The organism is Streptomyces spororaveus (genome assembly GCF_016755875.1).
Lineage (GTDB): Bacteria > Actinomycetota > Actinomycetes > Streptomycetales > Streptomycetaceae > Streptomyces > Streptomyces spororaveus.
Map to the genome: position 1 here is coordinate 4,429,599 of NZ_BNED01000005.1, position 56,210 is coordinate 4,485,808.

Sequence of the window (56,210 nt, forward strand, 5' to 3'; positions counted from 1 at the left end):
ATCCGTGTGACGGCTTTCACTCCGGGCGGTGAGAGGGGGTGGTGTGTTGCCGAACAGTGGACAAGGGTGTGGAGAAGGCCCCGCATCCTGTGCACAGGACGTGGAAACCTGTGGGCCGACGGTGGACAACGCCGTGGACAGGGCTGTGGACGAAATATTTGTCCACAGCCTGTGGATGACGTTTGTGCACAATTCCACAGGGGTCTGACCTGCCCTGATGAAGCCTCACCCCGCACGCCTGTGGACAGATTGTGGGTGACGCGACCCGTCCCCAGGGTGTGGACGGAAGAAAGTCTCCCAATCTGTGGATGAGTTGCTCCACAGGGGGCGTATTCGAACAGGTCAGGGGCGCGCGAACGAAGAAGGGCGCCCCCGTTGTGGACCGGGAGCGCCCTCTGGATGAGTGTGAAGGGGCCCTGAAGCGGCCCCGAACCGGGTGTCGGGGGGCCGCGCTCAGGCGTTCTTGATGCGGTTGGTGAGTTCGGTGACCTGGTTGTAGATGGACCGGCGCTCGGCCATCAGAGCGCGGATCTTGCGGTCCGCGTGCATGACCGTCGTGTGGTCGCGGCCGCCGAACTGGGCCCCGATCTTGGGCAGTGAGAGGTCGGTGAGCTCCCGGCACAGGTACATGGCGATCTGCCGGGCGGTGACCAGGACCCGGCTGCGCGAGGAGCCGCACAGGTCGTCCACGGTGAGGCCGAAGTAGTCGGCGGTGGCCGCCATGATGTCGCTGGCGGTGATCTCCGGCGCGCTGTCCTCGCCGCCCGGGATCAGGTTCTTCAGGACGTCCTCGGTCAGGCCCAGGTCGACCGGCTGCCGGTTGAGGCTTGCGAAGGCCGTGACCCGGATCAGCGCCCCCTCCAGCTCACGGATGTTGCGCGAGATGCGGGAGGCGATGAACTCCAGTACCTCCGGCGGGGCGTTGAGCTGCTCCTGGACGGCCTTCTTGCGCAGGATCGCGATACGGGTCTCCAGCTCGGGCGGCTGGACGTCGGTGATCAGGCCCCACTCGAAGCGGTTGCGGAGCCGGTCCTCCAGGGTCACCAGCTGCTTGGGCGGCCGGTCGGAGGAGAGGACGATCTGCTTGTTGGCGTTGTGGAGCGTGTTGAAGGTGTGGAAGAACTCCTCCTGCGTCGACTCCTTGCTCGCGAGGAACTGGATGTCGTCGACGAGCAGGATGTCCATCTCGCGGTAGCGCTTGCGGAACGCGTCGCCCTTGCCGTCGCGGATGGAGTTGATGAACTCGTTGGTGAACTCCTCCGAGCTCACGTACCGCACCCGGGTGCCGGGGTAGAGGCTCCGCGCGTAGTGCCCGATGGCGTGCAGCAGGTGCGTCTTGCCGAGGCCCGACTCCCCGTAGACGAAAAGGGGGTTGTAGGCCTTCGCGGGCGCTTCGGCGACGGCCACCGCGGCGGCGTGCGCGAAGCGGTTGGAGGCGCCGATGACGAAGGTGTCGAAGAGGTACTTGGGGTTCAGCCGCGCGGTCGGCTCCAGCGGGCCCGAGGTGGAGCCGCCGGACGGGGACGGCGGGGCCGCGGGCCGGCCGGGCGCCTGGCGCGGCGCCGACTGCTCGTACTGCTGGGACTCGTACGACTGCTGCTCGTACTGATGGGACTGGTGCTGCTGCTGGGGCTCGTACGGGGACTGCTCGTACTTCTGCTGCTCGTAGGAGCCCTGGTCGTAGCCGGAGGGCTCGGGCTGCTGGAGGTAGCCCGGCTGCGGGGAGGCGTACGGGTCGCGCTCGGGGAAGCCGCCGAGGCGCGGCTGCTGCCAGCCGTAGTCGTCCTGCTGGCCGCCGCGGGGCCAGGCGCCGGGCTCGGGGCGCTGCTGCTGGTAGTCCGGATAGGCCGGGCGGGCCGTGGGGAGCTGGTCGTCGCCGGGGCCGCCGCCGGGGCGCTGGCCGCCGTACGGCTCGTACCCGCCCTGCTGCTGGGCGGGCGGGGCCGGTGGCGCGGGCTCGCCCGCGGAGTCGTCCACGGTGATGGCGATCCGGATGGGGCGGCCGCACTCACGGCTGAGGGCGTCACTGATCAGCGGGGCGAGGCGGCCCTCGAGGACGCGCTTGCCCCATTCGTTGGGGACGGCCAGCAGCGCGGTGTCGGCGACGAGTGCCAGGGGCTGGCACCGCTCGACCCACTGCTTGTCCTTGGGCTCGATCCCCGGCTGTCCCTCCCCGAGGAGCTTTTCGAGCACCCTTGGCCACACTGCGGCAAGATCGGCAGGTACGTCAGCCACAGAGCACGCTCTCTCACAGGGGTCCCACGAATGTGTGGTTCTTTGGGACGGTCGGGACAAAAAATCCGGGGTCAGGCAACGGTAGTCAGGCCAGCGGGTACGGTTCAAGTCGTTGTCCACAGCCTGTGCACAGTGTGGGGCCACGTCGGCTCGGTTTGACCGGATGGCGTAGCCGCGCGTACCGTAACGAGGTCGAGTTGTCGATGGCTGCTGCCGCCTGCCTACCGATGGGCGAAGGTCACTGATAGTGATCATTTAGCGGTGCCACTCGGGCGAACACGCGAGATTCCTCGTGGGCGCACGGTGACAGCCAGGCGATGTCCCGCCACAACGATTCATTCTCTGGAGCCCCCGAGTGAGCAAGCGCACCTTCCAGCCGAACAACCGCCGTCGTGCCAAGACCCACGGCTTCCGCCTGCGGATGCGTACCCGTGCCGGTCGCGCGATCCTCGCGAACCGTCGTGGCAAGGGCCGCGCCGCCCTTTCCGCGTAACCACACGCAGGTCGTGACGTCGTGCTGTCTCCCGAGAATCGGCTGAGGCGGCGCGAGGACTTCGCGAGCGCGGTACGTCGAGGTCGTCGGGCTGGTCGCCCGCTCCTCGTCGTCCATCTACGTACACGCGGTGCAACGGACCCGCACGAGTCGGGGGAGATCGATCCCTCGGCGCGTGCGGGTTTCGTCGTCAGCAAGGCTGTCGGCAACGCCGTCATACGTAACCGGGTCAAGCGCCGTCTTCGCCATCTGGTCCGCGAGCGGCTGTCTCAGCTGCCCGCCGGTAGCCTGGTGGTGGTACGCGCGTTGCCCGGAGCGGGTGATGCCGGCCCCGACGCGCTGGCCCGGGACCTGGATGCCGCTCTGGTGCGGCTCCTGGGAGGCGTGGCTCGATGAAGTACCCGCTGCTCGCTTTGATCAAGCTGTACCAGTGGACGATCAGTCCGCTGCTCGGGCCGGTGTGCCGCTACTACCCGTCGTGTTCGCACTACGGGTACACGGCCATCGACCGGCATGGTGCGGTGAAGGGGACGGCCCTGACCGCCTGGCGGATCCTGCGGTGCAATCCGTGGTCCCCGGGCGGCGTGGACCACGTCCCACCCCGTAAACGCCCGCGTTGGCACGAGCAGCTGCGCAGTGCGTTGCGTAGATCTCGCAATGCTCAAGGAGCCTGATTAGTGGACACGATTGCCAGTCTGTTCAGCTTTATCACTTACCCCGTCTCGTGGATCATCGTCCAGTTCCACTCGCTGTACGGGGCGATCTTCGGTGAGTCGAGTGGGTTGGCCTGGGGCCTGTCCATCGTGTCCCTCGTGATCTTGATCCGTATCTGCCTGATCCCGCTCTTCGTGAAGCAGATCAAGGCGACGCGGGGCATGCAGGCGCTCCAGCCGAAGATGAAGGCGATCCAGGAGCGCTACAAGAACGACAAGCAGCGCCAGTCCGAAGAGATGATGAAGCTGTACAAGGAGACGGGTACCAACCCGCTCTCCTCGTGCCTGCCCATCCTGGCGCAGTCCCCGTTCTTCTTCGCGCTGTACCACACGCTGTCGAACATCGCCGATGGCAAGCCGGTCGGTGCGATGGACCAGCAGCTGGTCGACAGCGCCCGCGCGGCCAAGATCTTCGGTGCGCCGATCGCCGCCAAGTTCATGGACACCCCGGAGAAGGTCGCCGCCCTCGGCGCCACCCTGACGGACGTCCGGATCGTGACCGCGGTCATGATCATCATGATGTCGCTGTCGCAGTTCTACACCCAGCGTCAGCTGATGCAGAAGAACGTCGACCTCTCGGTCAAGACGCCGTTCATGCAGCAGCAGAAGATGCTGATGTACATCTTCCCGGTGATCTTCGCGGTCATGGGCATCAACTTCCCCGTCGGTGTTCTCGTCTACTGGCTGACCACGAACGTGTGGACCATGGGCCAGCAGATGTACGTGATCAACCAGAACCCGACGCCGGGCAGCAAGGCGCAGGACCAGTACCTGACCCGCCTGCTGAAGCAGATCAGCTCGCACGGCGAGCTCAAGGGCCGGGGCAGGAAGCGGGTCGTCGCGGCGATCGTCGCCAAGGGCCCGGACCGCAACGACAACGAGCGCAAGTTCATCGCCACCCTCACCAAGCAGGGCATGGCGGCCCAGCCCGACGGCTCCGTGATCAAGAGTGTCGAGGCCACGGCGGACTCGGATGCCGCGAGCGGCGGTGCCGCCAAGCGGCAGCAGCCGAAGCGCCAGTCGAAGTCGCAGCGTCAGACCCCCAGCAAGCCCGCTCCCAAGAAGTAAGAAGGAGTCCCTCCCGTGACGGAAGGCACCACCACCGCCGCCGCTGAGAGTGGCGACACCCTGACCCGCCTTGAGCAGGAGGGTGAGATCGCGGCCGACTACCTTGAGGGTCTGCTGGACATCGCTGACCTGGACGGCGACATCGACATGGACGTCGAGGCCGACCGGGCCGCGGTGTCGATCGTCAGTGACTCGGCCAGCCGTGATCTGCAGAAGCTCGTGGGCCGCGACGGTGAGGTTCTGGAGGCTCTGCAGGAGCTGACCCGCCTCGCCGTGCACCGGGAGACCGGGGACCGCAGCCGTCTGATGCTGGACATCGCCGGGTTCCGCGCCAAGAAGCGCGAGGAGCTGGCGGCGCTGGGCGCCCAGGCCGCGGCGGACGTGAAGGCGTCCGGCGAGCCGCTGAAGCTGGCTCCGATGACCCCGTTCGAGCGGAAGGTCGTCCACGACGCGGTGGCGGCCGCCGGCCTGCGGAGCGAGTCCGAGGGCGAGGAGCCGCAGCGCTTCGTCGTTGTGCTCCCGGCCTGATCGTCAGCACGAGTTGTTCGGCCCCGTCTGTGTCGCAGGCGGGGCCGATGTTTGTCAGCCTGGCCTGACAGGTGAACGACGCCTCATCTTGAAGACGTGGTTTTTCAGAACCATGCGGTACGGAAGGACGGTCCCCGTGACGGAGGCAGCTGAGCTTCCCCCGGCGCCTGAAGAGGCGCGCGCGGTGTTCGGTGAGTTTTTCCCGGAAGCTGTGCGGTACGCGGAGCTGCTGGCGGACGCGGGAGTGAAGCGGGGCCTGATCGGGCCGCGTGAGGTGCCGCGTCTGTGGGAGCGGCACCTGCTGAACTGCGCTGTGCTGTCGGAGGTGGTGCCTCAGGGCGTCACCGTGTGCGACGTGGGCTCGGGCGCGGGTCTGCCCGGTATCCCGCTCGCTCTGGTGCGACGGGATCTCAAGATCACGCTGCTCGAACCGCTTCTGCGCCGCACGACCTTCCTCCAGGAGGCCGTGGAGCTGCTGGGCCTGGACCACGTCACGGTGGTGCGCGGGCGGGCCGAGGAGGTCCTCGGCAAGCTGCAGCCGGTGCACGTGGTGACGGCGCGGGCGGTGGCACCGCTGGACCGGCTGGCCGGCTGGGGAGTGCCCCTGCTGCGTCCCTACGGCGAGATGCTGGCGCTGAAGGGCGACACCGCGGACGAGGAGCTGGTGACCGCGAAGACGGCGCTGGCGAAGCTGGGTGTGGTGAAGACGTCGGTGCTGCAGGTGGGCGAGGGTCTGGTGGATCCTCTGTCGACGGTCGTGCGGGTCGAGGTCGGGGAGAGCCCCGGAGGGGTGAGGTTCGCGGCCAAGCGGGCTAAGGCGGCCCGGGTGGGACGCACCCGCCGGCGGCGTTGATTCTCCGCTGACTCGCTGCGAGCCGGGGCCCACACGGGAGATTTCATCCGTGTTGGGCCCTATAGGTATGGATTTCGGAGTGTCGTAGCGGCCGGGAGACTCCCTCCGGGCATCGTGTTTCACGTGAAACGTCGCTCTCTGCTGCACGGAATCATCAGTCGCGGTCGTGCGGCTGCGTCCCCCCTCCCGCGCAAGGATGCAAGGGGGACAGAGTTGTCCACATCGGTGGATTCATCCACAGGAGAACGGGCCCCGCTGGTTCGCGACCCGGGTGACATGGGAGGCTCTGTTCATCGCGAGCCTGATGTCGAGGAGAGTGACACCGTGCGGTCCGACGCCAACCTCGCGGGGCCCATGGCCGATCCGGTCCCCGGTCCCCGCTCTGAACCGGCGGGTGGGGATGTTTCACGTGAAACATTGCCTCCGCCTCTTGTAGACAACGACACCCCCGTCGGCCGAGCCGCCCAGCAGGCCCTCGAGGCGATGGGGCGTGCCGGTGAGAGGCTGCCCCGGCCGAATCAGACCCGCGTCATCGTGGTCGCCAACCAGAAGGGCGGCGTGGGCAAGACCACGACGACCGTGAACCTGGCGGCCTCACTGGCGCTGCACGGGGCACGGGTCCTGGTGGTCGACCTCGACCCGCAGGGCAACGCGTCCACGGCTCTGGGCATCGACCACCACGCCGATGTGCCGTCCATCTACGACGTGCTCGTGGACAGCCGGCCCCTGCTGGAGGTCGTCCAGCCCGTGGTGGACGTGGAAGGGCTCTTCTGTGCCCCGGCCACGATCGACCTGGCGGGTGCGGAGATCGAGCTGGTGTCGCTCGTGGCGCGGGAGAGCCGCCTCCAGCGGGCGATCCAGGCGTACGACCAGCCCCTCGACTACATCCTGATCGACTGCCCGCCCTCGCTCGGGCTGCTGACGGTGAACGCTCTGGTGGCCGGCGCGGAGGTGCTGATCCCGATCCAGTGCGAGTACTACGCACTGGAGGGCCTGGGCCAGCTGCTGCGCAATGTCGATCTGGTGCGGGCCCACCTCAACCCGGACCTCCATGTGTCGACCATCCTGCTGACGATGTACGACGGCAGGACGAGGCTGGCCTCGCAGGTGGCGGAGGAGGTGCGCAGCCACTTCGGCAAGGAGGTGCTGCGGACGAGCATCCCCCGGTCGGTGCGCATTTCCGAGGCGCCGAGCTACGGGCAGACGGTGCTCACGTACGACCCGGGTTCCAGTGGTTCCCTCTCCTACCTGGAGGCAGCGCGAGAGATCGCGTATCGGGGGGTCGGTATTCAGTACGAGGCTCGGCACGCCCATCTGGGCCCGGGCAGGAACAGCACGCACAGTGCGGCGGAGGGGATCCAGTGAGTGAGCGACGGAGAGGTCTCGGACGGGGGCTCGGTGCACTGATTCCCGCGGCTCCGCAGGAGAAGACGCCGCCGGTGATCAGCGCCGGGTCGGCGTCCCCGTCGGCGGTGCCGACACTGGCCGCGGAGCGGGGCATCGCGGCGGCGAAGCTCGCTTCGCTCGTCCAGGCCGATGTTTCACGTGAAACATCGCTCGCGGTGGCCGAGCCGGAGCCCGCGATCGAGGCCGAGGCCAACACGGTGGCGGCAGCGACGTTCGCTGAGCTTCCGATGGACGCGATCACGCCGAACCCGCGCCAGCCGCGTGAGGTGTTCGACGAGGACGCGCTCGCGGAGCTGGTGACCTCCATCCAGGAGGTGGGCCTGCTCCAGCCTGTGGTGGTGCGGCAGACGGCCCCCGGCCGCTATGAGCTGATCATGGGTGAGCGGCGCTGGCGTGCCTGCCGGGAGGCCGGTCTGGAGGCCATTCCGGCGATCATCCGGGCGACGGACGACGACAAGCTGCTGCTGGACGCGCTGCTGGAGAACCTGCACCGGGCTCAGCTGAACCCGCTGGAGGAGGCCGCGGCCTACGACCAGCTGCTGCGGGACTTCAAGTGCACCCACGACCAGCTGGCCGACCGGATCGGGCGTTCGCGTCCCCAGGTGTCGAACACGCTGCGACTGCTCAAGCTGTCCCAGCCGGTACGGCGCCGGGTGGCCGCGGGTGTGCTGTCGGCCGGGCACGCGCGGGCGCTGCTGTCGGTGGAGGACTCCGAGGAGCAGGACAAGCTGGCACACCGGATCGTGGCCGAGGGGCTGTCGGTGCGTGCGGTCGAGGAGATCGTGACGCTGATGTCCTCGGAGCCGGCGAGCGCGGTGAAGCCGAAGGGTCCGCGGGCCGGTGCCCGGGTGGCTCCGGCGCTCAGTGAGCTGGCGACGCGGCTGTCGGACCGGTTCGAGACGCGGGTGAAGGTCGATCTGGGGCAGAAGAAGGGCAAGATCACCGTCGAGTTCGCCTCGATGGAGGATCTGGAGCGGATTCTGGGGACGCTGGCGCCGGGCGAGGGCCGGGTGCTGGATCAGGGTCCTGCCGGGGAGTGATCCCCGGGCCGCCGAGGGGCGGACCGCAGCGGTGCGAACCGTTGCGGTCCGCCCCTTCGCTTTGCTGTCGAAGAACGCTGGACCAGTGGATACGATGCGGTCATGGGTCGTCGGCTGGTACCGCTCACGCTGGACAACCTCCAGGACCTGCCCCGTCGTTGCCGGTCCTGCGTGTTCTGGGAGCTGGACCCGGTCAGCGGCGATGCCGCGGTGAAGACGGGTACCGCCGCGCAGGAGAAAGAGGCGTGGATCTCCGCCGTCCTGCTGGAGTGGGGGTCCTGTGGCCGGGTGGTCTACGTGGACGAGGTTCCGGTGGGCTTCGTCCTCTACGCGCCGCCCGCGTATGTGGCGCGGGCGACTGCCTTTCCGACCAGCCCGGTCTCGCCCGACGCCGTGCAGCTGATCACCGCCTGGATCATGCCGGGGTACCAGGGGCAGGGGCTGGGGCGGGTCATGGTGCAGACGGTGGCCAAGGACCTGCTGCGGCGGGGGTTCCGGGCGATCGAGGCGTTCGGGGACGCGCGCTGGGAGGGTCCGGCGTGTCTGCTGCCCGCCGACCATCTCCTGGCGGTGGGCTTCAAGACGGTACGGCCGCATCCGGTGCATCCGCGGCTGAGGCTGGAGCTGCGGTCCACGCTGTCCTGGAAGGAAGACGTGGAACTGGCGCTGGACCGGCTGCTGGGCGCGGCGCGCAAGGAGCCGGCGCTGCGGCCGTTGTGAGCACGAGACGCGGAACGGGGCCGTCCCATGGAGGGACGGCCCCGTTTCACGTGAAACATCGACCGCGTCAGGCGGTCTTGACCTCGACGAACTCCGAGAGGTCACGCAGGATGGCGGCCTTCGGCTTGGCACCGACGATGGTCTTGGCGACCTCGCCGCCCTGGTAGACGTTCAGCGTCGGGATGGACATGACGCCGTACTTGGCAGCCGTGGCCGGGTTCTCGTCGATGTTGAGCTTGACGATCTCGATCTGGTCGCCGTACTCGGCGGCGATGGCCTCGAGGGACGGCGCGATCTGGCGGCACGGTCCGCACCAGGCGGCCCAGAAGTCCACCAGTACGGGCTTGTCGCTCTTGAGGACCTGCTCGTCAAAGTCAGCGTCGGTCACGGTCTTGAGGGTGCCGGCCACAGCGGCCTCCTTCTTCTTTCCTGCGGGGTGTGGGGTGGGGCGGTGCGGGGGTCAGACCGGTCAGACCGCTGCGTGGACCTTCTCGGCGTCCGCGAGCGCGGCGAGGAAGCGCTCGGCGTCGAGGGCGGCGGAGCAGCCGGTGCCCGCTGCGGTGATGGCCTGACGGTATGTGTGGTCCACGACGTCACCGGCGCCGAACACGCCGGTGATGCTGGTCCGGGTGGAGGGGGCGTCGACCTTGAGGTAGCCCTCCTCGTCGAGGTCGAGCTGGCCCTTGAAGAGCTCGGTGCGCGGGTCGTGGCCGACGGCGATGAAGAGGCCGGTCACGGGCAGCTCGGAGGTCTCACCGGTCTTGGTGTTGCGCAGGGTGAGGCCGGCGAGCTTCTGGTCGCCGCGGATCTCGGCCACCTCGCTGTCCCAGGCGAACTTGATCTTCGGGTCGGCGAAGGCGCGGTCCTGCATGGCCTTCGAGGCGCGCAGGCTGTCGCGGCGGTGGACGATCGTGACGGACTTGGCGAAGCGCGAGAGGAAGGTGGCCTCCTCGATCGCGGTGTCACCGCCGCCGACGACGGCGATGTCGTGGTCCTTGAAGAAGAACCCGTCGCACGTGGCGCACCAGGAGACACCGCGGCCGGAGAGGGCGTCCTCGTTGGGCAGGCCGAGCTTGCGGTGCTGGGAGCCGGTGGTGACGATGACGGCCTTCGCGCGGTGCACGGTGCCGGCGGTGTCGGTGACGGTCTTGACCTCACCGCTGAGGTCCACGGCCACGACGTCGTCCGAGATCAGCTCGGCGCCGAAGCGCTCGGCCTGGGCACGCATGTTGTCCATGAGGTCCGGGCCCATGATGCCGTCCTGGAAACCGGGGAAGTTCTCCACCTCGGTGGTGTTCATCAGGGCGCCACCCGCGGTGACGGCACCTTCGAAGACCAGCGGCTTGAGCGAAGCGCGTGCGGTGTACAGGGCGGCGGTGTAACCGGCCGGCCCGGAGCCGATGATGATCACGTTTCGAACGTCGCTCACGGGTTTCTTCCTCGTCTCTGCGGACTGCGTGCTGCCTACCGGGGGCCGGTGCGGACTCTCACCCCACCCAACGGATCCTACGGCGCATGCATTCCCCGCCTGTCGCACTACGGCCCTGAACGCTTCGGCTACCGCGGATAGGTGTGGGTCAGAAGGACCTTTCCGGGCTCTGCCGATCCGGTCCGTTCGCACGCCGTGTCGACGAGGTAGGCGTCCACGCGGGCGGAGTCGGCGGGGTGCGGCAGGACGAGGAGGTAGACGGGGGTGCCCTGGTAGCTGCCGGGTTCGGCGGCGAGCGGGGTGTCGGGCCGACCGGTGGCCTGCTGGACACAGGCGGGGACGGAAGGCGCTGCCCGCTTGTCCCCGGGGGCGGGGCCGGTGTTCTCCAGTCCGAGGGTGTTGTTCTGCTCCGCGGGAACGTTCTTGGCGCCCTGGCCGTCGGCGAGGAGCTGCCTGACGCTGTCCTGGAGTCCCTGAGCGGTGTAGTCGTCTCCGCCCGCGGCGGCGGACGGCCGTTCGGCGGAGTCGGATGCCCGGCCGCTGGCGGTTTCGTGGGCGGGCGTGCCCGAGAAGTCGCCGAACAGGAAGAGGCCCAGGGCGCAGGCGGCGGCTCCCGCCAGACCGGCGAGGACGGCGATCCGGCGGCGGGCGCGGCGTGGGCCGGGGCCGGTTGGGCTGCTCGGGTGACCGGCGGGCCGGGAGTACCTCCCAGCGGGAGCTGGGGGCGTTCCACGTGAAACATCGCGGTCCGATGCGCGGGGCCGGTCGGCCGGTTCGGCCTGGACCTCGGGCTGGGTGGCGTCGAGGAGGGCCTCCGCGGCGAGGGCCGCGTCGATGCGGCCGGCGATGTCGGCGGGCATCCGGGCCGGGCCCGGGAGGGTCCCGAGGAGGGAGCGGATCTCCTCCAGGGAAGCGCGGACATCGGCGCACAGGGCGCAGTCGCCGAGATGGCGGCGGATCTCGGCGGTACGGGACGGGGAGAGAAGACCTTCGGTCAGGTCGGAGATCTCCGAGACGTCCGGGTGCCGGATCGCGCCGGTCGTCTCGGACATGCCAGTGGGCGGGGTCATGGTCGTCCACCTCCGCCCTTCACGGTGTCTGGGTCTGGATGCCTGGGTTCTGCCGCTGGTGGGACGGGTCGGCCCGGCGTCCGGTTCCTTCCCCGCTCGGTGGCGGTGTTATCCCCGGCATTCGTGCGCAGATGAGTGAGGAGCGGCACGAGTTTCGCCCGGCCGCGTGCGCACCGGCTCTTCACGGTGCCGGTGGGGACGTCGAGGATCTGCGCGGCCTCGGCCACGGGGTATCCCTGCATGTCGACAAGGACCAGCGCGGCTCGCTGATCGGCCGGGAGGGTGCTCAGAGCGGCCAGGAGCTGGCGATGGAGGTCCTGGCGCTCCGCGGGTGCCTCCGCGGACTCGTGGGGCTCCAGAAGGCGCTCCAGGCGGTCCGTGTCGTCGATCGGCGCGGTCCGGCGCGAAGCGGTCTTGCGGGCGCGGTCCAGGCAGGCATTGACGGTGATGCGGTGCAGCCAGGTGGTGACGGCGGATTCCCCGCGAAAGGTGTGGGCGGCCCGGTAGGCGGAGACCAGAGCGTCCTGCACGGCGTCCGCGGCCTCCTCCCGGTCGCCGAGGGTCCGCAGCGCCACGGCCCACAGCCGGTCCCGGTGCCGCCGCACGATCTCCCCGAAGGCGTCGGGGTCCCCGGCGACGTGCCGGGCGAGCAGGTCCCGGTCGCTGTCCCCGCCGGTCGTTGCGTCGAGCATCACGCCTTCCTTCCCGGTGGGAGCGTACGGTGCGGCCAGGACGAGTACGAGGGTCCACTGTGCCGGCGGCGCAGTGGACCCTCGTACGCACGGATCAGGGGGTCGGCTGGTCGCCGATGCCGAGGATCTGGATCTCCTTGACGCCACCGCGGAAGCCGTCCCCGTCGCCTGCGGCGGGCAGGGCGGTGATGTGGATCAGCACGAAGCGGGTCTTGACCGGAGTGTCCGTCGTGGCCTGCAGCTTCTTCCCCGCGGTCCCCGGTTTCGAGAGCTCCTGGGGGAAGTCGGAGATGCCCCGCGGCGTGGAGGCCTCCGGGGAGGCGGCGCGGACTTCGACCTTGTGCCCGGCCGCGAGCATCTCCGCGTTGACACCCGTGACCTCCTGGACGCTGCCCAGGTCGACGACGATGCCACTCCCGTCGTCGTAGCTGTCCAGGTTGCCGAACTTGCCGCCGTACCCGTAGAAGATCTTGGTGATCCACGCGGTATCGGGGTTCTTGTCGATGGCCTTGTCGGCGTCCTCGGGCTTGATCGGCTCCTTGCCGAACACGGAGGCACCGGTGATGCGCAGGGGCGCGCTCTCCGGCGGCTTCGGGTTGTCGCCGGTGCCGCCCGACGTGGTGTTGTTGTTGCTGGTGCCGCTGTTGCCCTGCTGGTTGCCACGGCCCAGGAGGCGGTCGGCCAGCTGCCAGCTGCCCAGGCCGAGGGCGGCGATGAGCAGGGCGGCGACGCCCCACTTGAGGACCTTGCCGGTACGGCTCTGCAGCGGGGGCGGCGGAGGCACGACGGGCCGGCTCTGGACGGTGTTCGCGCCGGGAGGCGTGGGACGGCCGTAGTTGCCCTGCTGGTAGGTGGTGTGCTGGTACTCGGGCGGGGCGGTGAAGGCGGGCTCCGGCGGCCGGATGCGGGGCATCGCGGCCACGGCCTTGGCGAGCTCGTCCGGGGTGGTGCAGGCGGGCTCCTGACGGGAGGCGGTGGCCCCGTCGTTGGCGAGTGCGCGCATGGCGAGTTCGCCCAGACCGCGGTGGACACCGGCGCGCACCTGGTCGGGGGCGATCAGGCCGACGCCCTTGGGCAGACCGGTGAGGCCGTACGCGTCGCTCTCGTACGGCCAGCGCTGGGTGAGGGCGGCGTACAGGAGCGCGCCGATGGCCTCGGTGTCGGCCCGCTGCGGGGTCTCGCTGGTGATGCCGCGCAGGGCGGCGTTCACGGCGAGGCCCCGGATGCGGTACTGGCCCGTGGAGGTGCGCAGTATCGCGCTGGGCGTCAGCCGCAGATGGGCCAGGCCCTCGCGGTGCGCGGCGGCCATCGCCTGGGAGACCTGGCTGACGAGCTGGTAGGCCTCGTGGGCCTCCAGAGGGCCTGCGGCGAGCAGGGCGGTGAGCTCGGTGGCATCGGGCAGCCACTCGTGGACGACGTAGACGAGGTCGTTCTCCTCCACGGCGTCCAGGACCTGGACGAACCGCGGGTCGCCCAGCAGGGCGGAGGACCGTGCGGCGGCCAGGACGGAGCGCGCACGCGCGTGGTCGGCGGGCATCAGGTGCACGCCCACGGCCCGGCGCAGTTTCTCGTCCATGGCGCGCCAACTGCTGAATCCGTCCACACGGGTGACGCACTCTTCCAGCCGGTACCGTCTGGCGAGCTTGTGTCCGCTGTGCAGTTCGGGTGCGGCCGCGGGGGCCGCGTTGGTGCGTTCGCCGTCCTTGTCGGGCATGGGTCCGTCCGCGGCTCGTCCGTTCTGGGTGTCCACCCCGTCGGACGTGGCCTGTGCCGCCTGAGCGGTCAGCGGCTCATTGCCGCTGTTGTCGGCCACGTCGACGGCAGCCGTGCTACGTTCCGCCACCGTCGTTCCCGCCTCCCCATCCGTTGCGCGCTGTAGGCCAGTCTGCGAAGCCATGCCAATTGTGCCCACAGTCCGACGCTAAGCACGACACACGAAAGGGGGCGACGGTTGTGCGCATCAGCGCCCCAAACGTCCGCGGACCATTCCGACCATCGCGTTGAGCTCTTCGATCCGCATCCTCTTGGCGGCGATGAGGAACACCGCGGCCAGGGCGATACCGCCTGCGAGGAGGGCGGTGGCGGAGCCGGTGACTCCGCTGCCCAGCCACTGGGTGACCCCGAAAGCGGCCGCGCCGCCCACGGCGGCGGCCGGGACGCAGGCGCCGGTGAGACGGGCGTAGGTGCGCATGACGTGCGCGCCGTCGAGGTCGCCACCGAGCCGGGTGCGCAGGCGGCGCCAGGCGACGCCGACACCGACGGCGTAGCCCAGGCCGTAGGCGGCGGCCATGCCGACCACCGCCCACCGTGCGGGAAGCACGAAGAACGAGACCGCGGAGACCGCCGCGTTGACGGCTGCGACGATCACGGTGTTGTAGAAGGGCGTGCGGGTGTCCTCATAGGCGTAGAAGCCGCGCAGGACCACGTACTGGATGGAGTACGGGATCAGGCCGAGGCCGAACGCCATCAGGATGTAGCCGATGTTCTGCGCGCCCGCGCCCGAGCCGGCGTAGAGCAGGGTGGCCATCGGGACGCCGAGGGCGAGGAAGGCGAAGGCGCAGGGCACGATCGCGACGGCCGAGGTGCGCAGCCCGTAGGAGATGTCGTCGCGGACCGCGGCGGCGTCGCCGTCGTGCGCGGAGCGGGAGATGCGGGGCAGGACGGCCGTCATGACGGAGACGGTGATGATCGCCTGCGGCATCTGCCACAGCAGCAGCGCGTAGTTGTAGGCGGTGATGCCGGTACCGGGGTGGCCCTGCTTCTCGGCGACGGACCCGGCCCAGGTGGCGAGCTGGGTGACGACCACGAGGCCGACCTGGTTGGCGAGGACGAAGAAGAACGTCCACTTGGCCAGGCGGGCGGCCTTGCCGAGGCCGTGGCCCCGCCAGTCGAAGCGCAGGCGCGGCTTGAAGCCGGCGTCGCGCAGGTACGGCAGCATCGCGAGCGCCTGGACGGTGAGGCCGAGCAGGGTGCCCAGGCCCAGCAGGCGCACGCCCTCGGGGGTGACCGTGGTGGCGTTCACGCCGGAGGTGGTGAAGCCGCCGAAGGCCCAGATGAAGGCGCCGAAGGTGGCGATCACGACGATGTTGTTGAGGACCGGGGTCCACATCATCGCGCCGAAGCGGCCGCGGGCGTTGAGGATCTGACCGAGGACCACGTGGATGCCCATGAAGAACATGGTGGGCAGGCAGTAGCGGGCGAAGGAGACCGCGACGTCCATCTGCTGCGGGTCGGAGGCGATCTTCGGCGACATCATCGTGATGAACACCGGTGCGGCCAGGACGCAGATGGTGGTGATGCCCGCCAACAGCACCACGACGAGGGTGAGCAGCCGGTTGGCGTACGCCTGTCCGCCGTCGCTGTCGTTCTTCATGGCCCGGACCAGCTGCGGGATGAAGACGGCGTTCAGGGCGCCGCCTCCGACCAGCACGTAGATCATCGTGGGCAGGGTGTTGGCGATCTGGTACGTGTCGTTGAAGGTGCCGACACCGATGGCACCGGCGATGACCAGGGTCCGCAGGAAGCCGGTGATGCGGGAGACGATCGTGCCCGCGGCCATCAGCGCGCTGGACTTCAGCAGGCTGGAGGCCCGCCCGGCCGGCTTGCTCGGCGCCGGTGCGGCGACGGGCGCCTCCTCGGCGGCGGTGCGGGGCGCCGCCTCCTGGTCCCGGTACAGGTGCGCGAAGGCGTCGGGTTCGGGCTGATCGTCCGAGGCGCTGGTGACGAGGGAGTCCACGCCGACGAACTGGGTGGTGGTGGCGTGGTCGCCGTACGGCAGGTGGCGCGAGGGGCCGTCCGGCTCGGGCGGCGGGGTCTGGGCCCAGACGCGCGGGTCGGGAGAGTACGAGGGTGCGGTCGGCGCGGCGTAGAGCGGGCCGGGCTCCTGGTAGGTGCCGGGCGGCGGCGGCGGGTGCGAGGCCCGGTCGTAGAGCACCTCGGCGACGGGGTCCTGGGCCGACAGGTCCTGGGACCGGTACGGGTCGTGGTCGTAGGCATCCTGGACATACGGGTCACGTTCCGGCGCGGGCGCAGGCGCGGGAACCTGCCCGGGCACCGGGGTGCCCGGGGCAGTGCCCTGGGAGGGCGCGGGCCCACCAGTGCCCTGCGCGCGGTCACCGTCGTACGGCGCGTTCATCGAAACCCCACCTCATCGTCCCCAGGCCGACCGGCCACGGCGTCAATCAACGGTCCACTGTCTCACTCGTGCCGGACCCCTCGGTGCTTTGCGCTCCGGTGTCCGGGGACTCGTCACTCGGCTGCGTGCTCTCCTCGGCGGCCGCACGTGCCGCGACGCGCTTGCGGCTGGCGTACATCTTGATGCCTGCCAGGACCAGGAGGAGCACACCGCCGGCGATGACGAGCATCACGGTGGGCGTGATCTCGGTGGCCTCGACGGTGAACTTGCGTTCCTTGCCGTAGGGGACGCCGTCCTTGGTGAACAGCTGCGCCGTGACCTCGACGGGGCCGCTCGCCGTGGCGTTGGCGGTGAACTTGACCGTCTGGGTGTGGTCGCCCTGGACGGTCACCTGCTGCTCGCTGTCGCTGAACATCAGGCGCGTCGGATTGGCGGACTTCACCCTCAGGACGAGGTCGTGGACATCCTGGACCAGGCTGTTCTGGACGCTGACCGGGATGGTGGCGCTGTGTCCGGACAGGGTGGCGTCGGACTTGGGGATGACCTTGACCTTCTCGGTGAGACCGATCAGGTACTCCTGGACCTGGTCCCGGTAGAGGCGTGCCTCGTCGGGACGTCCGCGCCAGGAGGCGGACATCTCCCGGTTGGTGGTGTTGCCGAAGGGGATCTCCACGCGGTCGGGCGCGGCGAGGATCACCTTGAAGTGGTCGAGGGTGCTCTGCGTGGTGCGGATCTTCTCGAAGGCCGACACCGGCAGCTCCTGCTTGCGCAGGGCCTCGGGGTACTGGCCGGCGCCCGGTACCTGCGTGGTGGCCCCGGGGTCGGGCTTGGCGGCGGCGGCCGCTTCGAGGTCCGCGGGCTGGGTCCAGCGGCCCGCCTGGAGGCCGTGCAGGGCTTCGGCCATCGACTGGACCTGGCTGACGCTGGGCATCCGCTGCGGGGCGACGACGAAGCTGCGGGGCTCGTCGGTCTTCTGCAGGTTCAGGGCGAGGCTGTGGGCGAGGAACCGCTGTACGGCGAGCGTGGAGGTGCCGGCGTTCAGCATGTCGCCGTCGAAGGCGGTGGACAGGTCGGCGTCGGCCACGACGGCGGTGGTGCCGGCGCCGATGGGCCGGGCGGCCGAGGGCGTGTAGCCGAGAGCGCCGCTCTCCACGAGGCTGTCACTGCGGGTGAGGACGTTGTGCGCGCCGGCCGAGGTGGCGACATTGACGATCGAGGGATCGATGGCACCGTCCACGGGCCAGGAGAAGTCGGTGGACGCCGGGACGTGCAGGACCGTCTCGACGGCCTGCTTCGCCTTGTCGGTGGCGGGGCGCAGCTGGCCCAGGGTGCCCGAGACGTCCTTGCCCTGGTGGGCGAGGGAGGCGAGGTCGGGATCGGCGAACGGCAGGGCGACGACCTTCTTGCCCTGGACGGCGGCCTCCAGGGAGCTCAGCCACTGCTCGGCGACGGCCTTGCTCTTGCCCTGGACGGGCTTGCCGCCCGGGCTGCGGACCCGGTAGCCCTTGGTCATCGCGTCGACCGTGTAGAGCAGGTCGGGGTCGATGACCCAGGTGATCGGCAGGTCCTTGCCGAGGGTGACCATCCGTTCCAGGCGTCCGCCGGGCCGGAGCTCGTCGGCCAGGGAGTCGTCGAGGAAGACGGGGGTCTGGAGCTCGTCGGAGCCGGTCTCCGCCGTCACACGGGTGGTGGAGATCAGCGGCCAGGCGTAGGTGAGCTGGGAGCGCTTGGCGGCGGCCTCCGGCTGCCAGGGCAGGAAGGTCCGCTTGATGCCCATCACCTGCTCGGACGGCCGGCTGTCGGTCACCCCGGACAGGGAGACGCCGAGCTGGTAGACGCCGTCCTTGTCCAGTTCCAGCTTGTTCACCGGGATCGTGAGCGTGAAGTCCTGGCTGACCTTCGAGGGCAGGGAGGCGATCTTCACCGCGTACGCCGGGTCGATCTCGCCCGGGTCGGCGCCGGCCCGGAAGCCGGTGCGCTCCGCCGCCTCGTCGATGGACGAGCGGTCCGCGAGCGCGGGTCCGACCCGCAGACCGACATGCGCGTCGTTGATCGTCTCGGAGCCGGTGTTGAGGACGGTGCCCTGGATGGTGAGGGTGTCGCCCTTGACCGGTGCCGAAGGGGCCATGGAGGTCAGCTGGACGTCCACGGACGAGGCCTGCGCGGCCTGCGCCCGGGGGGCGGGAGAGTAGATCAGCGCGGCCAGCACGGGCGTCCCGGCGAGCAGGACGATCGCGCGCCGCAGCCACCGGCGCCGGGCAGGAGCGGGGGACGCCCCCTGGTTGTCTGCCGCCTCGGCCACGCGCTAGCCCGTCCCTCGAAGTGTCAGTGGTCGTCTTTTCTGCGTCCACGCATGGTAACGAGGCCCGCTGTGTGCGAGTGCCGCGCCTTGCTCCACATGATCGGCTCAGGGCCCCGGCGGCCGTGTACCGGGGTGGCCGCAAAACGGGGCGGTCCCCGGGGGGCCGGGCACGTACCCTTTTCAGTTGTGCCGAACGCCAACGAAGACAATCCCAGTGCCCTGAGTCAGGTGCAGCTCCGCGCGGTCAGTGAACTGCTGCGGGTCGCTCCTGTCGCCGACGAGCTCGGCCGCCGTTTCCAGGCGGCGGGCTTCCGCCTCGCCCTGGTCGGCGGGTCCGTCCGCGACGCGCTGCTGGGGCGTCTCGGCAACGATCTCGACTTCACCACCGATGCCCGCCCCGAGGACGTTCTGAAGATCGTCCGGCCGTGGGCGGACTCGGTGTGGGACGTCGGTATCGCCTTCGGCACCGTGGGGGCGCAGAAGAGCGCCCGGGTCGGTGACGGCGTACGGAATTTCCAGATCGAGGTGACGACCTACCGCTCGGAGGCCTACGACCGTACGTCGCGCAAGCCCGAGGTCTCCTACGGCGACTCGATCGACGAGGACCTGGTCCGGCGCGACTTCACCGTCAACGCCATGGCCCTGGCCCTGCCCGAGCAGGCGTTCATCGATCCGCACGGCGGCCTGGAGGACCTGGCCGCCGGTGTGCTGCGCACGCCCGGGACCCCCGAGGAGTCCTTCTCCGACGATCCGCTGCGGATGCTGCGGGCGGCGCGGTTCGCCGCGCAGCTGGACTTCGAGGTCGCCGCGGAGGTCGTCGCGGCCATGCAGGCGATGTCCGAGCGGATCGAGATCGTTTCCGCGGAGCGGATCCAGGGCGAGCTCAACAAGCTGATCCTGTCCGCCCACCCGCGCAAGGGTCTGGGACTGCTGGTGGACACGGGACTGGCCGACCGGGTGCTTCCCGAGCTGCCCGCCCTGCGGCTGGAGAGTGACGAGCACCACCGGCACAAGGACGTCTACGACCACTCGCTGATCGTGCTGGAGCAGGCGATCGCGCTGGAGGAGGACGGTCCGGACCTGGTCCTGCGGCTCGCGGCCCTGCTGCACGACATCGGCAAGCCCCGCACCCGCCGGTTCGAGAGCGACGGCCGGGTCTCCTTCCACCACCACGAGGTGGTGGGCGCGAAGATGACCAAGAAGCGGCTCACCGCTCTGAAGTACTCCAACGACATGATCAAGGACGTGTCCCGGCTGGTGGAGCTGCACCTGCGCTTCCACGGCTACAGCGACGGGGAGTGGACCGACTCCGCGGTCCGGCGCTACGTCCGCGACGCCGGTCCGCTGCTGGAGCGTCTGCACAAGCTGACCCGGTCCGACTGCACCACGCGCAACAAGCGCAAGGCCAACGCCCTCTCCAGGACCTACGACGGCCTGGAGGAGCGCATCGCGCAGCTGCAGGAGCAGGAGGAGCTGGACGCGATCCGGCCCGACCTGGACGGCAACGAGATCATGCAGGTGCTCGACGTGGGCCCCGGTCCGGTGATCGGCAAGGCCTACGCCTTCCTGCTGGAGCTGCGGCTGGAGAACGGCCCGATGGGCCGGGACGCCGCGGTCGTCGCGCTGAAGGAGTGGTGGGCCGCACAGGCCTGACGCACGACCGCCGGGGGCCGATGTTTCACGTGAAACATCGGCCCCCGGTGTTTGTCAGAGGTGATGTTTCACGTGAAACGCCGTTCTCCCCGGGCCAGGAGCAGGGCGGTCGCGGCGTAGAGCGCGGACACGACGAGGATCAGGATCACGGACCGCCCGTCGGCGGGGAGCATGAGGGACGCCACCGCCGCCGCGCCGACGAACGCGACGTTGAACAGCACGTCGTAGACGGAGAAGACGCGGCCGCGGTAGTCGTCGTCGACCCGGGACTGCACCTCGGTGTCGGTGGCGATCTTGGCACCCTGAGTGGCGAGGCCGAGTACGAACGCGGCGGCCAGCATCGGTCCCGGGGCGAAGAACAGGCCGAGGGCCGGTACCAGGACCGCTGCGCCCGCGGAGCAGGCGGTGATCCAGCCGAGCGGGCCCAGCCGGCCCACCAGCCAGGGGGTCACCACGGCGGCGGCGAAGAATCCGGCCCCGGAGGCGCCGACGGCGATGCCCAGCAGGGCCAGTCCGTCGGCGTCGTTGTCGGACCAGGAGTAGCGGCAGAGCATCAGCAGCATCACGAACAGGGCCCCGTAGCAGAACCGCATCGCGGTCATCGCGGTCAGCGCCCGGGCCGCCTCGCGCCGGGAGGCGAGGTGGCGCAGGCCCTCGGCCATCCCCCGCACCGTGAGGGCGACCCCTTCGGCGACCGAGGGGTGGGCCCGGCCGGCGGGGTGGTCGGGCCCGAGGAGGCCGATGGCCAGCTGCAGGGAGACGAGGGCCGCGCACAGGTAGAGCCCGGCTCCCAGGAGCACGACGAGAGCGTTGGAGTCGGAGGCCAGCAGACGGACGAGGAAGGCCAGCCCCCCGCCCGCCACCGCCGCGAGGGTTCCGGCGGTGGGGGAGAGCGCGTTCGCGGTGACCAGCTGATCGGGCCCGACGACGTGGGGCAGCGAGGCGGCGAGCCCGGACAGCACGAAGCGGTTGACGGCGGTCACGGACAGGGCCGAGGCGTAGAACAGCCAGTCGGGCACCTGCGCGACGATCAGCATGCCGGTGACGCAGGCGAGGAAGGCCCGCAGGAGGTTGCCGTAGAGGAAGACCTGGCGGCGGCGCCAGCGGTCGAGCAGCACTCCGGCGAAGGGGCCGATCGCCGAATAGGGCAGCAGCAGCACCGCCATGGCGGAGGCGATGGCCGCCGGGGAGGTCTGTTTCTCCGGGGAGAAGACGACGTAGGTGGCGAGTGCGACCTGGTACACGCCGTCCGCGGCCTGGGAGAGCAGCCGTACGGCGAGCAGGTTGCGGAAATCCCGCAGGCGCAGGAGTACGCGCAGATCACGTACGACAGGCATGAGGGCAAGGGTCACATACGCGGAGGGTCCCCGGGCACATTGCCCGGGGACCCTCCGCGGAAGAACTGCCGAAGTCCAGGTGTCGTGACGACCCTTGGGTTCGGTTAGCGCTCGACCTCGCCCTTGATGAACTTCTCGACGTTGGCCAGGGCCTCGTCGTCGAAGTACTGCACCGGCGGGGACTTCATGAAGTAGCTGGACGCCGACAGGATCGGGCCGCCGATACCGCGGTCCTTGGCGATCTTCGCGGCGCGCAGGGCGTCGATGATGACACCGGCCGAGTTCGGGGAGTCCCACACCTCGAGCTTGTACTCAAGGTTCAGCGGGACGTCGCCGAAGGCACGGCCCTCAAGGCGGACGTAGGCCCACTTGCGGTCGTCGAGCCACGCGACGTAGTCGGACGGGCCGATGTGGACGTTCTTCTCGCCGAGCTCACGGTCGGGGATCTGCGAGGTGACGGCCTGCGTCTTGGAGATCTTCTTCGACTCCAGGCGGTCGCGCTCCAGCATGTTCTTGAAGTCCATGTTGCCGCCGACGTTGAGCTGCATGGTGCGCTCAAGACGGACACCGCGGTCCTCGAACAGCTTCGCCATCACGCGGTGCGTGATGGTGGCGCCGACCTGCGACTTGATGTCGTCGCCGACGATCGGGACACCGGCCTCGGTGAACTTGTCGGCCCACTCCTTGGTGCCGGCGATGAAGACCGGGAGGGCGTTGACGAAGGCGACCTTGGCGTCGATGGCGCACTGGGCGTAGAACTTCGCCGCGTCCTCGGAACCGACGGGCAGGTAGCAGATCAGGACGTCGACCTCGCGGTCCTTGAGGACCTGGACCACGTCGACCGGAGCCTCGGCGGACTCCTCGATCGTCATGCGGTAGTACTTGCCCAGGCCGTCGTAGGTGTGGCCGCGCTGGACGGTCACCCCGGCGTTCGGGACGTCGCAGATCTTGATGGTGTTGTTCTCGCTGGCGCCGATGGCGTCCGAAAGGTCGAGGCCGACCTTCTTCGCGTCGACGTCGAACGCGGCGACGAACTCGATGTCACGCACGTGGTAGTCGCCGAACTGGACGTGCATCAGACCGGGGACCTTGGCCGCCGGGTCGGCGTCCTTGTAGTACTCGACGCCCTGCACCAGCGAGGCGGCGCAGTTGCCTACGCCGACGATGGCTACGCGAACCGAACCCATTCCGGTTGCTCCCTGTTTGTTCTCGGACGAGGTCTGCGAGATGCAGGCCTCATTTTTCAGTTTCGTCGGACGGACCGGATCGTCTCCGATCCCGTCCCGCCCGCTCACTCTCGATGAGCTCGTTCAGCCAGCGCACTTCGCGCTCCACGGACTCCATGCCGTGCCGCTGCAGCTCAAGCGTGTAGTCGTCGAGACGCTCCCGCGTCCGGGCGATCGAGGCGCGCATCTTCTCCAGACGCTCCTCCAGCCGGCTGCGGCGGCCCTCCAGTACCCGCATGCGGACGTCTCGTTCGGTCTGGCCGAAGAAGGCGAAGCGGGCGGCGAAGGACTCGTCTTCCCAGGTGTCGGGGCCGGTGTGGGAGAGGAGCTCCTCGAAGTGCTCCTTACCCGCGGCCGTCAACCGGTAGACGATCTTGGCGCGGCGCCCTGCGAGTGAAGCGGCGAGAGCGTCCTCCGGGGCGTTGCCCGGTTCTTCGATCAACCAGCCGTTGGAGACCAGCGTCTTGAGGCAGGGGTAGAGCGTCCCGTAGCTGAAGGCTCTGAACACCCCCAGCGAGGTATTGAGCCGCTTGCGCAGCTCGTAGCCGTGCATGGGGGATTCGCGGAGCAGGCCGAGGACGGCGAACTCGAGGATGCCTGAGCGTCTGCTCATCCGCCTGCCTCTCCTCCGCCCCTGAGTCTTTATACCGAGCTGATGTATCGGCTCGATACATCCAGACGATAGAACGGGGCGCTCTGATCGACAAGGGGAGACATGGTGACCGGTGTCACATCACCAATTCGCACCAGGCACGTTGCCTGATTTGGGGTGAACTTCGGCACTGGGCGCGTTTTGAGCGTGCGTAGTCTGTGCGCCATGACACCGGGGGGTACCGGAACTAATCTGCCGCTTCCAGGCCACTCGCCTGCCCGAGGAGTAGTCGTTCGATGAGCGAGCACCGTCGCAAACCGCCGCAGCCCGAGGGCGGTGGGCGCGCCTCAGCCCGCCGCGCCGCCCAGCCGCGCCCCGGAAGGGGCGCGGCCGGACGTGATGTCCCCACGGCGTCACACAGCGGCCCCTACGCACCGCAGCCCGCGCAGGGCAGCCGTTCCGAGGTCCGTCGGGCCTCCCAGAGAGGTACCGGCCGCGGAAGAGGCGCCGGCCCCGCCGCACGCGGCACCGGGCGACCGGACAAGCGGCTCATCAACTACCCGCGGTCCGACCGGGACGGCTGGAAGCGCTTCGTGCCGTCCTGGAAGTTCGTCGCCGGCACGGCCCTCGGCTTCTTCGCGGTCATCACGGCCGGTGCCGGCATCGGCATCGCCATGGTGAGCACGCCGGACCCGAACAAGGCCGCACAGGCGCAGAACAACGTCTTCTACTGGGCCGACGGCACCCAGATGGTGGCGACGGGCGGTTCGATGAACCGGCAGATCGTGCCCATCTCCAGCATCCCCCGGTCGATGAGGGACGCCGTGATCGCGGCGGAGAACGAGTCCTTCGAGACCGACAAGGGCGTGGACCCGATGGGTGTCGCCCGCGCCGTGTACAACATGGCCACGGGCGGTTCCACCCAGGGCGGCTCGACCATCACCCAGCAGTACGTGAAGAACACCTACCTGGACTCCGACCAGACGCTCAAGCGGAAGGCCACCGAGCTCTTCATCGCGATAAGGCTGGGTGTCTCGGAGGAGAAGGACACGGTCCTCGCGGGGTACCTGAACACCGCCTACTACGGCCGTGACGCCTACGGGATCCAGGCCGCCGCCCGTGCCTACTTCGGCAAGGACAGCCAGGACCTGAACCCCTCCGAGTGTGCCTTCCTGGCCGCCGTGCTGAAGGGTCCCAACCTCTACAACCCGGACGGCGGCATCGGCGCCGCGGCCACCCCCGCCCTCAACGAGAAGCGGGCCCGGGAGCGCTGGAGCTGGGTGCTGGACCGCGAGGTCGAGGTCGGCCGGATGGACAAGGCCGCACGGGCGAAGTTCACGGACGCGGACTTCCCCCCGCGCGTCGAGTCGGAGCAGGCCCGCGGCATGACGGGCCAGATCGGCTACCTGGTCGACACGGCCAAGGCCTACGTGATGAAGACCAAGAACATCACCCCCGAGCAGATGGCCCTCGGCGGCTACCGGATCACGACCACCTTCCAGAAGCCGAAGGTGGACGCCCTGTCCAAGGCGGTCGAGGACACCCGCAACGGGTTCATCGACGAGAAGGGCCGCCCCGAGACGGACACCTTCGTGCAGTTCGGCGCGGCCTCCGTGGACGTGAAGACCGGGGCCCTCGTCGCCCTGTACGGCGGCCCGGGCTGGGACCACAAGTACTTCAGCAACAACGCCAACACCAGTGGTGTCCCGGTCGGCTCGACCTGGAAGCCGTACGTGCTGGCGGCGGCGATGGAGTACGGCACCCAGAACTCCAAGGGCAAGGGCATCTCGGCCGACAGCAAGTACATGGCCAACGACCTCACGGTGATCAACAACCGTGAGGGCAGGCCTCTGCGCGACGCCTCGGGCGCCCCGTTCAAGCAGAAGAACGAGAGCCCCACCGCCTTCGGGTACGTGACCCTCAACGAGGCGATGGAGAAGTCCATCAACGTCCCGTTCGCCCAGCTCGTCTTCGACGTCGGCCACGACAAGGTCAGGGCCGTGGCCAAGTCCACGGGCATCCTGGAGGAGTCGATCAACCCGAACACCGACGCCTCCTTCGCCCTCGGTACCTCCACCCCGAGCGCCATCCGCATGGCCGACTCCTACGCGACCTTCGCGGCCTCCGGCACGCACCGCGAGCCGTTCTCCGTGACCAGGGTCGAGAAGGACGGCGAGAAGCTGTCGGGCTTCGAGGCGGCCGCCAAGGACCAGCGGGCCATGGACAGCGCCGTGGCCGACAACATCACCAAGGTGCTGGAGAACGTCGTCGAGAACGGCACCGGCAAGAAGGTCAAGAAGCTGGGCCGGCCCGCCGCGGGCAAGACCGGTACCACGGACGAGAACAAGTCCGCCTGGTTCGTGGGCTACACCCCGGAGCTGTCCACCTCGGTGGTCCTCTTCCGCACCGACCCCAACTCGGCGGACAAGAAGCTGATCTCCATGAAGGGTGTGGGCGACATCCCCTCCCTCCACGGTGGTGACATCCCGGCGGAGATCTGGACCGAGTACATGGGCGAAGCGCTCAAGGGCCAGCCGGTCAAGCAGTTCCCCGAGGCGGAGGACATCGGCGTCACCGCCGACTCCGCCGGCGCCCCCTCCCCCACGCCGTCGGCCGTCGTCCCGCCGTCCCCGTCCCCGTCGACGCTCCCGCCGAGCTCCCCGCCGCCGTCCCCCTCCCCGTCCAAGGGCGGCCGGCCGACCTGCCCGCCGTGGAAGCTGTACTGCGACCCGGACACCACGCGCGGCACCGGCAACGGAGGCACGGACAGCGGCAACACCGCGGGCAACACCTCCGGCACCAGCACCGGGGTCATCGGCGGATCCACCGGATCACCGTCCCCGTCGCAGTCCGGCAGACCGGGCCGCCCGGGCGGCATCACCGGCGGGGTCAACAACTCCACCCCCGAGTGACCCGTAACGCCGCTCCGTGAGCCGGGGAAGGCCGTCGCACCCGCCGTGCGACGGCCTTCCCCCATGTCCGGCCCGGTACGGCAGGATGAGCCCATGACCAAGGTGCACGAGGACCGCCCCGTACTGCCCACGCAGCAGGACGAGGTCGCCGCAGCCGGCAGTGAGCTCATCGGCGGCCCGCTCGGCCGCTACGCCCGGCTCGGCGGGCACTGGCTGGGTCCGGTCCGGGTCGTGGCACTCATCGCCATCGGCATGTTCGCGCTCGGCATGGTCCAGAAGCTGCCCTGCTACGACTGGGCCTGGTTCCGGGGGGCGGGCTCGCAGTACACCCACGCCTGCTACTCCGACATCCCGCACCTGTACGCGGTACGCGGCTTCGCCGACAACCTGACGCCGTACTTCGACCGGCTCCCCGGCGACATGGAGTACCTGGAGTACCCGGTGCTCACCGGGCTCTTCATGGAGATCGCCTCCTGGCTGACCCCCGGCAGCGGCTCCATGCAGCACCGCGAACAGATGTACTGGATGGTCAACGCGGGCATGCTGATGGCCTGTGCGGCCGTCATCGCCGTCTGCGTGGCCCGCACCCACCGCCGCCGGCCGTGGGACGCCCTGCTCTTCGCCCTGGCCCCGGCCTTCGCCCTGACGGCGACGATCAACTGGGACCTGCTGGCCATCGCCCTGACCGCGGCCGGGATGCTCATGTGGTCCCGCGGCCGGACGGTCCTCTTCGGCATCCTCATCGGCCTGGCCACGGCGGCCAAGCTCTACCCCGTGCTGCTGCTCGGCGCGCTGTTCGTGCTCTGCTGGCGTGCCGGGAAGTGGCGTGCCTTCGGAGCCGCCGCACTGGGCGCGGCCGGGGCCTGGCTGCTGGTCAACCTGCCGGTCATGCTCTTCGCCTGGGACGGCTGGAAGAAGTTCTACACCTTCAGCCAGGAGCGGCCCATCGACTTCGGCTCGGTGTGGCTGCTGATCTCCCAGCGCACGGGCAACCCGCTGGACGGCGCCAACACGTACGCGACCGGGCTGACGCTCCTGCTGTGCGCGGCCATCGGGCTGCTCACCCTGACCGCCCCGCGCCGGCCCCGCTTCGCGCAGCTGGCCTTCCTCGTCGTCGCCGCCTTCATCCTGTGCAACAAGGTCTACTCGCCGCAGTACGTGCTGTGGCTCATCCCGCTCGCCGCACTGGCCCGGCCGCGCTGGCGGGACTTCCTGATCTGGCAGGCCGGCGAGGTCGTCTACTTCCTCGGGATCTGGTTCTACCTCGCCTACACGTCCAGCGCCGACAAGCACCAGGGCCTGCCGGTGGAGGGCTACCAGCTGGCGATCACCGCCCACCTGCTGACCACCCTGTACCTGTGCGCGGTCATCGTCCGGGACATCCTGATGCCCGAGCGGGACGTCGTACGGCGGGACGGCTCGGACGACCCCTCCGGCGGCGTCCTGGACGGCGCCGAGGACGTGTTCGTGCTGTCGGACGCGGCGAGGGCGCCGCGGTACGCGACGCCCTCGGAGGGACAGCGGGTCGCCTGGGGCGCGAGCTCCCAGGACTGACCGGTCGGACTCAGGCGTCGAGCACCCGGTCGAACTGCGTGGTGGTGTGGCGCAGGTGCGCCACCAGCTCGTCGCCGACCTTCGGCTCGGCCGAGTCCGAGGGCACGAACAGGATCGACACCTGCATGTGCGGCGGCTCCGCGAACCAGCGCTGCTTGCCCGCCCACACGAAGGGCGAAAGGTTCCGGTTGACGGTGGCCAGACCCGCCCGGGCGACGCCCTTGGCACGCGGCATCACCCCGTGGAGCGCCTTGGGGGCCTCCAGGCCCACCCCGTGCGAGGTACCGCCCGCGACCACGACCAGCCAGCCGTCGGAGGCGGCCTTCTGCTGGCGGTAGCCGAACCGGTCGCCCTTGGCCACGCGCGTGACGTCGAGGACGGCGCCGCGGTATTCGGTGGCCTCGTGGTCGCCGAGCCACAGCCGGGTGCCGATGCGGGCCCGGAAGCGGGTCTGCGGGAACTGCTGCTGCAGCCGCGCGAGCTCGGCGGCCTTCAGGTGGCTGACGAACATGGTGTGCAGCGGCAGCCGGGCCGCGCGCAGCCGGTCCATCCAGCCGATGACCTCCTCCACGGCGTCGGAGCCGTCCGGGCGGTCCAGGGGAAGGTGCAGGGCGAAGCCCTCCAGCCGGACGTCCTCGATCGCGGCGTGGAGCTGGCCGAGGTCCTGCTCGGAGATGCCGTGGCGGCGCATCGAGCTCATGCACTCGATGACCACCCGGGCCCCCACCAGACCGCGCACCCCGTCCAGCGACGCGACCGAACGGATGACCCGGTCGGGCAGCGGCACCGGGTCCTCGCCCCGCCGGAACGGGGTGAGGACGAGCAGGTCGCCGCCGAACCAGTCCTTGATGCTGGAGGCCTCGTACGTCGTCCCCACGGCCAGGATGTCGGCGCCCATGCGGGTCGCCTCCTCGCAGAGCCGCTCGTGGCCGAAGCCGTAGCCGTTGCCCTTGCAGACCGGGATCAGGCCGGGGAACTGGTCCTGGATCTGCTTCTGGTGCGCACGCCAGCGCGCGGTGTCGACGTAGAGCGTGAGCGCCATGCCCGTCCGGGACCTCTCCTGAGAAGCTGCGTGGTGCAGCGGTGCTGTCTGTGTGTGTGGCGGGGTGGAACCGGGTCAGCGGCGCGACATGTAGATGTCGAGGGCCTTGTGCAGCACCTTGTTGAGCGGGAAGTCCCACTCGCCGACGTACTCCACGGCCTCGCCGCCCGTACCGACCTTGAACTGGATCAGACCGAACAGGTGATCGTTCTCGTCCAGCGTGTCAGAGATGCCGCGCAGGTCGTAGACGCTTGCGCCGAGCGCGTACGAGTCGCGCAGCATGCGCCACTGCATCGCGTTCGACGGGCGGACCTCGCGCTTGTGGTTCGCGGAGGCGCCGTACGAGTACCAGACGTGCTGCCCGACGGTCAGCATCGTGGCGGCGGCCAGCGGCTCCCCCTCGTGCGTGGCGATGTAGAGCCGCATCCGGTTGGGGTCCTCGGAGTTGAGGGCCGTCCACTGCCGCTGGAAGTAGCTGAGCGGACGCGGGCGGAACTTGTCGCGCTCGGCCGTGATCTCGTACAGGTGCTGCCAGGTCGGCAGGTCGTCGTAGCCGCCCTGGACGACCTCGACACCGGCCTTCTCGGCCTTCTTGATGTTGCGGCGCCACAGCTGGTTGAAGCCCTTGAGGACGTCGTCCAGCGAGCGGTTGGCGAGCGGCACCTGGAAGACGTAGCGCGGCTGGACGTCACCGAAGCCGGCGCCGCCGTCCTCGGCCTGCTGCCAGCCCATGCGGCGCAGCTTGTCCGACACCTCGAAGGCGCGGGGCTCGATGACCGAGGCCTCCACGTCGCGCAGGCGCTTTACGTTCGGGTCCTGGATACCGGCCTTGATGGCGGTCGAGTTCCAGCGGCGGATGACGACGGGCGGGCCCATCTTCACGGTGAAGGCACCCTGCTGCTTGAGGTGGGCCAGCATCGGCTGGAGCCACTCCTCCAGGTTCGGGGCGTACCAGTTGATGACCGGGCCCTCGGGCAGGTACGCGAGGTACCGCTTCACCTTGGGCAGCTGCCGGTACAACACGAGGGCCGCGCCGACCAGTTCTCCGGACTCGTCGAACCAGCCGAGATTCTCGGAACGCCACTCGTTCTTCACGTCGGCCCACGCCGGGACCTGGCAGTGGCTCGCCGAAGGCAGGCTCTGGAGGTAACCCAGATGCTGCTCTCGGCTGATGGTCCTCAGGGACAGGCTCATGCGGGGCGTCTCCTCGGCGGCTTCGCTGGCTATGGCGCGAAGCCTACTGCGACAAGGGCGCCACCCTTCTGGGGGACGGGCCGTGGGCCCGGGCCGGTACGTGGCCGGCGCCCTGCCGCGGAGGTGTCCCGGAGCGTGCCGGGCGGCCCGCTCAGCCCCCGAAGAGGCCGCCGTGGAACATGCCGAGGTAGAAGCCGATGGCAGACGCGCCAAGGCCGATGATCAGCGCGAAGCGCTCGCGTGTCGTGACGGAGACGAACTGTCCGTACGCGCCGGTCAGGATTCCGATCAGCCCGGCCCACGAGCTGATCAGGTGCAGGTTGTGGAAGAAGGCCGTGACGAACGCCACGGCGCCGAGGGTCAGAGTGACCGCCATCAGGGCGTCCTGCAGCGGGTGGGGCTTGCCGTCGGTGGAGAGGAGGGAGATCTGAGGGGGCCGCATTGCCTGTGCCATCGGAAGGGCACCTCCTGGCTGAAGCTGGCGGTGCTGCGGGCTTCCTCCGGCAAGGGGCCGGGGGCATAGCACCGAGCACACCCGATGGATACAGATTGTGGCCCTCTCCCGGCGGATTTCAACCGGAAGGACGCGAGCAGGTAGTCTGTACAGCTGCGCGGTGTCTGCTCTGCGGACGCCGTGCTCACGCATCACGACCCTCCTGCCACGGAACGACCGTGGCCGCTGAGTCCAAAGGAGGTGGGTTCCACATGCGTCACTACGAAGTGATGGTCATCCTCGACCCCGATCTCGAGGAGCGCGCTGTCTCCCCGCTGATCGAGAACTTCCTTTCTGTCGTCCGTGAGGGCAACGGAAAGGTCGAGAAGGTCGACACCTGGGGCCGTCGTCGTCTCGCTTACGAGATCAAGAAGAAGCCCGAGGGCATCTACTCGGTCATCGACCTTCAGGCCGAGCCTGCGGTCGTCAAGGAGCTTGACCGACAGATGAACCTGAACGAGTCGGTTCTCCGGACCAAGGTCCTTCGCCCCGAGACCCACTGAACTTCGGTTCAGCGGTAATCGGGATCGAGTAGCACAGCAGCCCAGCAGCAATCCCCGCCGAGAGGTTCATCCATGGCAGGCGAGACCGTCATCACGGTCGTCGGCAATCTCGTCGACGACCCCGAGCTGCGCTTCACCCCCTCGGGTGCGGCGGTCGCGAAGTTCCGTGTCGCGTCCACCCCCCGCACCTTCGACCGTCAGACCAATGAGTGGAAGGACGGCGAGAGCCTGTTCCTGACCTGCTCGGTGTGGCGGCAGGCGGCGGAGAACGTCGCCGAGTCCCTCCAGCGAGGCATGCGCGTCATCGTGCAGGGCCGGCTGAGGCAGCGGTCGTACGAGGACCGTGAGGGTGTCAAGCGCACGGTCTACGAGCTGGACGTCGAGGAAGTCGGCCCCAGCCTGAAGAACGCCACGGCCAAGGTCGCCAAGACCACCGGTCGCGGTGGCCAGGGTGGGTACGGCGGCGGCGGTCAGCAGCAGGGCGGCGGCGGTGGCAACTGGGGCGGAGCCCCCGGTGGCCAGCAGCAGCAGGGCGGCGGAGCTCCCTCCGACGACCCGTGGGCGTCCAGCGCGCCGGCCGGTGGCCAGCAGCAGGGCGGCGGCGGGGGCGGTTGGGGCGGAAGCTCCGGCGGCTCCGGCGGTGGCTACTCGGACGAGCCTCCCTTCTAGGGCAGCTCGTATCCCCACTTCTTGATCACACAGGAGAGACACAATGGCGAAGCCGCCTGTGCGCAAGCCTAAGAAGAAGGTCTGCGCGTTCTGCAAGGACAAGACCGCGTACGTGGACTACAAGGACACGAACATGCTGCGGAAGTTCATTTCCGACCGCGGCAAGATCCGTGCCCGCCGCGTTACCGGCAACTGCACGCAGCACCAGCGTGACGTCGCCACGGCCGTCAAGAACAGCCGTGAGATGGCACTGCTGCCCTACACGTCCACCGCGCGATAAGGAAAGGGTGACCGACTAATGAAGATCATCCTGACCCACGAGGTTTCTGGCCTCGGTGCCGCCGGCGATGTCGTCGACGTCAAGGACGGTTACGCTCGCAACTACCTGGTCCCGCGTGGTTTCGCGATCCGCTGGACCAAGGGTGGCGAGAAGGACGTGGCGCAGATCCGCCGCGCCCGCAAGATCCACGAGATCGCGACCATCGAGCAGGCCAACGAGGTCAAGGCCAAGCTCGAAGGTGTGAAGGTCCGTCTGGCCACCCGCGCGGGTGACGCCGGTCGTCTCTTCGGTTCCGTGACCCCGGCCGACATCGCCACGGCGATCGAGTCCTCGGGCGGCCCGAAGGTCGACAAGCGCCGCGTCGAGCTCGGCTCCCCGATCAAGACCCTCGGTTCGTACCAGGTCTCCGTGCGTCTGCACGCCGACGTGGCCGCGAACGTGGGCATCGAGGTCGTCGCCGCCTAAGGGCAGCGCTCGAAGGGCCGCACCCCACCGGGGTGCGGCCCTTCGTCGTTGTCGGACGGGTGTTTCACGTGAAACACCCGCGGCCGGGGTCCGCACCGTCCGTGTTTCACGTGAAACACGGACGGTCCGTGGTCGCTAGCGGGTGGCTCCGGCGATCAGCCACCGGCCCGAGCCGGCCCGCAGTCGGAGAGTGATCATCCGGACCACCATCATCAGCGTCATGGCCCACCAGAGCGCCGTCACGCCGCCGCCGAGGATCGGCACGAGCACGGCGGCCGGGGCGAACACGGCGAGCGTCACGAGCATGGCCCGGGCCAGGTAGCGGCCGTCTCCGGCGCCCATGAGGACTCCGTCGAGCACGAACACGATGCCGGACACGGGCTGGGACAGGGCCACGACCAGCAGAGCCGGCAGCAGGGCCGCTTCGACGGCGGGATCGCTGGTGAACAGGGGGATGAACACCGGGCGGGCCAGGACGACCAGCAGTCCGAGTGCGACGCCCGAGACGATCCCCCACTGCACCATGCGGCGGCAGACGGCCTTGGCGCCGTCGGTGTCGCTCGCGCCCAGATAGCGCCCGATGATCGCCTGTCCGGCGATCGCAATGGCGTCCAGGGCGAAGGCGAGCAGGCTCCACAGCGACAGCAGGATCTGGTGGGCGGCGATGTCGGCATCCCCGAGCCGGGCGGCCACGGCGGTGGCGATCATCAGGATCGCGCGCAGCGACAGGGTGCGGACCAGCAGGGGAGCACCCGCTTGGGCACAGGCCCGGATGCCCGCGGGGTCGGGTCGCAGCGACGCGCCGTGGCGGCGGGCTCCGCGGACGACCACGACGAGGTAAGCGGCGGCCATGGCGCACTGGGCGATGACCGTGCCCCAGGCGGAGCCGGCGATGCCGAGCCCCGCACCGTAGACCAGGGCGACGTTCAGGCCCGCGTTGAGGGCGAAGCCGCCGATGGCGACGTAGAGCGGCGTACGGGTGTCCTGGAGGCCGCGGATGACCCCGGTGGCGGCCAGGACCATGAGCATGGCCGGGATGCCGAGGGCGGAGATCCGCAGATAGGTGATCGCGTACGGGGCGACGGTGTCGGAGGCGCCGAAGAGCGAGACGAGTGAGGGGGTCGCGGGCAGCGCCACGGCGACAACGGCCGCGCCCAGCAGGAGGGCGAGCCAGATGCCGTCGATGCCCTGCAGGACGGCTGCCTGGAGGTCCCCTGCGCCCACGCGGCGGGAGACGGCCGCGGTGGTGGCGTAGGCGAGGAAGACGAAGACGCTCACGGCGGTGGTGAGCATCGCGGCGGCGATGCCGAGGCCGGCCAGCTGGGGGGTGCCGAGGTGTCCCACGATGGCGCTGTCGGCCATCACGAAGAGGGGCTCGGCGACGAGTGCGCCGAAGGCGGGGAGGGCGAGTGCGAAGATCTCTCGGTCGTGCCGTCCCGGTCCTGTCTTGGGCGCTGCGAGAGCCTGTGTCATGCGCTCAATCTAATCTTCCACAGGTAATGGATGCAACTAAGTTTGGATCCTTACTGACGCGTTGACTTGGGCGTTCCCCGCACCTCGTTGGAGGCGATCTTGAGGCACCGGCGAAGAATTTTCTCCACCGCTGTGTCTGGAGGAGGAAACTGCAGGTCAGGTGGGGCAACGGGGTGCCGCGGGTGATTTTGTCCACAGCGTCGTCCCCCGGTCCGTACACAGCTTCCGGCGAGTTACCCACAGCATTGGCGCCGTCATCCACATGTCGTCCACACAGCCTGTGGATAACAAGATTGGCTGACGCCGCTCCCGGGCCTACCGTGGTGCGTTGCCCGACTCGCCGACAGCGGATTCGGGTGCCCCAAATGTCAGAGCCGTGTCGTAGAAAGAGTGACACGGCGAGGTCCGCGTTGCGGACGGGAGGAGGCGGCCCGGTGAGCATGCCCGAGCCCATGGACGACCCCTGGGCCGACAGCGGTCCAGGTGACCGTCTGCCCGCCCGTTCGCGCCGTAACAGCGAAGGCCGCGGCCGCGGGGACGAACAGCACGACCGGGGCCGCGAGGGCGGCTCCTGGGACTCCGGCGGTGGCGGCGGCTTCGAGCGCGTCCCTCCCCAGGACCTCGACGCCGAGCAGTCCGTGCTCGGCGGCATGCTGCTCTCCAAGGACGCCATCGCGGACGTCGTCGAGGTCCTCAAGGGCCACGACTTCTACCGTCCCTCGCACGAGACGATCTACCAGGCCATCCTCGACCTGTACGCCAAGGGCGAGCCGGCCGACCCGATCACCGTCGGCGCCGAGCTGACCCGGCGCGGCGAGATCAGCAAGGTGGGCGGGGCCTCCTACCTGCACACCCTGGTCCAGTCGGTGCCGACCGCGGCGAACGCCGAGTACTACGCGGAGATCGTCCACGAGCGGGCCGTCCTGCGCCGCCTGGTCGCCGCCGGTACGAAGATCACGCAGATGGGCTACGCGGCCGACGGCGACGTCGACGAGATCGTCAACAGCGCCCAGGCCGAGATCTACGCCGTCACCGAACAGCGGACGTCCGAGGACTACCTGCCGCTCGGCGACATCATGGAGGGTGCTCTCGACGAGATCGAGGCCATCGGCTCCCGCAGCGGCCAGATGTCAGGCGTGCCCACCGGCTTCACGGACCTGGACTCGCTGACCAACGGCCTGCACCCCGGCCAGATGATCGTCATCGCCGCCCGTCCCGCCATGGGAAAGTCCACGCTCGCGCTGGACTTCGCCCGGGCCTGCTCCATCAAGAGCAACCTGCCGAGCGTGATCTTCTCCCTCGAAATGGGGCGCAACGAGATCGCCATGCGCCTGCTCTCGGCGGAGGCCCGGGTGGCGCTCCACCACATGCGCTCGGGCACGATGACGGACGACGACTGGACCCGGCTCGCCCGCCGGATGCCGGACGTGTCCGCGGCTCCGCTCTACATCGACGACTCCCCCAACCTGTCGATGATGGAGATCCGCGCCAAGTGCCGTCGGCTCAAGCAGCGCAACGACCTCTCGCTCGTGGTCATCGACTACCTCCAGCTGATGCAGTCGGGCGGCTCGCGCCGTCCCGAGAGCCGACAGCAGGAGGTCTCGGACATGTCCCGAAACCTCAAGCTGCTGGCGAAGGAGCTGGAGGTCCCGGTGATCGCGCTCTCCCAGCTGAACCGTGGTCCGGAACAGCGCACCGACAAGAAGCCGATGGTCTCCGACCTGCGTGAATCGGGCTCGATCGAGCAGGACGCGGACATGGTGATCCTGCTGCACCGCGAGGACGCGTACGAGAAGGAGTCCCCCCGTGCGGGTGAGGCCGACCTGATCGTCGCGAAGCACCGTAACGGCCCCACGGCCACGATCACGGTGGCCTTCCAGGGCCACTACTCACGCTTCGTGGACATGGCCAACACGTAGCATCCGATCATGGATGAGCTTGCTGAGGACCTGGAACTTCTCCCTGCCACCCGGCGTGCGCTGAGGCACCGGATCGCCGTCGCGCAGAGCGAAGGGCGGGCGCCGTCCGTGGTGGCGGCCGTTCTGCGGGGCGGGGAGGTGGTCTGGGAGGGATCCCGGACCTCGGTCGAGGGGCACGGCCCGGACGGCGACGTCCAGTACCGGATCGGTTCGATCACCAAGACGTTCACGGCGGTTCTCGTGATGCGGCTGCGGGACGAGGGCCTGATCGCGCTCGCCGATCCGCTGGAGAAGCACCTGCCCGGGACGGGGGCCGGTCGGGTGACCATCGCACAACTGCTCTCCCACACCGGCGGGCTGGCGGCGGAGACGCCCGGCGAGTGGTGGGAGCGCACCCCCGGCGACCAGCGGCCCGAGCTCGGCGACGTGCTGGGGGAGGAGCCCTTCAAGCTGACACCGGGAACCAGGCACCACTACTCCAACCCCGGTTACACCCTGCTGGGTTCGCTGGTGGAGGCGGTGCGCGGACGGCCCTGGGAAGAGGTGCTGCGGGCCGAGGTGCTGGAGCCGCTGGGGCTGGAGCGCACGAGCGGACAGCCGCAGGCCCCGCACGCGGGCGGCTGGGCGGTGCATCCCTGGGCGGACGTGATGATGCCCGAACCGCTGGAGGACCTGGGGCTCATGGCCGCGGCCGGCCGGCTGTGGTCCACGACCCGCGACCTGGCGCGGTTCGCCGACTTCCTGCTGCGCGGTGACGAGCGCGTGCTGAGCGCCGAGTCCGTACGGGAGATGCGTACCTCGGCTGCGCCCCCGGAACCCGGTCTCGCCGAACTGGGCTACGGGCTGGGCATGCAGCTGGCGGCCGTCGGCGGGCGCAAGCTCGCGGGGCACAGCGGATCGCTGCCCGGCTTCGTCGCGGGCCTGTGGCTGAGCGAGGCGGACGACGTGGCGGCGGTGGTGCTGGCGAACTGCACCTCGGGACTCCCGGCCTCGACGGTGGCCGCGGACCTCGTGGGGATCGTGGCCGACGCCGAGCCGCGCTTCCCCCGCCCGTGGCGGCCGTTCCTGGAGTCGGACCACGTGCCGCTCGAACTGTGCGGCCCCTGGTACTGGGGGACTTCGGCCCAGGTGGTGCGCCTGACCGCGGACGGGCTGCTGGAACTGGGGCCGGTGGGCGCGAGCGGGCGTACGGCCCGTTTCCGGGCGGAGCCGGACGGCAGTTGGACCGGGCTCTTCGGCTACTACGCCGGTGAGACCCTGCGGGCGGTGCGCCGTGCGGACGGCTCGGTGAGCCATCTCGACCTGGCGTCCTTCGTGTTCACCCGCGAGCCGTACGACGCCGGCGCACCGGTGCCCGGCGGGGTGGACCCACAGGGCTGGCGGGGCATCGGCTGACGGCCGGAGGCCCGGCGAGGGCCCGGGGCCGGATCAGGCGACGAGCTCACGCTCCAGCGGAGTCCGGAAGCGCGGGGTGATCCGGGCCTCTCCCACCCATGCGGCGAGCCGTGCGGCCTCGGCCGTGATCGCCTCCTCGGCCGCTCGGCCGGGGCTGCCCAGCAGCCGCCAGACGATCTCGCCGTCGGGGCGCTGCGCCCATCCGCCGACGATCTCGCCGTTCCACCACACGGTGGGGCCGATGTTGCCCGCGTAGTCGAACAGGGTGCTCCTGTGGGCGGGGTCGAGGTGGAACCCGCGGTCGGCCCAGCCCATTGCGGTCGGGTCGAGGCCGGGCAGCAGCGCTGCCCAGGGCTCCGGCGCCGGCCCGGGTCCGGTGTCCCCGGGGCTGACCAGGGCGGTGCTGCCGTCTTCGAGGCGGACCTGGTCGGGGCCCACGGCGGCGAGTGCCTTCCGGACGTCCGTGAGGGTCCAGCCGGTCCACCATTTGAGGTCGGCCTCGGTGGCCGGACCGTACGCGTGCAGCCACCTGCGGGCGATCTCGGTGCGGGCCTCCGCTGCGGGTACGGCGGGCCAGGGCTCGGTATGGACCCAGCGGTACTGGCTGGAGGTCCACGAGCCGCGCGGTCGGTCACGGCGGATCCGGCCGTCGGCGGCGAGCAGCCGGATGACCCGGGTGGCGACCCCCTGCTCGGCCTCGTACTTCTTGCCGCGACTGATGGTGATCTTGCGGCGCAGCGCGGGAACGGCCGCGGACAGCTGGCTGCCGGTGGAGGGGCCGTGGGTGTCGAGGGCGTCGAGGGCGTCGCTCTCCGCGCCGGCGAGCCACGCGGCGTCGAGTCCCTGTCCGTCCTCGGCGAGGTGCTTGAGGAGGGTGCGGCGCTCCTTCGCGGCGATCGCGCGGGCGGTGGAGGCGTCGACGTACGGAGCGAGTTCGGCGGAGACGGCGAAGAGCGTGTTGCGCATGCTGAGCAGGCGCACGAGGCTCACGTCCTCGTAGAGCGCGCGCTCGATCGCGTCGGGGCCGCCTTCGGTGAGCCGGGCGCGCGCCGAGAGGAAGACCGTCGCGGCGTCGGTGGCGTGCAGGGCGACGACCGAGTCCGCCGTTTCCGCGACGGTCGCGGCGCGGGCCGACGGAGCCAGGCGGTGGCGCCGGCCGATCCGGTGGCGTCGCTCGGCGGTGGTGACGAGAGGGAGGCTCATCCTCCCGATCGTAGGCCGGGCCGCCGGCACGGCGGCCCGGCCTGCCGGAACGTCCGGTCAGAGCTGGAGCTTGAATCCGACGTGCGAGGCGGTGAATCCGAGCCGTTCGTAGAAGCGGTGGGCATCGGTCCGGGTCACGTCCGAAGTCAGCTGCACCAGCGCGCAGTTCTCGGCACGGGACTTCTCCACGGCCCATTCGACGAACCGGGTGCCCAAACCGCTGCCGCGTTCGTCCGCGTGCACGCGGACGCCCTCGATGATGGAGCGGGTGGCCCCCTTGCGGGAGAGTCCGGAGACGATCGTCAGCTGGAGGGAGCCCACGACACGGCCGGCGCGGACGGCGACGACCAGGTGCTGGTTCGGGTCGCCGGTGAGGCGCTTCAGGGCCGCGAGGTAGGGAGTGAGGTCATCCGGGGACTCACGGGTGGCACCGAGCGGGTCGTCGGCCAGCATGGCGACGATGGCGGGCAGATCGGCCTCGGTGGCCGGCCGGATCGTCAGCTCGGGAGTGTCGGTCATGATGCGTTCTCCTCTCAGCCCGCGGCCACGGTGAGCGGCGCCCACCGGCGGGTCCAGTCGCCGGGCAGGCCGGGGATGTCCCGGGTCATGACGGCGTTGAAGGCCACGGAGGCCAGGCCCCGTTCCTTGAGCCAGGCGACGAGTTCCTCGTGCCGAACGTCGACATCGGTGCGCAGCGTCCGGTCGGTGCCGAGCGCGAGCGCGGTGACCAGTGACTGGGCGGTCGCGGTGTCATGCGCGATCAGCGGGCCGATGACCTGGGTGTCCATGTTGGGCCAGGCCGCGGCGTAGCCGGTGAGCGTGCCGTCCCCGGAGCGGTCCTCGGCGACGACCAGCCGGTCGGCGAAGGCGGGCAGCCGGGTGATCATGTGCGTGCGGTCGGTGCCGAAGACCTCCGCGTCCAGGCGCAGGATGCGGGGAAGGTCCTCGGCGGTGGCAGGCCGGACCCGGGAGGTGTCGTACGTGCCGGGGGTGCCTTCGTGGCGGAAGGTTCCCGCCAGCATCTCGGCGCGGCCGGTGGTCTCGAAGCCCAGTTCCTCGTAGAGGGGGCGCCCGTAGGGAGTGGCGTGCAGGGTGAGCGGGACGCCCTTCAGCACCTCGTCGCAGATGTGGGCCATCAGACGGCGGCCCAGGCCCTGGCGGGCGAAGCGGCCGGCCACGAGAACCATCCCGATGGCGGCGAGCTCCGGTCCGGCATGGGTGGTGCCGTACTCGGTGACGACGCAGGCGGCGGCGAGTCCCCGGCCGTCCGGGGCGTCGACGCCGTAGCCGGTTCCGGCGGCGAGGAGCAGACGCCACTTGTGGTCCTCGCGGGGCCACCCGCGATCTTCGGACAGGTCGGCGCAGCGGCGGAGATCGTCCACGGTCAGCGCCCGGATCGGTAGATCGGTGATGTGTGGTGGTGTCACCTGGCCCAGACTGGATCATGGACTGGGAGCCGTCCAGGGGGTTTGGGGGTGCATGTTTCACGTGAAACACCGGCGACCCCGGCCCGGGCCGCCGGACGGCGTTTCACGTGAAACACGCTGTTTCACGTGAAACAGACCGACTAGCCTCGTCGGCTATGACCCACCTGCACCTCTTCGACCTCGACGGAACGCTGATGTACGGCTCGGCGGCGCCGGCCGAGATCTCCCGCCAACTCGGACTGAGCGCCGAGATCGCCGAGCTGGAACGGGCCTTCGTCGCGCAGAAGATGCGGCCGCACCAGTTCTCGGTGGCAGCCCACGCGCTCTGGGCCGACCTGACGCCCGCACACGTCCGGGCGGCGTTCGACGGGGCTCCCTGGCTCGCCGGGATCCGGGACGTGTGGCAGGAGATCCGGGAACGCGGGGACTACTGCGCGGTGATCTCCCTGTCGCCGTCGTTCTTCGTGGAGCTCCTGCTGGAGTGGGGCGCGCATGCCGCGCACGGCTCGGTCTTCCCGGAGGTGCCGTTTACCCGTCCCGTGGAGGAGTCCGGGATCCTGACGCCCGAAGCCAAGGTCACAGTGGCGGACCGGCTCTGCGCGGAGTTCGGTGTGAGCCGGGCCGACTGCGTGGCCTACGGGGATTCCGTGACCGACGCGATGCTCTTCGAAGCGGTGCCGGTCTCGGTGGCGGTCAACGCGAGGCCCTTTCTCGCCGAGCGCGCGACTCATGTCTACGAGGGCCGGGATCTGCGAGAGGCATACCAGCTCGTAGGGCTGACGCGCCCGGGAGTTGACGCATCTTAGGAGGAAAGTGGGTTCGAAACGCGGATTTTCTGCATTTCCCCGCAGGCCTCTGAGTCGGCTGGCACGCTGTGAAACCGGGAACCACGGATTCACAGGCCGTGGCGTGTGCACACCGACCGAGATGCTCGAAGCGAGGCACCGCATGGACGCTCCGCCCACCAGATCGGCCAGACGCGAACCGGCCCGGATATCCGGCGAGGGCGGTGCGATCGAGCCCTCACCGGATGCCGTACTCATCCGCCGGACCCTCGCGGAGATCGCCCCTGTCGCCGACAAGGTGACCTCGTACTTCTACGCTCTGGTGTTCACCGGGCACCCGGAAATGCGCGGCATGTTCCCCGCGGCCATGGACATGCAGCGGGACCGGCTGCTGAAGGCACTGCTCACCGCCGCCGAACACATCGACAACCCCGCCGTTCTCGTGCCCTACCTGCGCCGACTCGGCGCCGGGCACCGCAAGTACGGCACGATGGCCGGTCACTACCCGGCGGTCGGCGAGGCCCTCGTCGGGGCGCTGTCCCGGTACGCGCGGGACACCTGGGGGCCCGAGACCCAGGCCGCCTGGGTGCGGGCGTACACCGCGATCTCCCAGATCATGATCGACGCGGCGGCGGAGGACGAGGCGAAGTCCCCGGCCTGGTGGCACGCCGAGGTGGTCTCCCACGAGCTGCGCACCCCCGACATCGCCGTGCTGACGGTCCGCCCCGACCAGCCCTACGCCTTCCTGGCCGGCCAGTACACGAGCCTGGAGACCCCGTGGTGGCCACGGGTGTGGCGGCACTACTCCTTCGCCTCGGCGCCGCGCGCCGACGGCCTGCTCTCCTTCCACGTCAAGGCTGTCCCCGCGGGCTGGGTCTCCAACGCGCTGGTACGCCACGCCCGCCCGGGAGACGTACTGCGCCTGGGACCGCCGGCCGGCTCGATGGTGGTGGACCACAGCACGGACAACGGCATGCTGTGCCTGGGCGGGGGCACCGGGATCGCACCGATCAAGGCACTGATCGAGGACGTGGCCGAGCACGGCGAGCGGCGGCCGGTCGAGGTGTTCTTCGGGGCCCGCAGCGACAGCGACCTCTACGACAAGGACACGCTGCTGGGGCTCCAGCGCTCGCACCCGTGGCTGTCGGTGCGCCCGGTGGTCGGCGACTGGCTGGCCGGACAACTGCCGCACGCGGTGGGCCAACACGGGCCGTGGAGCTCGTACGACGCGTTCATCTCCGGCCCGCCCGCGATGATCCGCAACGGAGTGGACGAGCTCCTGCGGATCGGCATCCCCTGCGAGCGGATCCGGCACGACGCGGTGGAGGAGCTGGCCGGCATCGCCGGTTGAGACCGGAGGCAGCCCGCCGGTCTCAGCGCGGCTTCAGCCCAGGTCGGGAGCGTGCATGGCGCGGACACCCTCGATGTTGCCGTCGAGGTAGTGCCGCAGGGACAGCGGGACGAGATGGACGGCGGCGATGCCCACCCGGCTGAAGGGCACGCGGACGATCTCGTACTCGCCCTCGGGCTCGTCGACCTCGGGGCCGTGCCGGAGGCTCGGGTCCATCGATTCGAGGCGGCAGACGAAGAAGTGCTGCACCTTCACGCCGGTCACCCCCCTGTCGGCGATGTGCTCGACGGTGTCGACGAAGCAGGGCACCACATCGGTGATCTTCGCGCCGAGTTCTTCGTGGACCTCCCGGTGGAGGGCGTCGACGACCGTGGGGTCCGAGGGCTCCACTCCCCCGCCGGGGGTGAGCCAGTACGGGTCGACGCCGGGCCTGGTGCGTTTGATGAGGATCAGGTCGCCACCGTCGAGCAGGATCGCGCGGGCGGTGCGTTTGACCACGGGACGTTCGGTCATGGGAGAAGAGTGGCCCACCACTCCGCTTCTGAAACGCGCCACGGGCCGGAAAACGGCGGACTCACCAGTGTGCTGCGGCATCCAGCAGCCGGTCGTGCGCCCTGGCGAGGTGGGCGAGGGCCAGGCTCCCGGTCCGTACGACCAGGAACCAGGTGCGCAGCGGCGGTACCGCGGGCTCCGTCAGCGCCACGATCCGACCGCTGTCGAGGGCGTCCTGGCACAGGTAGCGGGGCAGGACGGCGAGCCCGGCACCGGCCCGGACGCATTCCAGTACGGCCCGCAGGTCGGGCACGACCACGGTGGCGGCCAGCGGCCCGGCATCGGGCAGGGGGTCGAAGACGGCGGACCAGTAGCGGGCGACGAGCGGCAGGCTCTCGTGGACCTCGACGAGCGGAATGCCGTCCAGCGCGGCGGAACCCTCCTCGCGCAGCCGGCCCATGTCGACGAGGGCGGCCCAGTAGGGCGCGGCGACCAGGACGTGCTCCTCGTCGCACAGCGGGGTGGCGGTGAAGAGCCCGCCCCGGGGGTGGGCGGTGGTGACGACGAGGTCGTGGTGGCCGGCGGCGAGCCCGTCGAGGGTCGCCTCGGCATCGGTCTGCGGAGCGGCGCGCAGGGTGTGGCCCTGGCCGACCAGGAGCGAGAGGGCGGGGAGCACGCGCAGGCACAGGAACTCGGGCGGCCCGGCGACGTGGAGGGTCCGTAACGCGCCGGCGGCCTCCCGCTCGCCCTCGGTGATCCGCAGCAGGGCGTCGAGGTGCGGGGCCGCTTTGTGCGCCAGCTCGTCGCCGACGGCGGTGGGGGTGACCCCACGGGCCCGGCGGTGAAAGAGCGGGCGCCCCAACTGCCGCTCCAGGGCGCGGATCTGCGAGGTCACGGCGGGCTGGGAGAGTCCGAGCAGGGCGGCCGCACGCGTGAACGAGCCGGCCCGGTGGACGGCGACGAAGGTGCGCAGCAGGGTCAGGTCCATCGCTGCACCTCTCGGTGGGGGCCTTCAACTATAAATATGCAGATAGCTCCCTGTCGCTACCGTGATTGGACTCTGACGCAGAGTCAATTAGCCTTGTCACGTGGTTCTTCGCGCGCGGAACCCGGAGCGGTCCGAGCCACTAGGGGGGAGGCTCGGACCGCTTCTCCACGGCGTCGGCCGTTCCCGGTTCAGCCCTTGGCGCCCGCGTGGTCGAGGGCGCGCAGTACGTCCGTGACCAGGTCCTCGGTGTCCTCGGCACCGGCGGAGAAGCGGATGAAGCCCTCCGGCACGGCGTCACCTCCCCAGCGACCGCGCCGCTCGGCGGTGGACCGTACCCCGCCGAAACTCGTGGCGTCCTCCACCAGGTGCAGGGCGGCCATGAACCGCTCCGCGTGCGCGCGGTCGGGCAGGGTGAAGGAGACCACCGACCCGAAGCCCCGCATCTGCCGGGCGGCCGTCTTGTGGGAGCGGTCCGAGGGAAGGCCCGGGTAGCGCAGTCCGCTCACGTCCGTCCGGTGCGTCAGCGCCTCGGCGACGGCCAGTGCGTTGGCCCACTGGCGCTGCGCGCGCAGCTGGATCGTGGCCAGGGAGCGGTGGGCGAGCCAGGCCTCCATGGGACCCGGGATCGCACCGACGATCTTGCGCCACCGCCGGACGCGCGCGGCGAGCTCCGGATCGCGGCAGACGACGTACCCGAGCAGTACGTCGCCGTGGCCGGTGAGGCCCTTGGTGCCGCTCGCCACCGAGAAGTCCGCCCCCAGCTCCAGGGGCCGCTGCCCGAGCGGCGTGGCCAGGGTGTTGTCGACGGCGACCAGGGTCCGGCCGGCGTGCGCCGCGTCCACGAGGCGGCGTACGTCGCACACGTCGAGCCCGGGGTTCGAAGGGGTCTCGATCCACAGCAGCCGTGCCCCGTCGAGGGCCGCGAGCTGGGCGTCGTCGCCGGTCGGCGCGGTGCGCACGTGGATCCCGTACGCCTCCAGCTGTTCGCGCAGCAGGGGCAGCGCCTGGTAGCCGTCGTCGGGGAGGACCACGGTGTCGCCGGTGTGGGCCTGGGAGAGGAGGACGGCGGATACCGCCGCCATGCCGGAGGCGAAGACGATGGTGTGCACGGCCTCGCCGGGGGCTTCCAGTTCCCCGATCGCCCGTTCCAGCAGCGTCCAGGTGGGGTTGGTGTCGCGGCCGTAGGCGTACGGGCCTTCGACGTCGCCGGGCAGGTGGAAGTGAGCGGCGAAGACGGGGCCGGGCAGGGGCGGCTCGTTCTTGACCGCCTCGGGCAGTCCGGCCCGGACGGCGCGGGTGCCGTCGCCGAGCGCGGCCGTTCCGGTCTCCCGGGGGGCGTATTCGTTCACGCGGTGTGCTCCTTCACAGCGGCGCGTACGGCGTCCAGCAGGCCGGGGCTCGCGGCCTCGACCAGCTCCAGGCACTCCTCGAACCCGTCGAGCGGCCCGTAGTAGGGGTCGGGTACGTCGGTCTCCGCGGCCGGGGCCGCCGGATCGTAGGACCGCAGCAGCCGCACCTTGGCGGCGTCCTGCGCGGTGGGCGCGAGCGCCCGGAGGTCTCGCAGATGCCCGGCGTCGAGCGCGATGACGAGGTCCAGGCGGTCGAACCAGGAGGGGTGGAACCGGCGGGCCCGGTGGTCCTGTTCGTAGCCGGCCGCCTCCAGGACGGCGATGGTGCGCGGATCCGCGCCGTCCCCCTCGTGCCAGCCGCCGGTTCCGGCGCTGTCCACCTCGACCAGGGTGTCGAGCCCGTCCGCCGCCACGTGGGCACGGAAGACCGACTCGGCCATGGGGGAGCGGCATATGTTGCCCGTGCAGACGAAGCAGACGCGGTACATGGCAGGCCTGTTCAGTTCTTGTCGGGCAGGACCATGTTCATGGCCCAGGAGACGATGGAGATGATCAGGCCGCCGAGGAGCGCGGTCCAGAATCCGTCGACATGGAAGCTGAGGTCGAGCTTGGAGGCCAGCCACGAGGTCAGCAGCAGCATCAGCGCGTTCACGACGAGGGTGAACAGGCCGAGGGTGAGGATGAACAGCGGCAGCGAGAGCAGCTTCACCAACGGTTTGACGAGCAGGTTGACCAGGCCGAAGACCAGAGCGACCAGGATCAGGGTGAGCGCCCGTCGGCCCGTGCTGCTGCCGTCGTCGAGCGTGATGCCGGAAAGCAGCCAGATGGCGACGGCCAGGGCCGCCGCGTTGGCGAGCGTCTTGACTACGAAATTCGTCATGTGTCTGATCGTGGCAGAGAAGATCCCGGTGGGACATCCGCAGATCAGCGGATGCGAGGGAACGATCGAGTACAAGGGGCACAACGACGATGAAAGCCTTCCGGCTTGACGATCTCGAAGCGGAGCGGGCCGCGAACGACGGCGCCTATCTGCAGTTCCTGCGCGAGCGGAACATGTCGGTCGGGCTGTACGCACTCGACGCCGGACAGACCGATCCGCAGCTGCCGCACCGGCAGGACGAGGTGTATCTCGTCGTCAGCGGCCGTGCCTCGATCACGGTCGGGGAGGAGACGACGACCGTGGCGCGCGGGAGCGTCGTCTACGTCCCCGCGGGTGTCGCGCACAAGTTCCACCACATCACCGAGGACCTGAAGGTGATGGTGGTGTTCTCCCCGCCGGAGGGCTGAGCGGCCCGGCCGGATGAGGGTCGCGGCCCTGATCCCCCTAAGGGGCGGATCAGGGGACTCCGGGGGCTCGCGGGCCCCGCTACGGGGCCCCGGACTCCTAGCATCGAGAGCAGGAAGTAGCGGACCAAGCCACGGACGAAGAAGAGGTCGAGGACATGGACGGCATCCGACAGATATTCGCAGGCATGCCCTGGTGGGTTAAGTGGGTCGCGGTCCCGCTGCTGGCCCTCTTCGTCTTCGGCGGTGTGATCACCAGCATCCTGGGCGCGCTGATCGGGCTCGTCTTCAAGCTGCTTCTCTTCGTCGGCCTCGTCGGCGGCCTGATCTTCGTGGTGAAGAAGTTCAGCGGCGGCGGCTCGAAGTCCGCCTCCGGCGAGTGGTAGCCGGGAGCGGTCCGGGCGGGTCCGGCGTTGGGCCAGGTGAGGGAACCTGACCGGCTGAACGGCTCGCATCCCAGGAATCGGTGGATAGAGTGGCAATCTATGCCGTTCCCTGGGCACCGAAAGCCGGTACCGCCGCTCCGATCTGCCGCCCTGACCAGCGGCGACACAAACGAGCCGCCGAGTACGACCCCCAGGATCCACGGCATGCGCGGGGGCGGCCCCCGCAGGGCGGGCCTCCCCCAAGGCCCGCAGCCACGCCTGGGGGTGAGCTTTGTCTCCGGTTCACAATGCCGGTGTGCCGACTCTGATCGCTTCGGTGCAACGAGCGCTGAGGCTGCTCGAAGCGGCGGGGTCCCATGGCGGCGGCGCCCCGGCGAAACAGCTGGCGCGCGAGGCCGGGCTCCCGCTTCCCACCGCGTACCACCTGCTGCGCACGCTGACGTACGAGGGCTACCTGCGCAGAGTGCGGGGAGTGTTCGTGCTGGGCGAGGCCGCGGAGCGGCTCGCCGGCGGGGGACTCCAGCAGAAACGTCGCAGCATGATCCTCGACTCGCTCGCGCACTTCCGCGACACGGTCGGGGCCCCCGTCTACTTCGCGGTCTACCGCGAGGGTGAGATCGAGGTCGTGGGTGTCTCGGACACTCCGGCCAGCCCGGCCTGCGAGGAGTGGGCCGACTTCCGTGAGACCGGCCATGCGCACGCCATCGGGCAGTGCCTGCTCGGGCAACTCGACGAGAAGACGCGCAAGGAGTACTACGACCGGCATCCGGTCGAGGCCATCACCCCCTATACCGTCCGGGACCTGCGGTCCCTGGAAAACCGGATCGGGGCCCTCGGGCGAATGCAGCCGGTGATCGAACGCCAGGAATATGCCCTTGGCACGATCTGCGCAGCCATCCCCATGACGGCGGGCGATACCGTCGCAACGATGGCTATTTCTCTACCTCTCCACCAAGAAGACCGATTGCGCTATGTAGTCAATCGGCTACAGAGTGAAGTAGGCGCGCTGTTGAGCACCCTCTCGTTCTCTATCAGTATCTGAAAACTCACTCCTTGTGATCTGCTACCGCTTCCACCACTCTTGTCAAGTGGGTCCCGGGGGATCATTCTTGGCCACTTCAACTACAGCGGGGTAGTCAATGCGCGAGTCGGTACAGGCAGAGGTCATGATGAGCTTCCTCGTTTCCGAGGAGCTCTCGTTCCGGATTCCGGTGGAACTCCGGTACGACGCACGCGACCCCTACGCAGTCCGCCTGACCTTCCACCTTCCCGGAGATGCGCCCGTGACCTGGGCGTTCGGCCGGGAGCTCCTCCTCGACGGCATTAACAAGCCATGCGGTGACGGCGATGTGCACATCGCCCCCACCCACCCGGAGGACTTGTCCGACGTCCACATTCGGCTCCAGGTGGGCGGCGACCGGGCGCTGTTCCGTGCCAGCGCGGCGCCGCTCGTCGCGTTCCTCGACCGCACCGACCGGATCGTTCCGCTCGGACAGGAGCGCAATCTGGGGGACTTCGAGGAGAACCTCGACGAGGCCCTCGTCAAGATCCTCACCGAAGCGCAGCAGAACGAGCAGAACGCCGGCTGAACCGCCGCCGACCGGGATACCCGGCCGCCTCATCAACCGTCGACCGACCGACCGTCGACCGACCGACCGTTGACCGACCGTCGACCGACCGGCCGGCAGTCGACCAGCCGTCGGCCGGCCGACTGATCAGCGCTTTCGCCGTCGACCCCGGCCGCGGACCGGCCCCGCGGCCGGAGCGCCGGCCGGGGATCCCGGCCGGTCGGCGGAAACCACCAGCGCCGCCAGCGCCGTTGTCACGGGGACCGAGGCCACCAGGCCGATCGAGCCCACCAGCGTCCGTACGATCTCCTCCGCCACCAGCTCGCTGTTGGCCACCGAACCCATGCTGCTGTTCGCGATCGAGAACAGCAGGAGCAGCGGCAGCGCGGCACCCGCGTAAGCCAGCACCAGCGTGTTGACCACCGATGCGATGTGGTCGCGACCGATCCTGATGGCCGCCCGGTACAGGGCGCGCGGCCCCATCGAGGGGTCCGCGTGGTGCAGCTCCCACACCGCCGACGTCTGGGTGACCGTCACGTCGTCGAGCACGCCCAGCGATCCGATGATCACACCCGCGAGCAGCAAACCGCTCATGTCGATGTCCGGGTACAACCCGTGGATCAGCCCGGTGTTGTCGTCGGTGTTGCCGCTGAGGAACGCCCAGTCGATGAACCCCGAGCCGAGCAGGCCGATCAGCAGCAGCGAGACGAGCGTGCCGAGAACGGCCACCGAGGTGCGGGCGGTCAGCCCGTGGCACATGTAGAGCGCGATCAGCATGATGGCGCTCGCCCCGACCACCGCGACGACCAGCGGGTTCGAACCCTGCAGGATGGCCGGGAGGATGAAGAGGGTCAGCACGCCGAAGCTGACCACCAGGGCGACCAGCGCGAACAGCCCGCGCATCCGCCCGACGACGACGACCGCGACCGCGAAGATGCCGGCCAGCAGCGCCATCGGGAGCTTGCGGTTCACGTCGATCACCGAGTACTGGAGGTCGCGCGGGGCGTCCGGCGCATACGCCACCACCACCTCCTGGCCGTCCTCCAACTGCCGTGGCGCGCCCGGCTGGACGATCTCCACGAAGGTGCGGCCCTTGTCCGGGCCGCTGGTGACCTCGACGGTGGCCTTCTTGCACTCACCTCTCCGCGCGGCCTGCGCCGCACCGCCCCCGGAGGCGGCGGGGTTCCCGGACGACGCCGCCTGCCCGGCGTTCACCGATGCGCAGTCGACCTGTTCGATCGAGGCGACCACACCCTGCTGGGTCTGCCGGTCGAACCCCACCCCCGTGCGCTCGTGGCCCGGGGCGCCGCCCGGCCAGAGCACCACCATGCCGACGAAGACGGCCACGGCGAAGGGGATCAGTACGGCGGCGATGACCTTGCGCAGGTGCTTCGAGACGGGGGCCGCCGGGCCGTGGCCATGGCTGTGGCCGTGGCCGTGGGACTGCCCCGAGGGGCGCCCGTCGGAGCCGCCGTCCGAGCCCCCGTGGGAGTGCGCGTCCGAGCCCCCGTGGGAGTGCGCGTCGGCGTGCCCTTCGGACGGTCTGGCGGACGGTCCGGGGTTCGCGTGCGCGTGGCCGTTGTGGCCACGGGTCTCAGTGGGCTCGGTGGGGGGCTGCAGCGAGGGCGTCACCAGCAGATCATCGCAAGAGATGAGGGGGCCCACTGTTCAGCACGCCATGGATGACGCTAGCGTGGGGGCACCTTTGCACAACGCGGGAGCTCGGAGCACCGGGCTGAGAGGACGCTGATCACCGTACGAGCATCACGGATGCGTACGGGAAGAGGCTGCGTCGACCGCCGAACCTGTTACCGGGTAATGCCGGCGTAGGGAGATCAGGTCTCATGACCATTCAGGACGCACGCACGCCTGCCGTCAGCCAGGACGCCGACGGCCAGACCGAGCGCCAGCCCGGCTGGCACAAGGGATACCTCGCGGGCTCCCGCCCCGACCTCCGGGTGCCGGTCCGCCAGGTCCACCTCACCAACGGCAAGGACGTGACGCTCTACGACACGTCCGGCCCGTACACCGACCCGCAGATCGAGACCGACGTCCGCCGCGGCCTCGCGCCGCTGCGCGAGAACTGGATCATCAGCCGCGGGGACACCGAGGAGTACGCGGGCCGCCCCGTGCGCCCCGAGGACGACGGCATCAAGCACACCTCCCCGCGCGGCGGCCTCAAGAACCTCGACGCGGTCTTCCCCGGCCGCCCCCGGCAGCCCCGCCGGGGCCGTGGCGGCGCCGCCGTCACGCAGCTCGCGTACGCCCGCCGCGGTGAGATCACCCCGGAGATGGAGTACGTCGCGATCCGCGAGAACGTCTCCCCCGAGGTCGTCCGCGAGGAGATCGCCGCAGGTCGCGCGGTGCTTCCGGCGAACGTGAACCACCCGGAGATCGAGCCGATGATCATCGGCAAGCGCTTCCTGGTGAAGGTCAACGCCAACATCGGCAACTCCGCCGTCACCTCCTCCATCGAGGAGGAGGTCGACAAGATGACCTGGGCGACCAAGTGGGGCGCCGACACGGTCATGGACCTCTCGACGGGCCGCAACATCCACACCACCCGCGAGTGGGTGCTGCGCAACTCCCCCGTCCCGATCGGCACCGTCCCGCTCTACCAGGCGCTGGAGAAGGTCGACGGCCGTGCCGAGGACCTGACCTGGGAGATCTACAAGGACACGGTCATCGAGCAGGCCGAGCAGGGCGTCGACTACATGACGGTCCACGCCGGCGTGCTGCTGCCCTACGTGCCGCTGACCGCCCGCCGCAAGACCGGCATCGTCTCGCGCGGTGGCTCGATCATGGCCGCGTGGTGCCTGGCGCACCACAAGGAGAACTTCCTCTACACGAACTTCGAGGAGCTCTGCGACATCCTCGCGACGTACGACGTCACGTACTCCCTCGGCGACGGGCTGCGCCCCGGCTCGATCGCGGACGCCAACGACGCCGCCCAGTTCGCCGAGCTGAAGACGCTGGGTGAGCTGAACACGATCGCCAAGCGGCACAACGTCCAGACGATGATCGAGGGCCCGGGCCACGTCCCGATGCACAAGATCAAGGAGAACATCGACCTCCAGCAGGAGATCTGCGAGGAGGCGCCGTTCTACACGCTCGGCCCGCTGACCACGGACGTCGCCCCGGCCTACGACCACATCACCTCGGGCATCGGCGCCGCGATGATCGCCTGGTGGGGCACCGCGATGCTCTGCTACGTCACGCCCAAGGAGCACCTGGGCCTGCCCAACCGCGACGACGTCAAGACCGGTGTCATCACGTACAAGATCGCGGCGCACGCGGCGGACCTGGCCAAGGGCCACCCCGGTGCCCAGGAGTGGGACGACGCCCTGTCCGACGCCCGGTTCGAGTTCCGCTGGGAGGACCAGTTCAACCTGGCCCTGGACCCGGACACGGCCCGCGAGTTCCACGACGAGACCCTCCCGGCGGAGCCGGCCAAGACCGCGCACTTCTGCTCCATGTGCGGTCCGAAGTTCTGTTCGATGAAGATCTCGCAGGACATCCGCCGTGAGCACGGCGGCGACCTGAAGGCGGACGAGATCCAGGCGGGCATGGCGGAGAAGTCCGCCGAGTTCGCGGCCTCGGGCAACCGCGTCTACCTGCCGCTGGCCGACTGAGCGCGCAGGGCGCGGCAGGCGCGGTACGCGCAGGAACACACGGGGACGGACCCGCGACCCATGGGGGGAGCCGCGGGCCCGTCCACCGGTGAAGCGGTGACGCGCCCGACGGCACGCCACCGCCGGGCGTCACTCGGGATCGTGTTCGGGGCCGCCGAAGTCCGGGCTCGTGAAGTCCGGAGGCGAGTAGCCGGGCCGGGGGCTCTCCGACGGGGATCCCGGGCTGGTGAAGTCGGGCCGGCTGTACCCCAGGTTGGGGATGCGTCCGGCCGCCGGTGTGCGGGGGGGTGGGAAAGCCCGGGCCGGCGCTCGGGTCGGCCAGTGCGTCCCGCAGGAACGGCACGATGCCGCGCTCCAGCAGGGCGTGCCGCCAGGCCTCGCGGGCCCGCGCGACCTCGTCGGGTATCGCCTCGGTCTCGTCCGCGACCACCTCGGTCGCGCTGTTGCGGACCGCCGTCACCAGCAGCCCGATCACGGCGCAGAGCAGGGCGGCCGCGGTGAGCCCGCCGAAGAGCCAACCCGCCGTCAGCATGGTCTGGGCGAAGGCGGGTTCGGGCTCGATCATCTTCAGGATGTAGCCCACGAGCAGGAAGATCAGCATGGCGGTGCCCGCCAGGACCGGCGCGAGGACCGCGACCACGGCGCTGATGCCCGCGCCGCCGCCGCTCTGGCCGTCGTCCTCGTCTCCCGTCGTGCCGGCCGCGGTCAGGGCCTCGTCGCGTCGTTCCTCGCGGACCTTCACGTAGTGGCCGTACTCGGCGGCGGCCGCGGCCGCCAGCAGGGCGCTGGCCCCCTGGGCCATGGTGCGCAGCTGTTCGGCGTTCAGCCGTTCGCCGAGGGTGGCGAGCTCGGGCCGCTCGCGCGCGGCGCGCAGCGCCTCGTCGACGAGCCGGTCGAATTCCGGTCGGTCTTCGGTCAGCAGGTGCGGAGCGCTGGTCATGTGCATCCCCCGATGCTCCGTAGAAGCCGGTATGCCCGCGTAGACCCGGGCGCCGGCACAAACGGAGGAGAGCCTGCTACGGATAGAGCGATGGTAGAGCGCCCACGCCACGCCGTGACAGGGGCTTTCCGGAAATACCCCTCTCCGTAAGCTCTCAGTCGCTCAGGGGGAGTTGGACGACGAGCAGTTTGCCCGCCATCGTCACTCCGCCGTCCATCGCGATGGCGAGCCCTTCCGCGTACACGTGCGGGCCGTCCACGGCCTCGGGGCCCCGCGACTCGTCGCCGTCCTCGGTGCCCACTTCGCCGAGCAGGTAGGGGATGGGGCTGTGCCCGTGGACGACGCGGCTGCCGCCGTAGGTGTCGAGGAGTTCACGTACGGCCGCCGGGCCGGTTCCCTCGTCGCGGAAGGCGAACCGCTTGGTGAACTTGCGGAAGAGGTCCCAGGTGATGTCGGCGTCGCCGCGGTTGAGGAGCTCGTGGATGGTGTCGTTGACGTCCTCGACGGAGTCGCCGTAGTCGAGGTAGGCCGTGGTGTCGGAGTGCAGCAGCAGGTGGCCCTCCTCCAGGACGGCCGCGTCCAGGCGGGACATCCACTGGAGGTGGACGTCCTGCAGGCGCTCCATGTCGGTGCGCTGGCCGCCGTTGAGGAGCCAGGCGGCCTGGAAGGTGGCGGTGCCCGCGCCGGAGACCACCGGGGTGTCGCCGAACCGCTTGGCGCCGATGAGCAGGAGTTCGTGATTGCCCATCAGGGCCTTGCAGTAGCCGCCGGCGGCGGCGGCCTCGGCGGACAGCCGCATGACGAGGTCGATGACGCCGATGCCGTCGGGGCCGCGGTCGGTGAAGTCGCCGAGGAACCAGAGCCGGGCGTTGCCGGCGGACCAGCGGCGCTCGGCGTCGATCAGACCCTGGGCGTGGAGTTCGGTGACGAGCTCGTCGAGGTAGCCGTGGACGTCGCCGACGACGTAGAGCGGGCCGGGGCCCGCGGTCTGCTCCTGGGGCACGTACTGGACCTGGACGGTGTCGCCCGGGCCGCCGAGTGCGCCGCGGCCAATGACGGGCAGGTCCCGGTAGGTGGGGGTGTAGCCCTCCGGCTGCTCGTCCTCGTCGGCGCCGTGGGGCGTCGCGTGCGCCGGTTCGGCGTCGGGGCGGGCGTGCAGGCGCGTGTCGGGGTACGGAGGCTGCTGCGCGGGCTGCTGCGGCCCCGCCGGCTGCAGCGGCACGGCAGGACGCTGCGCGGGCGCCTGCGGCGGGTAGCCCGGCTGCGGGGGCGTGTTCGGCGTGCCGTCCTCGTAGTACGCCGGGTACTCGCCGTACACCGGGGGCTCCCCGGGCAGCCCGGATGATGTGGACACGGCGTACAGGGCGGGTTCGGTGACTGGAACCCGGAAGTCCCGCAGCGTGTCCGTCCGCATCGCGGGTCCCTGACCGGCCCCCTGAGTCATCGACCCCTCCACCACCGTCGCGCTGCCGTACACCTGCGGACCCTCCTGACCTCCAGGGAGGAGGGTCCGTGATGTCGTGCGCCCATCATAGGAATGCGGCTCGCGCTCTGTGACGCACCAGGGGTGGTGAATCCTTTGCGGAGCCGATCGTTCCTACCGCTTTCTCCCGATATCGGCGTAGCTGAAATCCTCGGCCGGTCCTTGGTAGGTGCTCGGTCGGTCGTCGGATGTTCCTCGGACGGTCCTCGGCCGGCCCTTCGGCAGGCCGACCGGACGGTCTGTCGGTCAGTCCTGGGCCGGCGAACGGGGCGGGCTGATGGTCGTGCGGGGCTGCCTGCGCTGCGACGAGGTGCGGATGATGAGTTCGGTCGGGACGACCTGCTCGACGGGGCGTCCGGCGTTCACTCCCTCGATCGCGTCGATGAGGAGCTGCACGACGGCGGTGCCGATGCGGCGGGGTTTCAGGGACAGGGTGGTGATGGGCGGTTCGGTGTTGGCGTAGACGGTGGACTCGCTGCAGCACACGAGCAGCAGGTCCTCGGGGACGCGCAGGCCGTAGCGGCGGGCGGCGGCGAGCAGGTCGGTGCCGTTGGGGTCGAAGAGCCCGTAGACCGCGTCGGGGCGGTCGGGGCGGGCCAGGAGCCGGTCGGCGGCCACGGCGCCCGCGCACGGGTCGTGGGCGGGGTAGGACTCGTACACGGGGTCCTGGCCGACGCGCTCGCACCAGCTCAGGTAGGCGGTGGTGGAGAGCCGGGTGTAGGTGTCGGTGGTGGTCCCGGTGAGCAGGCCGATCCGGCGGGCGCCGGCGGCGGCGAGGTGGTCGAGCAGGCCGAGTACGGCGGCCTCGTGGTCGTTGTCGACCCAGGCGGTGACGGGGAGGGAGCCTGCGGGGCGGCCGTCGGAGACCACGGGCAGACCCTGGCGGACCAGTTCGGTGACGACGGGATCGTGGTCGGAGGGGTCGATGACGACGGTGCCGTCGAGGGCGACGTTGGACCACACGTCGTGGCGGGAGGTGGCGGGGAGGATGACCAGGGCGTAGCCGCGGGCGAGCGCGGCGGAGGTGGCGGCCCTGGCCATCTCGGCGAAGTAGGCGAATTCGGTGAAGGTGAAAGGTTCATCCCCGTACGTCGTGACGGTCAGGCCGATGAGGCCGGACTTTCCGGTACGGAGGGTGCGGGCGGCGGCCGACGGGCGGTAGCCCAGCCGGTCGGCCACTTCGCGAACGTGGCGGCGGGTGGCGTCGGGCAGCCGTCCCTTGCCATTGAGCGCGTCGGAGACGGTTGTGATGGAGACGCCCGCCGCGGCGGCCACGTCCCTGATGCCGGCCCGGCCCTGTCGGCCGGCGGCCCGCCGGGTGGTCTCGGTCCGGCTCACCTGATGCTTCCCTGCTGCTGTCATGGCGAGCCGATAGTAGGGCTCGGCGGGGAGGGTGGTCTGGGTGCATATGCAGGCGTTGACAGGCACGTTTCTGCATGGTTCGCCACCCCCGATGACCTTGGAAATGAAGGCGTTTGATTGCTTAGAGTGAGTGTGGGCCTTGTCGTCGGGTCCGGGCATGCCAAAACGATGCGATCTCGGGCCGTTCTCAACTCACCTGCACGAGGGATGCGCGCCACGGCGCAGGCCACCGGCGCACGCATATATGCGTGCGCTCCCCCGCATTCCAGGCGCCCCCATTCTCGGAACGGCGGAATCCTCATAAGGTGAGCAGTATTGAGTCGACGGCGACGTCGTACGGGACGGTCGAGGAGGACCTGCGGTGAGCGAGAAGAGCCCGAAGCTGCGCGCCGAGCTGGACGGCATTCCGACATACAAGCCCGGCAAGCCGGCTGCCGCGGGAGGGTCTGTCGCGTACAAGCTGTCCTCGAACGAGAACCCGTATCCGCCGCTGTCGGGCGTGCTGGAGACCGCGGTCGCCGCGGCCGGGAACTTCAACCGGTACCCCGACATGGCCTGCACCGGCCTC

Annotated in this window: 52 protein-coding genes and 1 pseudogene (1 of these 53 only partly in view); 26 read left to right on the plus strand and 27 right to left on the minus strand. The window is 69.9% G+C overall.

The features are described 5' to 3' along the window. Positions 1 to 453: 453 nt before the first annotated feature. Complete coding sequence (dnaA, locus tag Sspor_RS22280) at positions 454 to 2,235, minus strand: chromosomal replication initiator protein DnaA (RefSeq protein WP_202200715.1); 1,782 nt, start codon at positions 2,233 to 2,235, stop codon at positions 454 to 456. 355 nt (positions 2,236 to 2,590) lie between these two features. Here dnaA and rpmH point away from each other — a divergent pair, with 355 nt between their 5' ends. The 9 genes from rpmH (at position 2,591) to Sspor_RS22325 (ending at position 9,057) form a co-directional block, all read left to right on the plus strand. Further along, complete coding sequence (gene rpmH, locus Sspor_RS22285) at positions 2,591 to 2,728, plus strand: 50S ribosomal protein L34 (protein WP_008741645.1); 138 nt, start codon at positions 2,591 to 2,593, stop codon at positions 2,726 to 2,728. A 21-nt stretch (positions 2,729 to 2,749) separates the two neighbouring features. Then, positions 2,750 to 3,124, plus strand: coding sequence for a ribonuclease P protein component (gene rnpA, locus Sspor_RS22290; RefSeq protein ID WP_202200716.1), 375 nt, complete (start codon positions 2,750 to 2,752; stop codon positions 3,122 to 3,124). Further along, positions 3,121 to 3,402, plus strand: a complete 282-nt coding sequence (gene yidD, locus Sspor_RS22295) for a membrane protein insertion efficiency factor YidD (RefSeq protein WP_076043740.1) — start codon at positions 3,121 to 3,123, stop codon at positions 3,400 to 3,402. Before rnpA ends, yidD begins: the two co-directional genes overlap by 4 nt. Before the next feature lie 3 nt (positions 3,403 to 3,405). Beyond that, positions 3,406 to 4,509 carry a membrane protein insertase YidC gene (gene yidC, locus Sspor_RS22300; RefSeq protein WP_202200717.1) on the plus strand — a complete coding sequence of 368 codons (1,104 nt, stop codon included), beginning with the start codon at positions 3,406 to 3,408 and terminating at the stop codon, positions 4,507 to 4,509. Positions 4,510 to 4,524: 15 nt separating this feature from the next. After that, positions 4,525 to 5,037 carry a Jag family protein gene (locus tag Sspor_RS22305; protein WP_030008408.1) on the plus strand — a complete coding sequence of 171 codons (513 nt, stop codon included), beginning with the start codon at positions 4,525 to 4,527 and terminating at the stop codon, positions 5,035 to 5,037. 136 nt (positions 5,038 to 5,173) lie between these two features. Then, the gene (gene rsmG, locus Sspor_RS22310) at positions 5,174 to 5,890 is read left to right on the plus strand and encodes a 16S rRNA (guanine(527)-N(7))-methyltransferase RsmG (RefSeq protein ID WP_202200718.1); all 717 of its coding nucleotides are present in this window, start codon (positions 5,174 to 5,176) and stop codon (positions 5,888 to 5,890) included. Between the two features lie 276 nt (positions 5,891 to 6,166). Continuing rightward, the gene (locus Sspor_RS22315; protein ID WP_202203794.1) at positions 6,167 to 7,255 is read left to right on the plus strand and encodes a ParA family protein; all 1,089 of its coding nucleotides are present in this window, start codon (positions 6,167 to 6,169) and stop codon (positions 7,253 to 7,255) included. Beyond that, positions 7,252 to 8,337: a ParB/RepB/Spo0J family partition protein gene (locus tag Sspor_RS22320; RefSeq protein WP_202200719.1), complete on the plus strand. Its 1,086-nt coding sequence runs from the start codon at positions 7,252 to 7,254 to the stop codon at positions 8,335 to 8,337. The genes Sspor_RS22315 and Sspor_RS22320 overlap by 4 nt, the downstream gene beginning before the upstream one ends. Before the next feature lie 102 nt (positions 8,338 to 8,439). Continuing rightward, the gene (locus tag Sspor_RS22325; RefSeq protein WP_202200720.1) at positions 8,440 to 9,057 is read left to right on the plus strand and encodes a GNAT family N-acetyltransferase; all 618 of its coding nucleotides are present in this window, start codon (positions 8,440 to 8,442) and stop codon (positions 9,055 to 9,057) included. Between the two features lie 67 nt (positions 9,058 to 9,124). Here Sspor_RS22325 and trxA read toward each other — a convergent pair whose 3' ends face one another. From trxA to Sspor_RS22360, 7 genes are all read right to left on the minus strand, one after another. After that, positions 9,125 to 9,466: a thioredoxin gene (gene trxA / locus Sspor_RS22330; RefSeq protein ID WP_202200721.1), complete on the minus strand. Its 342-nt coding sequence runs from the start codon at positions 9,464 to 9,466 to the stop codon at positions 9,125 to 9,127. A gap of 60 nt (positions 9,467 to 9,526) precedes the next feature. Continuing rightward, positions 9,527 to 10,486: a thioredoxin-disulfide reductase gene (trxB, locus tag Sspor_RS22335; RefSeq protein WP_202200722.1), complete on the minus strand. Its 960-nt coding sequence runs from the start codon at positions 10,484 to 10,486 to the stop codon at positions 9,527 to 9,529. Positions 10,487 to 10,614: 128 nt separating this feature from the next. Beyond that, positions 10,615 to 11,556 carry an RsmA family anti-sigma factor gene (locus Sspor_RS22340; RefSeq protein ID WP_237403974.1) on the minus strand — a complete coding sequence of 314 codons (942 nt, stop codon included), beginning with the start codon at positions 11,554 to 11,556 and terminating at the stop codon, positions 10,615 to 10,617. After that, complete coding sequence (sigM, locus tag Sspor_RS22345) at positions 11,553 to 12,248, minus strand: RNA polymerase sigma factor SigM (RefSeq protein ID WP_202200723.1); 696 nt, start codon at positions 12,246 to 12,248, stop codon at positions 11,553 to 11,555. Before sigM ends, Sspor_RS22340 begins: the two co-directional genes overlap by 4 nt. Positions 12,249 to 12,342: 94 nt before the next feature. Next, on the minus strand, positions 12,343 to 14,091 hold the full coding sequence (locus Sspor_RS22350; protein ID WP_202200724.1) for a protein kinase family protein: 1,749 nt from the start codon (positions 14,089 to 14,091) through the stop codon (positions 12,343 to 12,345). A 117-nt stretch (positions 14,092 to 14,208) separates the two neighbouring features. Then, positions 14,209 to 16,383: a murein biosynthesis integral membrane protein MurJ gene (gene murJ, locus Sspor_RS22355; protein WP_202200725.1), complete on the minus strand. Its 2,175-nt coding sequence runs from the start codon at positions 16,381 to 16,383 to the stop codon at positions 14,209 to 14,211. Positions 16,384 to 16,429: 46 nt separating this feature from the next. Beyond that, positions 16,430 to 18,685: a DUF6049 family protein gene (locus Sspor_RS22360; protein ID WP_202200726.1), complete on the minus strand. Its 2,256-nt coding sequence runs from the start codon at positions 18,683 to 18,685 to the stop codon at positions 16,430 to 16,432. A gap of 186 nt (positions 18,686 to 18,871) precedes the next feature. Between Sspor_RS22360 and Sspor_RS22365 the strand changes: the two genes are divergently transcribed. Then, positions 18,872 to 20,338: a CCA tRNA nucleotidyltransferase gene (locus Sspor_RS22365; protein ID WP_202200727.1), complete on the plus strand. Its 1,467-nt coding sequence runs from the start codon at positions 18,872 to 18,874 to the stop codon at positions 20,336 to 20,338. Positions 20,339 to 20,406: 68 nt separating this feature from the next. Here the strand turns inward: Sspor_RS22365 and Sspor_RS22370 are convergent, their stop codons facing one another. The 3 genes from Sspor_RS22370 to Sspor_RS22380 form a co-directional block, all read right to left on the minus strand. Then, positions 20,407 to 21,675, minus strand: a complete 1,269-nt coding sequence (locus Sspor_RS22370) for an MFS transporter (RefSeq protein WP_202200728.1) — start codon at positions 21,673 to 21,675, stop codon at positions 20,407 to 20,409. A 104-nt stretch (positions 21,676 to 21,779) separates the two neighbouring features. Continuing rightward, positions 21,780 to 22,862 (minus strand): inositol-3-phosphate synthase, encoded by a 1,083-nt coding sequence (locus Sspor_RS22375; RefSeq protein WP_189737960.1) that lies wholly within the window; start codon positions 22,860 to 22,862, stop codon positions 21,780 to 21,782. A 49-nt stretch (positions 22,863 to 22,911) separates the two neighbouring features. Beyond that, positions 22,912 to 23,514: a PadR family transcriptional regulator gene (locus Sspor_RS22380; protein ID WP_202200729.1), complete on the minus strand. Its 603-nt coding sequence runs from the start codon at positions 23,512 to 23,514 to the stop codon at positions 22,912 to 22,914. A gap of 275 nt (positions 23,515 to 23,789) precedes the next feature. On the opposite strand from Sspor_RS22380, the gene Sspor_RS22385 reads away from it, so the two are divergent. Together Sspor_RS22385 and Sspor_RS22390 are read left to right on the plus strand one after the other, a co-directional pair. Next, on the plus strand, positions 23,790 to 26,405 hold the full coding sequence (locus Sspor_RS22385) for a transglycosylase domain-containing protein (RefSeq protein WP_202200730.1): 2,616 nt from the start codon (positions 23,790 to 23,792) through the stop codon (positions 26,403 to 26,405). A gap of 93 nt (positions 26,406 to 26,498) precedes the next feature. Continuing rightward, positions 26,499 to 27,959 (plus strand): glycosyltransferase family 87 protein, encoded by a 1,461-nt coding sequence (locus tag Sspor_RS22390; protein WP_202200731.1) that lies wholly within the window; start codon positions 26,499 to 26,501, stop codon positions 27,957 to 27,959. Positions 27,960 to 27,969: 10 nt separating this feature from the next. Here Sspor_RS22390 and Sspor_RS22395 read toward each other — a convergent pair whose 3' ends face one another. The 3 genes from Sspor_RS22395 to Sspor_RS22405 all read right to left on the minus strand — a co-directional run bounded on the left by Sspor_RS22395 (position 27,970) and on the right by Sspor_RS22405 (position 30,649). Further along, positions 27,970 to 29,001, minus strand: a complete 1,032-nt coding sequence (locus Sspor_RS22395) for an alanine racemase (RefSeq protein ID WP_202200732.1) — start codon at positions 28,999 to 29,001, stop codon at positions 27,970 to 27,972. Positions 29,002 to 29,076: 75 nt separating this feature from the next. Further along, positions 29,077 to 30,195, minus strand: a complete 1,119-nt coding sequence (locus Sspor_RS22400) for a lipid II:glycine glycyltransferase FemX (protein ID WP_030755412.1) — start codon at positions 30,193 to 30,195, stop codon at positions 29,077 to 29,079. A gap of 151 nt (positions 30,196 to 30,346) precedes the next feature. After that, a complete protein-coding gene (locus tag Sspor_RS22405) occupies positions 30,347 to 30,649 on the minus strand; it encodes a hypothetical protein (protein ID WP_202200733.1) in 303 nt (100 codons plus the stop codon). Positions 30,650 to 30,900: 251 nt separating this feature from the next. On the opposite strand from Sspor_RS22405, the gene rpsF reads away from it, so the two are divergent. The 4 genes from rpsF to rplI all read left to right on the plus strand — a co-directional run bounded on the left by rpsF (position 30,901) and on the right by rplI (position 32,605). Beyond that, complete coding sequence (gene rpsF, locus Sspor_RS22410) at positions 30,901 to 31,191, plus strand: 30S ribosomal protein S6 (RefSeq protein ID WP_004950685.1); 291 nt, start codon at positions 30,901 to 30,903, stop codon at positions 31,189 to 31,191. 72 nt (positions 31,192 to 31,263) lie between these two features. Then, positions 31,264 to 31,860, plus strand: a complete 597-nt coding sequence (locus tag Sspor_RS22415; RefSeq protein ID WP_202200734.1) for a single-stranded DNA-binding protein — start codon at positions 31,264 to 31,266, stop codon at positions 31,858 to 31,860. 43 nt (positions 31,861 to 31,903) lie between these two features. Then, positions 31,904 to 32,140: a 30S ribosomal protein S18 gene (gene rpsR / locus Sspor_RS22420; protein WP_005315025.1), complete on the plus strand. Its 237-nt coding sequence runs from the start codon at positions 31,904 to 31,906 to the stop codon at positions 32,138 to 32,140. Positions 32,141 to 32,158: 18 nt separating this feature from the next. Beyond that, the gene (gene rplI / locus Sspor_RS22425; RefSeq protein ID WP_030008386.1) at positions 32,159 to 32,605 is read left to right on the plus strand and encodes a 50S ribosomal protein L9; all 447 of its coding nucleotides are present in this window, start codon (positions 32,159 to 32,161) and stop codon (positions 32,603 to 32,605) included. A 135-nt stretch (positions 32,606 to 32,740) separates the two neighbouring features. Here the strand turns inward: rplI and Sspor_RS22430 are convergent, their stop codons facing one another. Then, positions 32,741 to 34,078 carry an MATE family efflux transporter gene (locus Sspor_RS22430; protein ID WP_202200735.1) on the minus strand — a complete coding sequence of 446 codons (1,338 nt, stop codon included), beginning with the start codon at positions 34,076 to 34,078 and terminating at the stop codon, positions 32,741 to 32,743. Positions 34,079 to 34,530: 452 nt separating this feature from the next. On the opposite strand from Sspor_RS22430, the gene dnaB reads away from it, so the two are divergent. Together dnaB and Sspor_RS22440 are read left to right on the plus strand one after the other, a co-directional pair. Next, positions 34,531 to 35,997: a replicative DNA helicase gene (gene dnaB, locus Sspor_RS22435; protein ID WP_030755420.1), complete on the plus strand. Its 1,467-nt coding sequence runs from the start codon at positions 34,531 to 34,533 to the stop codon at positions 35,995 to 35,997. 9 nt (positions 35,998 to 36,006) lie between these two features. Beyond that, the gene (locus tag Sspor_RS22440; RefSeq protein WP_202200736.1) at positions 36,007 to 37,392 is read left to right on the plus strand and encodes a serine hydrolase domain-containing protein; all 1,386 of its coding nucleotides are present in this window, start codon (positions 36,007 to 36,009) and stop codon (positions 37,390 to 37,392) included. 33 nt (positions 37,393 to 37,425) lie between these two features. Here Sspor_RS22440 and Sspor_RS22445 read toward each other — a convergent pair whose 3' ends face one another. Genes Sspor_RS22445 through Sspor_RS22455 form a run of 3 tightly spaced genes read right to left on the minus strand, consistent with a single transcriptional unit; the run spans position 37,426 to position 40,022 of the window. Then, the gene (locus Sspor_RS22445) at positions 37,426 to 38,595 is read right to left on the minus strand and encodes a winged helix DNA-binding domain-containing protein (protein ID WP_202200737.1); all 1,170 of its coding nucleotides are present in this window, start codon (positions 38,593 to 38,595) and stop codon (positions 37,426 to 37,428) included. A 57-nt stretch (positions 38,596 to 38,652) separates the two neighbouring features. Further along, entirely contained in the window at positions 38,653 to 39,114 is a 462-nt protein-coding gene (locus Sspor_RS22450) for a GNAT family N-acetyltransferase (RefSeq protein ID WP_202200738.1), read from the minus strand. A gap of 14 nt (positions 39,115 to 39,128) precedes the next feature. Next, the gene (locus tag Sspor_RS22455) at positions 39,129 to 40,022 is read right to left on the minus strand and encodes a GNAT family N-acetyltransferase (protein WP_202200739.1); all 894 of its coding nucleotides are present in this window, start codon (positions 40,020 to 40,022) and stop codon (positions 39,129 to 39,131) included. 155 nt (positions 40,023 to 40,177) lie between these two features. Between Sspor_RS22455 and Sspor_RS22460 the strand changes: the two genes are divergently transcribed. Beyond that, a complete protein-coding gene (locus tag Sspor_RS22460) occupies positions 40,178 to 40,828 on the plus strand; it encodes an HAD family hydrolase (protein WP_202200740.1) in 651 nt (216 codons plus the stop codon). Positions 40,829 to 40,949: 121 nt separating this feature from the next. Beyond that, a complete protein-coding gene (locus Sspor_RS22465; RefSeq protein ID WP_202200741.1) occupies positions 40,950 to 42,158 on the plus strand; it encodes a globin domain-containing protein in 1,209 nt (402 codons plus the stop codon). A 33-nt stretch (positions 42,159 to 42,191) separates the two neighbouring features. Here Sspor_RS22465 and Sspor_RS22470 read toward each other — a convergent pair whose 3' ends face one another. From Sspor_RS22470 to Sspor_RS22490, 5 genes are all read right to left on the minus strand, one after another. Beyond that, entirely contained in the window at positions 42,192 to 42,671 is a 480-nt protein-coding gene (locus Sspor_RS22470) for an NUDIX domain-containing protein (RefSeq protein WP_202200742.1), read from the minus strand. A gap of 61 nt (positions 42,672 to 42,732) precedes the next feature. Continuing rightward, positions 42,733 to 43,638 carry a LysR family transcriptional regulator gene (locus Sspor_RS22475; RefSeq protein WP_202200743.1) on the minus strand — a complete coding sequence of 302 codons (906 nt, stop codon included), beginning with the start codon at positions 43,636 to 43,638 and terminating at the stop codon, positions 42,733 to 42,735. Between the two features lie 188 nt (positions 43,639 to 43,826). Continuing rightward, entirely contained in the window at positions 43,827 to 44,987 is a 1,161-nt protein-coding gene (locus tag Sspor_RS22480) for a cystathionine gamma-lyase (protein WP_202200744.1), read from the minus strand. Next, entirely contained in the window at positions 44,984 to 45,475 is a 492-nt protein-coding gene (locus Sspor_RS22485) for a low molecular weight protein-tyrosine-phosphatase (RefSeq protein WP_202200745.1), read from the minus strand. Before Sspor_RS22485 ends, Sspor_RS22480 begins: the two co-directional genes overlap by 4 nt. Before the next feature lie 11 nt (positions 45,476 to 45,486). Continuing rightward, a complete protein-coding gene (locus Sspor_RS22490; RefSeq protein WP_030713863.1) occupies positions 45,487 to 45,867 on the minus strand; it encodes a phage holin family protein in 381 nt (126 codons plus the stop codon). An 89-nt stretch (positions 45,868 to 45,956) separates the two neighbouring features. Between Sspor_RS22490 and Sspor_RS22495 the strand changes: the two genes are divergently transcribed. From Sspor_RS22495 to Sspor_RS22510, 4 genes are all read left to right on the plus strand, one after another. Further along, a complete protein-coding gene (locus Sspor_RS22495; protein ID WP_202200746.1) occupies positions 45,957 to 46,274 on the plus strand; it encodes a cupin domain-containing protein in 318 nt (105 codons plus the stop codon). Between the two features lie 155 nt (positions 46,275 to 46,429). Beyond that, positions 46,430 to 46,657, plus strand: a complete 228-nt coding sequence (locus tag Sspor_RS22500; protein WP_202200747.1) for a DUF5326 family protein — start codon at positions 46,430 to 46,432, stop codon at positions 46,655 to 46,657. 295 nt (positions 46,658 to 46,952) lie between these two features. After that, positions 46,953 to 47,699, plus strand: a complete 747-nt coding sequence (locus Sspor_RS22505) for an IclR family transcriptional regulator (RefSeq protein ID WP_237403975.1) — start codon at positions 46,953 to 46,955, stop codon at positions 47,697 to 47,699. Between the two features lie 97 nt (positions 47,700 to 47,796). Further along, entirely contained in the window at positions 47,797 to 48,246 is a 450-nt protein-coding gene (locus Sspor_RS22510) for an SsgA family sporulation/cell division regulator (protein WP_202200749.1), read from the plus strand. 126 nt (positions 48,247 to 48,372) lie between these two features. Here the strand turns inward: Sspor_RS22510 and Sspor_RS22515 are convergent, their stop codons facing one another. Beyond that, entirely contained in the window at positions 48,373 to 49,857 is a 1,485-nt protein-coding gene (locus tag Sspor_RS22515) for a YibE/F family protein (protein WP_372499693.1), read from the minus strand. 212 nt (positions 49,858 to 50,069) lie between these two features. Between Sspor_RS22515 and thiC the strand changes: the two genes are divergently transcribed. Further along, entirely contained in the window at positions 50,070 to 51,857 is a 1,788-nt protein-coding gene (gene thiC / locus Sspor_RS22520) for a phosphomethylpyrimidine synthase ThiC (RefSeq protein ID WP_237403977.1), read from the plus strand. Between the two features lie 129 nt (positions 51,858 to 51,986). Here the strand turns inward: thiC and Sspor_RS40690 are convergent. The 3 genes and pseudogenes from Sspor_RS40690 to Sspor_RS22535 all read right to left on the minus strand — a co-directional run bounded on the left by Sspor_RS40690 (position 51,987) and on the right by Sspor_RS22535 (position 55,642). Beyond that, positions 51,987 to 52,803: pseudogene (locus Sspor_RS40690) on the minus strand (hypothetical protein). Between the two features lie 148 nt (positions 52,804 to 52,951). Next, a complete protein-coding gene (locus Sspor_RS22530; RefSeq protein WP_202200751.1) occupies positions 52,952 to 54,241 on the minus strand; it encodes a metallophosphoesterase in 1,290 nt (429 codons plus the stop codon). A gap of 285 nt (positions 54,242 to 54,526) precedes the next feature. Next, entirely contained in the window at positions 54,527 to 55,642 is a 1,116-nt protein-coding gene (locus tag Sspor_RS22535) for a LacI family DNA-binding transcriptional regulator (protein ID WP_202200752.1), read from the minus strand. Between the two features lie 361 nt (positions 55,643 to 56,003). Here Sspor_RS22535 and hisC point away from each other — a divergent pair, with 361 nt between their 5' ends. After that, positions 56,004 to 56,210 carry the start of a histidinol-phosphate transaminase gene (gene hisC / locus Sspor_RS22540; RefSeq protein WP_202200753.1) on the plus strand. The gene runs 873 nt beyond the window's last position, so 207 of the gene's 1,080 nt are visible here — the first part of the coding sequence; the start codon lies at positions 56,004 to 56,006; the stop codon falls past the right edge of the window.

Excerpts from the sequence above, each read along its gene's own strand:
- rpsF (WP_004950685.1), top strand. The coding sequence starts at position 30,901 with ATGCGTCACTACGAAGTGATGGTCATCCTCGACCCCGATCTCGAGGAG.
- rplI (WP_030008386.1), top strand. The coding sequence starts at position 32,159 with ATGAAGATCATCCTGACCCACGAGGTTTCTGGCCTCGGTGCCGCCGGC.
- Sspor_RS22440 (WP_202200736.1), top strand. The coding sequence starts at position 36,007 with ATGGATGAGCTTGCTGAGGACCTGGAACTTCTCCCTGCCACCCGGCGT.
- dnaB (WP_030755420.1), top strand. The coding sequence starts at position 34,531 with ATGGACGACCCCTGGGCCGACAGCGGTCCAGGTGACCGTCTGCCCGCC.
- Sspor_RS22415 (WP_202200734.1), top strand. The coding sequence starts at position 31,264 with ATGGCAGGCGAGACCGTCATCACGGTCGTCGGCAATCTCGTCGACGAC.
- Sspor_RS22450 (WP_202200738.1), bottom strand. The coding sequence starts at position 39,114 with ATGACCGACACTCCCGAGCTGACGATCCGGCCGGCCACCGAGGCCGAT.
- Sspor_RS22315 (WP_202203794.1), top strand. The coding sequence starts at position 6,167 with ATGGGAGGCTCTGTTCATCGCGAGCCTGATGTCGAGGAGAGTGACACC.
- Sspor_RS22465 (WP_202200741.1), top strand. The coding sequence starts at position 40,950 with ATGCTCGAAGCGAGGCACCGCATGGACGCTCCGCCCACCAGATCGGCC.
- Sspor_RS22535 (WP_202200752.1), bottom strand. The coding sequence starts at position 55,642 with ATGACAGCAGCAGGGAAGCATCAGGTGAGCCGGACCGAGACCACCCGG.
- Sspor_RS22445 (WP_202200737.1), bottom strand. The coding sequence starts at position 38,595 with ATGAGCCTCCCTCTCGTCACCACCGCCGAGCGACGCCACCGGATCGGC.
- sigM (WP_202200723.1), bottom strand. The coding sequence starts at position 12,248 with ATGCTCGACGCAACGACCGGCGGGGACAGCGACCGGGACCTGCTCGCC.
- Sspor_RS22400 (WP_030755412.1), bottom strand. The coding sequence starts at position 30,195 with ATGAGCCTGTCCCTGAGGACCATCAGCCGAGAGCAGCATCTGGGTTAC.
- Sspor_RS22395 (WP_202200732.1), bottom strand. The coding sequence starts at position 29,001 with ATGGCGCTCACGCTCTACGTCGACACCGCGCGCTGGCGTGCGCACCAG.
- rpsR (WP_005315025.1), top strand. The coding sequence starts at position 31,904 with ATGGCGAAGCCGCCTGTGCGCAAGCCTAAGAAGAAGGTCTGCGCGTTC.
- yidD (WP_076043740.1), top strand. The coding sequence starts at position 3,121 with ATGAAGTACCCGCTGCTCGCTTTGATCAAGCTGTACCAGTGGACGATC.
- Sspor_RS22460 (WP_202200740.1), top strand. The coding sequence starts at position 40,178 with ATGACCCACCTGCACCTCTTCGACCTCGACGGAACGCTGATGTACGGC.
- Sspor_RS22470 (WP_202200742.1), bottom strand. The coding sequence starts at position 42,671 with ATGACCGAACGTCCCGTGGTCAAACGCACCGCCCGCGCGATCCTGCTC.
- thiC (WP_237403977.1), top strand. The coding sequence starts at position 50,070 with ATGACCATTCAGGACGCACGCACGCCTGCCGTCAGCCAGGACGCCGAC.
- Sspor_RS22530 (WP_202200751.1), bottom strand. The coding sequence starts at position 54,241 with ATGACTCAGGGGGCCGGTCAGGGACCCGCGATGCGGACGGACACGCTG.
- murJ (WP_202200725.1), bottom strand. The coding sequence starts at position 16,383 with ATGAACGCGCCGTACGACGGTGACCGCGCGCAGGGCACTGGTGGGCCC.
- Sspor_RS22510 (WP_202200749.1), top strand. The coding sequence starts at position 47,797 with ATGCGCGAGTCGGTACAGGCAGAGGTCATGATGAGCTTCCTCGTTTCC.
- Sspor_RS22380 (WP_202200729.1), bottom strand. The coding sequence starts at position 23,514 with ATGAGCAGACGCTCAGGCATCCTCGAGTTCGCCGTCCTCGGCCTGCTC.
- Sspor_RS22325 (WP_202200720.1), top strand. The coding sequence starts at position 8,440 with ATGGGTCGTCGGCTGGTACCGCTCACGCTGGACAACCTCCAGGACCTG.
- Sspor_RS22500 (WP_202200747.1), top strand. The coding sequence starts at position 46,430 with ATGGACGGCATCCGACAGATATTCGCAGGCATGCCCTGGTGGGTTAAG.
- Sspor_RS22405 (WP_202200733.1), bottom strand. The coding sequence starts at position 30,649 with ATGGCACAGGCAATGCGGCCCCCTCAGATCTCCCTCCTCTCCACCGAC.
- Sspor_RS22375 (WP_189737960.1), bottom strand. The coding sequence starts at position 22,862 with ATGGGTTCGGTTCGCGTAGCCATCGTCGGCGTAGGCAACTGCGCCGCC.
- Sspor_RS22385 (WP_202200730.1), top strand. The coding sequence starts at position 23,790 with ATGAGCGAGCACCGTCGCAAACCGCCGCAGCCCGAGGGCGGTGGGCGC.
- Sspor_RS22485 (WP_202200745.1), bottom strand. The coding sequence starts at position 45,475 with ATGTACCGCGTCTGCTTCGTCTGCACGGGCAACATATGCCGCTCCCCC.
- Sspor_RS22430 (WP_202200735.1), bottom strand. The coding sequence starts at position 34,078 with ATGACACAGGCTCTCGCAGCGCCCAAGACAGGACCGGGACGGCACGAC.
- Sspor_RS22370 (WP_202200728.1), bottom strand. The coding sequence starts at position 21,675 with ATGCCTGTCGTACGTGATCTGCGCGTACTCCTGCGCCTGCGGGATTTC.
- Sspor_RS22490 (WP_030713863.1), bottom strand. The coding sequence starts at position 45,867 with ATGACGAATTTCGTAGTCAAGACGCTCGCCAACGCGGCGGCCCTGGCC.
- Sspor_RS22340 (WP_237403974.1), bottom strand. The coding sequence starts at position 11,556 with ATGACCCCGCCCACTGGCATGTCCGAGACGACCGGCGCGATCCGGCAC.
- Sspor_RS22495 (WP_202200746.1), top strand. The coding sequence starts at position 45,957 with ATGAAAGCCTTCCGGCTTGACGATCTCGAAGCGGAGCGGGCCGCGAAC.
- Sspor_RS22475 (WP_202200743.1), bottom strand. The coding sequence starts at position 43,638 with ATGGACCTGACCCTGCTGCGCACCTTCGTCGCCGTCCACCGGGCCGGC.
- Sspor_RS22390 (WP_202200731.1), top strand. The coding sequence starts at position 26,499 with ATGACCAAGGTGCACGAGGACCGCCCCGTACTGCCCACGCAGCAGGAC.